49 protein-coding genes and 1 tRNA gene (2 of these 50 only partly in view) are annotated in these 57,671 nt (G+C 60.0%); 28 read left to right on the top strand and 22 right to left on the bottom strand.

The annotated features are described in order from the left end of the window. Together GC1_RS14590 and GC1_RS14595 are read left to right on the top strand one after the other, a co-directional pair. Positions 1-18, top strand: partial view of an MBL fold metallo-hydrolase gene (locus GC1_RS14590; RefSeq protein ID WP_019298429.1) — the 3' portion only. It extends 780 nt beyond the left edge of the window; 18 of the gene's 798 nt are visible here — the last part of the coding sequence; its start codon lies beyond the left edge, outside the window; the stop codon is at positions 16-18. 46 nt (positions 19-64) lie between these two features. Next, the gene (locus GC1_RS14595; RefSeq protein WP_019298428.1) at positions 65-997 is read left to right on the top strand and encodes an AEC family transporter; all 933 of its coding nucleotides are present in this window, start codon (positions 65-67) and stop codon (positions 995-997) included. Between the two features lie 114 nt (positions 998-1,111). On the opposite strand, the gene GC1_RS14600 is transcribed toward GC1_RS14595, so the two are convergent. The 3 genes from GC1_RS14600 to GC1_RS14610 all read right to left on the bottom strand — a co-directional run bounded on the left by GC1_RS14600 (position 1,112) and on the right by GC1_RS14610 (position 3,546). Further along, the gene (locus GC1_RS14600; RefSeq protein ID WP_019298427.1) at positions 1,112-1,846 is read right to left on the bottom strand and encodes an aspartate/glutamate racemase family protein; all 735 of its coding nucleotides are present in this window, start codon (positions 1,844-1,846) and stop codon (positions 1,112-1,114) included. A 9-nt stretch (positions 1,847-1,855) separates the two neighbouring features. Then, the gene (locus GC1_RS14605; RefSeq protein WP_029205065.1) at positions 1,856-2,548 is read right to left on the bottom strand and encodes a GntR family transcriptional regulator; all 693 of its coding nucleotides are present in this window, start codon (positions 2,546-2,548) and stop codon (positions 1,856-1,858) included. A 95-nt stretch (positions 2,549-2,643) separates the two neighbouring features. Next, on the bottom strand, positions 2,644-3,546 hold the full coding sequence (locus GC1_RS14610) for a LysR family transcriptional regulator (RefSeq protein WP_019298425.1): 903 nt from the start codon (positions 3,544-3,546) through the stop codon (positions 2,644-2,646). A 52-nt stretch (positions 3,547-3,598) separates the two neighbouring features. Here GC1_RS14610 and GC1_RS14615 point away from each other — a divergent pair, with 52 nt between their 5' ends. The 6 genes from GC1_RS14615 to GC1_RS14640 all read left to right on the top strand — a co-directional run bounded on the left by GC1_RS14615 (position 3,599) and on the right by GC1_RS14640 (position 9,915). After that, entirely contained in the window at positions 3,599-4,774 is a 1,176-nt protein-coding gene (locus tag GC1_RS14615) for an enolase C-terminal domain-like protein (RefSeq protein ID WP_052260469.1), read from the top strand. After that, positions 4,771-6,024, top strand: a complete 1,254-nt coding sequence (locus GC1_RS14620) for an NAD(P)/FAD-dependent oxidoreductase (protein ID WP_019298423.1) — start codon at positions 4,771-4,773, stop codon at positions 6,022-6,024. The genes GC1_RS14615 and GC1_RS14620 overlap by 4 nt, the downstream gene beginning before the upstream one ends. Before the next feature lie 49 nt (positions 6,025-6,073). After that, positions 6,074-7,048: a TRAP transporter substrate-binding protein gene (locus GC1_RS14625; protein ID WP_029205064.1), complete on the top strand. Its 975-nt coding sequence runs from the start codon at positions 6,074-6,076 to the stop codon at positions 7,046-7,048. A gap of 73 nt (positions 7,049-7,121) precedes the next feature. Then, positions 7,122-7,655 (top strand): TRAP transporter small permease, encoded by a 534-nt coding sequence (locus tag GC1_RS14630; RefSeq protein WP_019298421.1) that lies wholly within the window; start codon positions 7,122-7,124, stop codon positions 7,653-7,655. Between the two features lie 6 nt (positions 7,656-7,661). Next, complete coding sequence (locus GC1_RS14635) at positions 7,662-8,972, top strand: TRAP transporter large permease (protein ID WP_019298420.1); 1,311 nt, start codon at positions 7,662-7,664, stop codon at positions 8,970-8,972. Between the two features lie 4 nt (positions 8,973-8,976). Continuing rightward, complete coding sequence (locus GC1_RS14640; protein WP_019298419.1) at positions 8,977-9,915, top strand: hypothetical protein; 939 nt, start codon at positions 8,977-8,979, stop codon at positions 9,913-9,915. On the opposite strand, the gene GC1_RS14645 is transcribed toward GC1_RS14640, so the two are convergent. The 4 genes from GC1_RS14645 to GC1_RS14660 form a co-directional block, all read right to left on the bottom strand. Beyond that, positions 9,899-10,801 carry a hypothetical protein gene (locus GC1_RS14645; protein ID WP_019298418.1) on the bottom strand — a complete coding sequence of 301 codons (903 nt, stop codon included), beginning with the start codon at positions 10,799-10,801 and terminating at the stop codon, positions 9,899-9,901. The two genes, GC1_RS14640 and GC1_RS14645, sit on opposite strands and share 17 nt — an antisense overlap. A gap of 73 nt (positions 10,802-10,874) precedes the next feature. Beyond that, positions 10,875-12,248 (bottom strand): hypothetical protein, encoded by a 1,374-nt coding sequence (locus GC1_RS14650; protein ID WP_019298417.1) that lies wholly within the window; start codon positions 12,246-12,248, stop codon positions 10,875-10,877. Between the two features lie 129 nt (positions 12,249-12,377). After that, positions 12,378-13,946, bottom strand: a complete 1,569-nt coding sequence (locus tag GC1_RS14655; protein WP_019298416.1) for a class I SAM-dependent methyltransferase — start codon at positions 13,944-13,946, stop codon at positions 12,378-12,380. Positions 13,947-14,056: 110 nt separating this feature from the next. Further along, the gene (locus GC1_RS14660) at positions 14,057-16,333 is read right to left on the bottom strand and encodes a glycosyltransferase family 2 protein (protein WP_019298415.1); all 2,277 of its coding nucleotides are present in this window, start codon (positions 16,331-16,333) and stop codon (positions 14,057-14,059) included. A gap of 368 nt (positions 16,334-16,701) precedes the next feature. On the opposite strand from GC1_RS14660, the gene GC1_RS14665 reads away from it, so the two are divergent. The 6 genes from GC1_RS14665 (at position 16,702) to GC1_RS22490 (ending at position 21,332) form a co-directional block, all read left to right on the top strand. Then, positions 16,702-17,880, top strand: a complete 1,179-nt coding sequence (locus tag GC1_RS14665) for a tyrosine-type recombinase/integrase (RefSeq protein WP_029205063.1) — start codon at positions 16,702-16,704, stop codon at positions 17,878-17,880. A 10-nt stretch (positions 17,881-17,890) separates the two neighbouring features. Continuing rightward, positions 17,891-18,700, top strand: coding sequence for a hypothetical protein (locus GC1_RS14670; RefSeq protein ID WP_019298413.1), 810 nt, complete (start codon positions 17,891-17,893; stop codon positions 18,698-18,700). Positions 18,701-18,769: 69 nt separating this feature from the next. Beyond that, positions 18,770-18,955 (top strand): helix-turn-helix transcriptional regulator, encoded by a 186-nt coding sequence (locus GC1_RS14675; protein WP_019298412.1) that lies wholly within the window; start codon positions 18,770-18,772, stop codon positions 18,953-18,955. A gap of 92 nt (positions 18,956-19,047) precedes the next feature. After that, positions 19,048-19,224: a hypothetical protein gene (locus GC1_RS22870; RefSeq protein WP_156131909.1), complete on the top strand. Its 177-nt coding sequence runs from the start codon at positions 19,048-19,050 to the stop codon at positions 19,222-19,224. Continuing rightward, entirely contained in the window at positions 19,214-21,025 is a 1,812-nt protein-coding gene (locus tag GC1_RS14685; RefSeq protein ID WP_152614056.1) for a hypothetical protein, read from the top strand. The genes GC1_RS22870 and GC1_RS14685 overlap by 11 nt, the downstream gene beginning before the upstream one ends. After that, on the top strand, positions 21,015-21,332 hold the full coding sequence (locus GC1_RS22490) for a hypothetical protein (RefSeq protein ID WP_019298409.1): 318 nt from the start codon (positions 21,015-21,017) through the stop codon (positions 21,330-21,332). Before GC1_RS14685 ends, GC1_RS22490 begins: the two co-directional genes overlap by 11 nt. 485 nt (positions 21,333-21,817) lie before the next feature. Here the strand turns inward: GC1_RS22490 and GC1_RS23020 are convergent, their stop codons facing one another. Next, the gene (locus GC1_RS23020; protein WP_036762735.1) at positions 21,818-22,498 is read right to left on the bottom strand and encodes a hypothetical protein; all 681 of its coding nucleotides are present in this window, start codon (positions 22,496-22,498) and stop codon (positions 21,818-21,820) included. Between the two features lie 197 nt (positions 22,499-22,695). On the opposite strand from GC1_RS23020, the gene GC1_RS14695 reads away from it, so the two are divergent. Further along, on the top strand, positions 22,696-24,135 hold the full coding sequence (locus GC1_RS14695) for a DNA cytosine methyltransferase (protein ID WP_019298407.1): 1,440 nt from the start codon (positions 22,696-22,698) through the stop codon (positions 24,133-24,135). Positions 24,136-24,177: 42 nt separating this feature from the next. Here the strand turns inward: GC1_RS14695 and GC1_RS14700 are convergent, their stop codons facing one another. The 3 genes from GC1_RS14700 to GC1_RS14710 are packed head-to-tail and all read right to left on the bottom strand — an operon-like array spanning position 24,178 to position 33,163. Next, entirely contained in the window at positions 24,178-29,790 is a 5,613-nt protein-coding gene (locus GC1_RS14700; protein WP_019298406.1) for an ATP-binding protein, read from the bottom strand. A gap of 2 nt (positions 29,791-29,792) precedes the next feature. Further along, positions 29,793-31,256: a hypothetical protein gene (locus GC1_RS14705; protein WP_152614055.1), complete on the bottom strand. Its 1,464-nt coding sequence runs from the start codon at positions 31,254-31,256 to the stop codon at positions 29,793-29,795. Positions 31,257-31,267: 11 nt separating this feature from the next. After that, positions 31,268-33,163, bottom strand: a complete 1,896-nt coding sequence (locus tag GC1_RS14710; RefSeq protein ID WP_019298404.1) for a hypothetical protein — start codon at positions 33,161-33,163, stop codon at positions 31,268-31,270. 385 nt (positions 33,164-33,548) lie between these two features. On the opposite strand from GC1_RS14710, the gene GC1_RS14715 reads away from it, so the two are divergent. Together GC1_RS14715 and GC1_RS21980 are read left to right on the top strand one after the other, a co-directional pair. After that, positions 33,549-33,845, top strand: a complete 297-nt coding sequence (locus tag GC1_RS14715; RefSeq protein WP_152614054.1) for a hypothetical protein — start codon at positions 33,549-33,551, stop codon at positions 33,843-33,845. 456 nt (positions 33,846-34,301) lie between these two features. Then, complete coding sequence (locus tag GC1_RS21980; protein WP_019298402.1) at positions 34,302-34,943, top strand: tail assembly protein; 642 nt, start codon at positions 34,302-34,304, stop codon at positions 34,941-34,943. Between the two features lie 584 nt (positions 34,944-35,527). Here GC1_RS21980 and GC1_RS22495 read toward each other — a convergent pair. From GC1_RS22495 to GC1_RS14735, 4 genes are all read right to left on the bottom strand, one after another. Further along, the gene (locus tag GC1_RS22495; protein WP_152614053.1) at positions 35,528-36,193 is read right to left on the bottom strand and encodes a hypothetical protein; all 666 of its coding nucleotides are present in this window, start codon (positions 36,191-36,193) and stop codon (positions 35,528-35,530) included. After that, on the bottom strand, positions 36,190-37,926 hold the full coding sequence (locus GC1_RS14725) for a putative dsRNA-binding protein (protein ID WP_152614052.1): 1,737 nt from the start codon (positions 37,924-37,926) through the stop codon (positions 36,190-36,192). Before GC1_RS14725 ends, GC1_RS22495 begins: the two co-directional genes overlap by 4 nt. A 665-nt stretch (positions 37,927-38,591) precedes the next feature. Beyond that, positions 38,592-38,678 (bottom strand) — tRNA-Leu (locus tag GC1_RS14730). A gap of 239 nt (positions 38,679-38,917) precedes the next feature. Continuing rightward, positions 38,918-40,528 (bottom strand): peptidoglycan-binding domain-containing protein, encoded by a 1,611-nt coding sequence (locus GC1_RS14735; protein ID WP_019298400.1) that lies wholly within the window; start codon positions 40,526-40,528, stop codon positions 38,918-38,920. Between GC1_RS14735 and lipB the strand changes: the two genes are divergently transcribed. Beyond that, on the top strand, positions 40,527-41,306 hold the full coding sequence (gene lipB, locus GC1_RS14740) for a lipoyl(octanoyl) transferase LipB (protein WP_272946446.1): 780 nt from the start codon (positions 40,527-40,529) through the stop codon (positions 41,304-41,306). The two genes, GC1_RS14735 and lipB, sit on opposite strands and share 2 nt — an antisense overlap. 2 nt (positions 41,307-41,308) lie before the next feature. Here lipB and GC1_RS14745 read toward each other — a convergent pair whose 3' ends face one another. Both GC1_RS14745 and GC1_RS14750 read right to left on the bottom strand, forming a co-directional pair. Continuing rightward, the gene (locus GC1_RS14745) at positions 41,309-42,982 is read right to left on the bottom strand and encodes an alpha/beta fold hydrolase (protein ID WP_152612396.1); all 1,674 of its coding nucleotides are present in this window, start codon (positions 42,980-42,982) and stop codon (positions 41,309-41,311) included. 361 nt (positions 42,983-43,343) lie between these two features. Beyond that, positions 43,344-43,769, bottom strand: a complete 426-nt coding sequence (locus tag GC1_RS14750; RefSeq protein ID WP_029205061.1) for an HIT family protein — start codon at positions 43,767-43,769, stop codon at positions 43,344-43,346. A 234-nt stretch (positions 43,770-44,003) separates the two neighbouring features. Here GC1_RS14750 and ctaD point away from each other — a divergent pair, with 234 nt between their 5' ends. Both ctaD and GC1_RS14760 read left to right on the top strand, forming a co-directional pair. Then, positions 44,004-45,677 carry a cytochrome c oxidase subunit I gene (ctaD, locus tag GC1_RS14755; RefSeq protein WP_019298396.1) on the top strand — a complete coding sequence of 558 codons (1,674 nt, stop codon included), beginning with the start codon at positions 44,004-44,006 and terminating at the stop codon, positions 45,675-45,677. A 148-nt stretch (positions 45,678-45,825) separates the two neighbouring features. Next, positions 45,826-46,308 carry a DUF2244 domain-containing protein gene (locus GC1_RS14760; protein ID WP_019298395.1) on the top strand — a complete coding sequence of 161 codons (483 nt, stop codon included), beginning with the start codon at positions 45,826-45,828 and terminating at the stop codon, positions 46,306-46,308. Positions 46,309-46,400: 92 nt separating this feature from the next. Here GC1_RS14760 and GC1_RS14765 read toward each other — a convergent pair whose 3' ends face one another. Then, positions 46,401-46,874 (bottom strand): GatB/YqeY domain-containing protein, encoded by a 474-nt coding sequence (locus GC1_RS14765; protein WP_029205060.1) that lies wholly within the window; start codon positions 46,872-46,874, stop codon positions 46,401-46,403. A gap of 182 nt (positions 46,875-47,056) precedes the next feature. Here GC1_RS14765 and carA point away from each other — a divergent pair, with 182 nt between their 5' ends. Beyond that, positions 47,057-48,217: a glutamine-hydrolyzing carbamoyl-phosphate synthase small subunit gene (carA, locus tag GC1_RS14770; protein WP_019298393.1), complete on the top strand. Its 1,161-nt coding sequence runs from the start codon at positions 47,057-47,059 to the stop codon at positions 48,215-48,217. 218 nt (positions 48,218-48,435) lie between these two features. After that, positions 48,436-50,259 carry a glycosyltransferase gene (locus tag GC1_RS14775; RefSeq protein WP_337589022.1) on the top strand — a complete coding sequence of 608 codons (1,824 nt, stop codon included), beginning with the start codon at positions 48,436-48,438 and terminating at the stop codon, positions 50,257-50,259. Here the strand turns inward: GC1_RS14775 and GC1_RS14780 are convergent. Continuing rightward, entirely contained in the window at positions 50,219-50,863 is a 645-nt protein-coding gene (locus tag GC1_RS14780) for a GntR family transcriptional regulator (protein WP_019298391.1), read from the bottom strand. The two genes, GC1_RS14775 and GC1_RS14780, sit on opposite strands and share 41 nt — an antisense overlap. 142 nt (positions 50,864-51,005) lie before the next feature. Here GC1_RS14780 and GC1_RS14785 point away from each other — a divergent pair, with 142 nt between their 5' ends. The 4 genes from GC1_RS14785 to GC1_RS14800 all read left to right on the top strand — a co-directional run bounded on the left by GC1_RS14785 (position 51,006) and on the right by GC1_RS14800 (position 54,043). After that, positions 51,006-51,650: a pyrimidine 5'-nucleotidase gene (locus GC1_RS14785; RefSeq protein ID WP_029205059.1), complete on the top strand. Its 645-nt coding sequence runs from the start codon at positions 51,006-51,008 to the stop codon at positions 51,648-51,650. A gap of 163 nt (positions 51,651-51,813) precedes the next feature. Beyond that, positions 51,814-52,062 carry a hypothetical protein gene (locus GC1_RS14790; protein ID WP_019298389.1) on the top strand — a complete coding sequence of 83 codons (249 nt, stop codon included), beginning with the start codon at positions 51,814-51,816 and terminating at the stop codon, positions 52,060-52,062. Between the two features lie 78 nt (positions 52,063-52,140). Then, a complete protein-coding gene (locus GC1_RS14795) occupies positions 52,141-53,337 on the top strand; it encodes a UbiH/UbiF family hydroxylase (protein WP_019298388.1) in 1,197 nt (398 codons plus the stop codon). Between the two features lies 1 nt (position 53,338). After that, positions 53,339-54,043, top strand: coding sequence for a M50 family metallopeptidase (locus GC1_RS14800; RefSeq protein ID WP_019298387.1), 705 nt, complete (start codon positions 53,339-53,341; stop codon positions 54,041-54,043). Here GC1_RS14800 and GC1_RS14805 read toward each other — a convergent pair. The 3 genes from GC1_RS14805 to GC1_RS14815 all read right to left on the bottom strand — a co-directional run bounded on the left by GC1_RS14805 (position 54,040) and on the right by GC1_RS14815 (position 56,274). Continuing rightward, positions 54,040-55,164 (bottom strand): aminotransferase class V-fold PLP-dependent enzyme, encoded by a 1,125-nt coding sequence (locus GC1_RS14805; RefSeq protein WP_019298386.1) that lies wholly within the window; start codon positions 55,162-55,164, stop codon positions 54,040-54,042. The two genes, GC1_RS14800 and GC1_RS14805, sit on opposite strands and share 4 nt — an antisense overlap. 199 nt (positions 55,165-55,363) lie before the next feature. Continuing rightward, positions 55,364-55,822 (bottom strand): Lrp/AsnC family transcriptional regulator, encoded by a 459-nt coding sequence (locus tag GC1_RS14810; protein ID WP_019298385.1) that lies wholly within the window; start codon positions 55,820-55,822, stop codon positions 55,364-55,366. Then, positions 55,819-56,274, bottom strand: a complete 456-nt coding sequence (locus tag GC1_RS14815; RefSeq protein WP_019298384.1) for an Lrp/AsnC family transcriptional regulator — start codon at positions 56,272-56,274, stop codon at positions 55,819-55,821. The genes GC1_RS14810 and GC1_RS14815 overlap by 4 nt, the downstream gene beginning before the upstream one ends. A 132-nt stretch (positions 56,275-56,406) precedes the next feature. On the opposite strand from GC1_RS14815, the gene ilvC reads away from it, so the two are divergent. Further along, positions 56,407-57,429: a ketol-acid reductoisomerase gene (ilvC, locus tag GC1_RS14820; RefSeq protein WP_019298383.1), complete on the top strand. Its 1,023-nt coding sequence runs from the start codon at positions 56,407-56,409 to the stop codon at positions 57,427-57,429. Between the two features lie 90 nt (positions 57,430-57,519). Further along, on the top strand, positions 57,520-57,671 hold the 5' end (the start) of the coding sequence (locus GC1_RS14825; protein WP_019298382.1) for a DMT family transporter. Its footprint extends 757 nt past the window's final position; 152 of the gene's 909 nt are visible here — the first part of the coding sequence; the start codon lies at positions 57,520-57,522; its stop codon lies beyond the right edge, outside the window.

Consider the following 57,671-nt stretch of genomic DNA (forward strand, 5'->3'; position numbering starts at 1 on the left):
ATCCGGATGGAGATCTGATGGGCGCGCTTGCGCCCTTTTTCATTTACGCATTTTGAGGCCGGATTTGTTTCAAAGCCTGATTGACGTCATCCTGCCGGTGTTCCTGGTTGTCGGCGCAGGCTATGCCGCCACCGCGCGGGGCGTGCTGGAGCAGGCGCATGTCGATGGGGTAATGAAATTCGCCCAAGGCTTTGCGATCCCCTGCCTGCTTTTCAAGGCAATGGCGGAACTGGATCTGTCTGCCAGCTTCAATCCGCAGCTGCTGGCGAGTTTTTATACCGGCGCCTTCACCTGTTTTCTGATCGGACTGTTTGGCGCCCGCATCCTGTTCAAGCGGGAGTGGGAGGACTGCATCGCCATCGGCTTTTGCTGCCTGTTCTCCAACTCCGTGCTGCTGGGGCTGCCGATTACCGAACGCGCCTTCGGGCCGGACAACCTGACCGGCAACTACGCAATCATCGCCTTCCATTCGCCGTTCTGCTATGGCGTCGGCATCACCGCGATGGAGTTTGTGCGCAACCGCGGGGCGGGCGGCATCAAGACTGTCACATCGGTGCTGAACGCAATGTTCCGCAATGTGCTGATCCTGGGAATCACGCTGGGGTTTGCGGTCAACCTGTCGGGGCTGGCGATTCCGCTGGTCATCAATGAGGCACTGTCGCTGCTGATCCGCGCGGCGCTGCCTGCGGCGTTGTTTGCGCTTGGCGGGGTGCTGGTGAAGTACCGCCCCGAAGGCGATATGCGGGCGATTCTGTTTGTCTGCTTCACCTCGCTGATGATCCATCCGGCGATTGTCTGGACCTTGGGATCGGCCTTGGCGCTGCCGCAGGATCTGTTCCGCTCCGGCGTTCTGAACGCCGCGATGGCGACCGGGTTCAACGGCTATATCTTCGCCAATATGTACGGGCGGGCCAAACGGGTGGCCGCGTCCTCCGTGCTGATTGCCACTGGGGCCAGTATCCTGACCGTGTGGTTCTGGCTGCTGGTTTTGAGCTGAAGAAAAAAGGGCAGCAGTTCTGACCGAATGTTTCGCGCGCGAAACATTTGGGCAGCAAGACTGACCTTATCCTTCAGATTTCATTAGCAATTTTCCACCAAAGGGTTACCGCGATCAAAACCGGGGATCATCCAGCTCCAGTGGAAATCCCTTGGGCAGCAAACCAGCCTGAAACCAGTTGATGAAGGAATGGATCGAAAACACCGGCAGGCCGGTGGCCTTCCTCACGTCGCGGGCGTAAGGCACCATATTTGTGCATTCCAGCACGATAGCGCCCAGATCCGGTATGTCCGCTACCATTGCGCGGGCTGCATCGACCATGTCCAGGCGGCAGGATTCGAAGTCAATCGAGGGCGCGTCACCCAGGATATCGCGGGTAAAGGCGCGGAGGCCGTCAGTGCCTGCAATGGGCGTATCCGGCGCAACACCTGCGGCAACAAGGTGGGCGGGTGTCAGCGTCGCCTTGGAAATAGTCAGGATGCCGCAACGCTTGCCCGCGGGCAGCAGGTTTTGCACCATCGGCACCTGCATCAGCGAGGATGTCGCCACCGGCACGCCCAGCGCCTGCTTCACCTCATCCTGGATCAGCGCCAGGAATCCGCAGTTGGTGGTGATGCCATCGGCGCCCATGGCGACCAGGTCACGGCCGGCCTCGACAAACAGGTCCACCAGCTCCTTGGGGTTGCCGCGCACGACGTTCTCAGGGTTGGCGCCGCGCACAACCTTGTAATGGACCGGGAAGTCCCAGGTCATCGCGTTGCCCATGTCGCCATAAATGCGGGGAAAGCGGGTTTCCAGCATCAGGATGCCAACCGCCGCGCCAAAAACCGTCTTGCCACCGTGTTCCATGTGAACCCCTTACTCGTCCGGGACGTAAAGCTGGGAAAAGGCGATGCGGACAGCTTCCGTCGCCTCCTCCCGCCGTTTCTCGATATGGCTGCGCATGGCCGATACCGCCGCATCCGTGTTGCGGGCTGCAATGCCTTCGACGATCTGGCGGTGGGCCGAAATGTCGCCCGGCGCCTTGCCCCCTGCCCGGTCGCGCATGCGTTTGAGGTCAATGAGCCGGATATAGCGGATCCGGCCGTTGAGGTTGTTCAGGATGCGCTGCAATTCGCTGTTACCCGAAAGCTGCGCCAACCGGGCATGGAAGCTTTCGTCCATCGCCAGCAGTTCTTCCGGGTCGGTGGCGCTTTCGTACTCCGGCTCCATCCGGTTCAGGTAATCCGCCAGCGCGGCAATGTCCCCATCCGGGGCACGGGTGCAGGCCAGCCGCACGGCTTCGCATTCCACCGCCACGCGGGCCTCATACAGGTCCATGATATAGCTGGGCGTCAGCGGGCGGCAGAAAAATCCGCGGTTGTTCTGGAAGGTCAGAAAGCCTTCGGCCACCAGCCGGTTCAGCGCTTCGCGCAGCGGCGTGCGGCTGGCGCCCAGCACCTCGGACAGGGCGCTTTCGTTGATCCGCTGGTCAGGCTTGAAGGCAAAATCCGCCGCCATCCGGCGCAGCGCCTCATACACCCTGTCCACATTGCTTTCGCGTTTGGCCATCATTCCCGCCGTGTGTTCAATCCGCGGAGCAAACTAGGGCGGTGCCCGGTCCTTGGCAAGATTGAATTCGGAATTGAATACAATTCCCTGATCAGTCACTCTTGGTGCGCAGTGTAGGGTGCCAGCTCCTGCTTCAAGAGCGCCAGGAACTCCTGCCCGACTGCCGACAGGGGGCGCGACTTGGAGGTGATCACCGCCATATCCATCATGATGCGCGGCCGGAACGGGCGGGAAACAAATCCGCCGCCGCTCTCGAAGCCCAGTACGAAGGGGTCGAGGAGCGAAACCCCCATTCCCTCCTGCACGAAACTCAGGAGGTTCTTGAACATATGCGAATGCACGCGGGTTTTCAGAGGGATCCCTGCCTGCTGAAAGACTTCCCGGGTGCGGCGGTGGGTCATGTGGTCCGGCCCCATGACAATGAAGGGCACACCCTCCAGCAATTCGGGCGTCAGCACCTCGTGTTCCGCCAGCGGACTGTCCGCAGGCATCGCCAGACGGGTTTCGACGCTGACTGGATGCACCTCCAGCCCGTCATGGATCAGCGGCATCTCGCAGACGCCGATCTCAAACAGACCGGCGATCACCCATTCCTGGATCTTCAGCGAATACTGCGCCTGGAAGGAGATCGACAAATCGGGGCGTGTACGGGCAAAACGGGCGATCAGCGCAGGCATGAAACCAAAGGACATGGAGTGCTGCGAGGCCACCTGCAGCTGACCCGCCTGTTTGTTCTGCAGGTCCGTCACTGCCTGCGCCACGTGGTCCAGCCCGCGCACCACGGTGTCGACCTCCTGAAACAGCACGCCGGCCTCCGGCGTCGGGATCAGCCGGCCCTTGCTGCGTTCGAACAGCTTGAGCCGTGTCTGGCGCTCCAGCTGGTAGAGCAGATTGGAAATGCCAGGCTGGGAGATCCCCAGTTGCTCTGCCGCACCGGTAACAGTGCCGGTTTCGACAATGGCGTGAAAGGCCTGCAGCTGGCGGAAGCGGAGAGACATGTCAGCTCATCACTTTTCATGATACCTTATCCAATTCTTTGTATTGGTAATGATGATCCAGTCAAGGCAGGCTTTTCCCGCACCTGGGAGGAAGATCAAAGTGCTGGAACAAAAGATTGCCGGGATGGATTTGTGGCATCTCGCGCTGCCCGTCTTGTCGCGCCGCGACCATGGGATCGGGTCTGTTGAGGGCTCCTGCGAAGTTGTGATTGTCCGGCTGCGCAGCGAAGGCGGCGCCGAAGGGTTTGGTGAGGCCTCGACCTGGTCGGTTTTCACCGGCACGCCCGAGGCCAGCCTTGCGGCGCTGGACCGCTACATCCGGCCGCTGGTGGAGGGCCGCCGGGTGGCGGACCGCGCGGCGATCATGGAGGATGCGGCCAAGGCAGTAGCCCATTGCACCGAAGCCAAGGCGGCGCTGGAAACCGCCCTGCTGGACCTCACCGGGCGGATCGCGGGGGTGCCGGTCTGGGCGCTGCTGGGCGGCAAGTGCCGCGATAGCATCCCTCTCAGCTGTTCGATTGCCGATCCGGATTTTGAGAAGGACGTGGAGCTGCTGCACCGGCTGCGCGCAGACAAGGTTGGGCTGATCAAGCTGAAGACCGGCTTCAAGGATCACGCCTTCGACATCATGCGGCTGGAACGGATTGCCAGAGACTTCCCCGAATTCCGGGTGCGGGTGGACTACAATCAGGGCCTCAGCATCGAGGACGCGCCTGCGCAGGTCCGCGATGTGGCGGAGTTCAAGCCGGATTTCATCGAGCAGCCGGTGCGGTTCCACCACTTTGGCATGATGGCAATGCTGCGCCAGATGATTGATGTGCCGCTCTTGGCGGACGAGAGCATCTTTGGCCCGGAGGACATGGTGCGCGCGGCACGCGAAGGCATCTGCGATGGTGTCTCGGTCAAGATCATGAAATCGGGCGGCCTCAGCCGCGGTCAGACGGTGGCGCGGATTGCGGCGGCCAACGGGCTGTCGGCCTATGGCGGCGACATGTTCGAAGCAGGGGTGGCGCATCTGGCAGGCACCCACATGATTGCGGCCACGCCAGAGATCCGGCTGGGCTGCGAGTTCTACCAGGCAAGCTATTTCCTGAAAGAGGACATACTGGAGACCCCCTTCCAGGTCGTCGACGGTCAAGTGGTGGTGCCGGACGGACCGGGCCTGGGCATCAAGCCGGATGTTGAAAAGCTGGACCGTTACGCGGTCTCAAAGAAGGTCGCGGCATGACGGCGGGAAAGAAAACCGTTGCCATCATCGGCGCCGGCATTGTCGGCGTCTCGGCCGCGATTGAGCTGCAACATGACGGGCATCAGGTGATCCTGATTGACGGCAAGGGGCCGGGTGAAGGCACCAGCCACGGCAACGGCGGCATTCTGGCCTCCTGCTCCATCGTGCCGGTCACCGGGCCGGGGCTATGGAAGAAAGCGCCGAAGATGCTGCTGGACCCGGAGCAGCCGCTGTTCATGCGCTGGGGGTACCTGCCGAAACTGGCGCCCTGGCTGATGAAATACATGGGGCATGCCAATGCCGACGACACCGCCCGCATTGCCGCGGCATTGGCACCTATCGTCGGGGACTCGCTGTCGGATCATCAGGCGCTGGCGGCCGGGACCGGGGCGGAGCGGCATTTGAAATCCTCTGACTATCTGTTCCTCTATAATGACCGCTCGCATTTCGGAGAGGACGCATTCGGCTGGGGCCTGCGCAAGAAACACGGTTTCCAGTGGGATGAGTTGGAGGGAGCGGAGTTCCGGGCCTATGACGGCATCTATTCCCGGGACATCACCTTTGCCGCGCGGCTGAAGGACCACGGCATCATCACTGACCCCGGCCAGTACGTGAAGGACCTGGCGGCCCACGTCACCGGCAATGGCGGCCGGCTGATCAAGGCCTTTGTGACGGACGTGGCGCGCGAAAACGGCACGGTGACCGGCGTGCGCGCAGGCGGCGAGACCATCCCCTGCGACGCGGTTGTGGTGGCCACCGGCGTTTGGTCCAAGCCGCTGGCAGAGAAACTGGGAATTTCCGTACCACTGGAAGCAGAACGCGGCTATCATCTTGAATTATGGGAGCCTTCGGCGATGCCCAAGGCCCCTGTGATGGTAGCAGCGGCCAAATGCGTGGTGACCCCGATGGAGGGACGGATCCGGATTGCAGGCATCGTGGAATTCGGCGGGCTGGAAGCCGGGCCGTCGAAAGGCCCGCTGGAGCTGTTGCACAGGAATGCGCGCCGCATCCTGCCGGGTGTCACCTGGAAACACGAAGAGGAATGGCAGGGCGCCCGCCCTGCCCCGGCCGACTCGATTCCGGTGATCGGCAAAGTTCCCGGCCTGTCCGGCGCCTACGTCGGTTTTGGCCACCACCACATCGGCCTGACAGGCGGACCAAAGACCGGGCGCCTGCTGGCGCAGATGATTTCGGGCCGAACCCCGAACATGGACATGAGCGCCTATGACCCGGCGCGATACGCGATCTGATACCAACCAGTGCCCCTTAAGGGGCCGCAACCACAACAGGGAGTAAATGATGAAGAAACTGACCAAACTGCTGGCCGCCACCGCGCTGACCGCAGCCGCCGCCCTGCCCGCTGCGGCTGAAACTTGGGACATGCCGATGGCCTATTCGGCGTCCAACTTCCACTCTGCCACAGGTGCCGAGTTTGCCGAGTGTGTAACCACCGGCACCGGCGGCGAAGTTGAGATCAAGACCCACCCCTCCGGCTCGCTGTTCAAGGGCGCCGACATCAAGCGCGCTGTGCAGACCGGCCAGGCCCCCATTGGCGAGCGGCTGCTGTCCGGCCACCAGAACGAAAACGCGCTCTTTGGCTTTGACTCGATCCCGTTCCTGGCGACCTCCTTTGATGACAGCGACAGGCTGTGGAAGGCGGCAAAGCCCTCCATCGAAAAACTGCTGGCTGAGCAAAACCTGACCCTGCTTTACGCTGTGCCGTGGCCGCCGCAGGGCCTCTATTTCAAGAATGAGGTGAACTCGGTGGCCGACATGAAAGGCATCAAGTTCCGCTCCTACAACAATGCCACCTCGCGGCTGGCGGAGCTGACAGGCATGCTGCCGGTGACCATCGAGGCGGCTGAGATCAGCCAGGCCTTTGCCACCGGTGTGGCGGAGTCGATGGTCTCCTCCGGCTCCACCGGGTATGACCGCAAAGTCTGGGAAAGCCTGAACTATTTCTACGAAGTGGATGCCTGGCTGCCCCGCAACTACGTGTTTGTGAACTCCGATGTCTGGAACGGCACCTCCGAGGCCAACCAGAACGTGATCAAGGGCTGTGCCAAGCTGGCGGAATACGCGGGCAACTGGCGCGCCAAGGAGTACACCGGCTTTACCCTGCAGGGCCTGCGCGATGGCGGCATGACCGTGGGTCCGGCGTCCGATCAGATGGTGGGCGAGCTGAAGGAAATCGGCGTCACCATGACCAATGAGTGGCTGGAAGCGGCCGGCGAAGAAGGCAAGGCCATCGTCGACGCCTTCCGCGCTGAGTAATCAGACAAATTGGTACGGGCGGCGCGGCAGGTGCCGCCCGTAGTCTTATAAGAATAATGCCGATGGGGATGCTATGACTGTGCTCAGGGGGCTGCGCTCCGGACTGGATTTTCTCTACCTTGCGGCGGGGGTGCTGGCCGCGCTCTGCCTGATTGCCATTCTGGGGCTGATCGTGGTCCAGATGCTGGCCCGCTGGACCGGTGAGGTCTTCCCCGGCGCGCCGGATTACGCAGGCTATGCGATGGCCGCTGCGTCCTTCCTGGCCTTTGCCAATGCCCTGAACCGCGGCAGCCATATCCGGGTGTCGATCCTGCTGAACGCCGTGCCCGAAGGTTTCCGCCGGGTGCTGGAAATCTGGTGTTTCGGCATCGGCACCGCGGTGATGTGGTACTTCTGCTTCTACGCCTATCGCTTTGTCTACTGGAGCTGGAAGTTCAACGACGTGAGCCAGGGTCAGGACCGCACGCCGCTTTGGATCCCGCAAAGCGCCATGCTGATCGGCGCGGTCATCCTGGCCATCGCCCTCACCGACCACCTGATCCACGTGATTTTCCGCGGCGACCACCGCATCACCCGGGATCTCGAAGATCAGAGCCACGCGGAGTAAGGGCCCATGGAAAACATCTCAGTCATCATCCTCTTCCTCTTCGTGCTGTTCACGCTTCTGGGCACCGGCGTTTGGGTCGGCCTGGCGCTGATGGGCGTGGCCTGGGTTGGCATGGAATTGTTCACCACACGGCCTGTGGGCGACGTGATGCTGACCACGGTCTGGTCGGCTTCCTCCAGCTGGACCCTGACGGCGCTGCCGATGTTTATCTGGATGGGCGAAATCCTGTACCGGACCCGATTATCCGAGGACATGTTCAAGGGCCTCAGCCCCTGGATGGCGCCCCTGCCCGGCGGGCTGGTGCACACCAATATCGTCGGCTGCACGGTATTTGCCGCGGTCTCCGGCTCCTCCGCCGCGACGCTGACCACGGTGGGTAAGATGTCCATCCCGGAGCTGCGCAAGCGCAACTACCCCGAGAAAATGGTGATCGGCACCCTGACCGGCGCGGCCACCCTGGGCCTGATGATCCCTCCGTCGCTGACGCTGATTGTCTATGGCGTCACCATCAATGAATCGATCACCAAGCTGTTCTTTGCTGGCATCCTGCCCGGCCTGGTGCTGGCGGCGATGTTCATGGGCTATGTGGCGGTCTATTCCAAGGTCGGCAAGGACTGGAACCCGAACAGGGAGGACAAGCTGACCTTCGCGCAAAAGGTCAAGAACTCCCGCTTTCTGGCGCCGGTGATTGCGCTGATCGTGGTGGTGATCGGGTCGATGTACCTGGGCTTTGCCACGGCAACCGAGGCTGCCGCATTCGGCGTTATCGGCTCGCTGCTGCTGGCACTTGGCCAAGGCTCTCTGAATTGGAAGACCTTCACCGAGAGCCTGATGGGCGCCACCCGCACCAGTGCGATGATTGCATTGATCCTGGCGGGCGCGGCCTTCCTGTCGCTGTCGATGGGCTTCACCGGCTTGCCGCGGGGCCTTGCCGACCTGATTGCCGGCTGGGAGCTTTCGCGCCTGGAACTCCTCATGGTGCTCCTGGTGTTCTACATCGTGCTTGGCTGCTTCCTCGACGGCATCTCCTCGGTGGTGCTGACCATGGCAGTGGTGGAGCCGATGATCCGCCAGGCCGGCATCGACCTCATTTGGTTCGGCATCTTCATCGTGGTGGTTGTGGAAATGGCGCAGATCACTCCGCCGATCGGTTTCAACCTGTTTGTGATGCAGGGCATGACCCACCACGAGATGAGCTATATCGCCCGTGCCGCGATCCCGATGTTCCTGATCATGGTGCTGATGGTGTTTGTGCTGATCGCCTTCCCGGAGCTGGCAACCTACCTGCCGAACAACCTCAGGCCGGGACCGGTCTAACCTCATGCTCCGCGCGCTCGCCTTTGCTGCCCGGCACGGGCGGGCCGCACTGGTCCTGGGGCTTCTGGCCGGGCTGTTGCTGCCCAGCCTCGCCGCCGCCCTCCAGCCCTGGCTGCCGCAAATGGTGGCCGGGCTTTTGTTTCTGAACGCCTACCGCATCGGCCTGCGCAAAGCCGCAGGCGGGCTGGCGGACGGTATCGGCACGCTGAAGGCCATCACCCTTCTGCAAGTCGCCCTGCCGCTGCTGGCTCTGGGGATTGCCGCGCTGTTCGGCGTTGCGCAGACCCCCGCCGCTATGGCGCTGATCCTGATGCTGAGCGCCCCCTCGGTGACCGGCAGCCCGAATATTACCGCGCTGATGGGGCACGCACCGGAGCCGGCCTTCCGCCTGCTGATCACCGGCACTGCGCTGATGCCGCTGACGGTGATCCCGGTGTTCCTGCTGGCGCCCGGCCTCGGCGATCTGGGCGAGGTGCTGCGCGCCGCCGGACGGCTGATCGGCGCGATTGGCCTGACGGTTGCGGCAGCCTTTTTGCTGCGCCGCCTGACCCTGCCGCAGATGCGTGAGGACCAGGCCAAAGCCATCGACGGGCTGACCGTGATTGCGCTGGCAGTGATTGTGGTCGGGCTGATGGCCGCGCTGGGGCCTGCGCTGCGGATGGACCCGCTGCTGGTCCTGCAGTGGCTGGGATTCGCTTTGGCGGCCAACCTGGGCCTGCAGGCACTGGTGTTTGCAGTATTGCGACGCCGCGCGGGCAGTGGCGCGGTGCCCGTTTCCGTTGTCGCCGGCAACCGGAACTTTGCCCTCTTCCTGATCGCCCTGCCCGCGGCCACAACCGATCCGCTGCTGATCTTTCTCGGCTGCTACCAGATCCCGATGTACCTGACTGCGATCCTGATGAAGCCGCTTTACGGCCGCGCTGCGCTCAGGACAGGAAGGTGACCCCCGGCATGTGCCGGATCAGCTCGGCATCCGCCACGTAGCTTTCGCTCATGTCGTCCACCAGTGCCTGCGACCAGCCAGGAAGGTCGATTTCCTCCTCGATCTCCGCCTCGTCGTGGAAGTAACTCAGAAACAGCGCACGCACCCGCTCCCTCTGGTCTTCCGACAGCCCGGGGCGGCTTGCCAGATAAGCCTCCAGCCGCTCGTATCCTGCCTCGGAGATGATGCCGCGGGTGATGTCCAGCTCACCGCTGAAGCGAAAGCCCTCCCCAAGGCCGGTTACATGACCCAGGATGCTGGGCCAGATCACCGGTGTTTCCTCATTGCACCAAACGGTAATGCGGCAGCCGGGATTGCGATCCTGAATGTCCTCGACAACCTCCGACCACCGCAGATTCAGAAAATCGGTGTCCGACGCAAACTGCTTCCAGGTGCGTCCGGACTGGGACTTGAACACCGGCCCGACCAGAGTGGCCGGGTTGCGCAGGCCCAGGAAAAACTCGCAAGGGTTCCCGGGAAACAGGCCGCGCAGGGCTGCTGCGTTCTTGCCAGCATTGCGGTACAGCCTGCCGCCGTTCAGCATCCAGCCCGGCACACCCAGAAAACTGGAATTGGTCAGGATGATGCGCGATACCGCCTGATCCTTGACCAGTCCGGCCAGCAGGGCCTCGCGCTCCTGTTCCGTGACGAACTCCTGATCCTGCTTGCGCAGCAGCTGGTTGAGCGCACTCATGTAGGTGCCAGGGCGGCGGATCATGACACCCCGCTCCAACAGCGGTTGCGCGTCCTTGCGCAGCGACCAGGTCAGCTGGCCGTTGTCGGTATTGGGCGCGCCGACGTGAAAGGCGAGGGTGATGTCCCGTATGTCCGTATCTGCCTGGCTCATTTTCCTGTCCGGCCTTTGCCCGGTATTTGCTCAGCAGCGCATTGGAAGCCTGCCGCGGGTCCCTTTGTGCGCGTCATAGCCGCTCCTTCATCCGGCGGAAGAACCGGTCGTCCCGCTGGCGCAAGATATACGCGCAGACCTGCTTCGCAAGCCCCGGATGGCCGCGGTCAAGTGCCAGATTGGCAAGCTCCCTTTGGAACCGGGGGAAACTGTGGCGCTTGCGCAAAAGGCGATGAAAGCGGTGCGGGGTCAGCTCGCCGGTAATGGCGCCGCGGGCAATTTCCTGCAGAATACCCATCTGCTGCAGTGAGGAGCCCAGCCTGTGCCCCAGCAGCGGGCAGCGCCAGAAGGTGACATTATCGCCGGTGAACCGCGCCGCATGGCCCGCATCCGGCGCCACGTAGGGGTCGAACATGATGTGCACCTCCCCTGCCCCCTGGCTGGCCTGCGCCGCATCTCCGAAGGGGCCGGAAAAATCCCGGTCCCAAACCTTCTTGTAGCGCATTTCCCAAGGCACGATGGTCTTGTCCAGCGTGGACTGCGGGCTGATTGCAAACACCGTTGAGCCCGGCGCCGCCGCGGCAAACGCCGCCGCCGCATAACCGCCCATCGAGGCGCCGTAAAACACAACACGGGAGAACTGCGCGAAGAAGCCGCTGTCGCGCAGTTCCTCAAACTTGCGGGTGACCTCCTTATGGCGGAACCAGGTCCAGCCGTTGGCCATCACCCCCAGCATCGACCAGCCCTGCGCCTCGATAAAGCTGAAGCCCCAGGGCCGGCGGTCATCCCGCTTGGTCATCGCAATGTCGAGATTGTCGAACGTAACAACCAGCGTGCTGCCGCGCGGCATGAACAGGAAGGAGTGCTCTTCCAGCTCGTCGAAGAAGCCTTCCTTGCCGGCCAACTGCCGGGCCACCTTGGACCACTCTCCGGAAGGCGGCAGCACCTCCTGCGGTTCGGCGGACAGAATTGCCAGACCGTTGCGGTCCGCTTCCGGCGGCAGCAATGTATTGCAGCTGCCGTAGGCCTTCAGGAACGGATAGCTGCCAGACCCCTTGCGGATTTCTATCACCATCCGGCTCAGCGGGTGCAGCGCCCGGTCCAGCAGCGGTTTGATGTTCTGGATCTTGTGGCGGACGCCAAAGCTGTTCAGCGCCAGGATCACATCGTACTGACGGTTTTCAACTGCACCGGAAACGACCCGGATGGCATCGCGGTCCACCCCGCCCTGTTCGAGGCGGGCATGCCAGTCCTGCGCTGCCGCCTCGTTCACAGGCTTTGGCTGCCCCTTTCGGTCGAGGCTGACCAGATCAATGCTGCATCCATAGCGCCGGTGCAGCAAAATGCACAACTCCGGCGCCTGGCCGTTGATATCGGCGACCGTCAAAACATCATCCACATCCAGCGCGGGCAGCACGGTTCCGATGTCGAAAATGTCACTCAGCATGGGTATTCAACTGTCTTTCAATGGCCAGGCGGCCCAAAGACGGCCGCGAGCTGGACTTGGCAAGCGCTTATTTGAAGGGCGTTCCCTCGCCACCCAATACACGCAAAAGGTTAATGGCCCGGTTAACTGTCAAGAACCCTGTCCGGTACGGGTCAGCACTGTGGAGTACTTGCCGTGCTTGGCCAGCACATCGACAACGCCGAAGTCTTTCATCGCACCGATGCCGCCTGATCCCTTGCGGATATCCAGGACAATGCCGCCGCCGTCATTGATCTGGCTGCGGAACAGTCTGTCATAGGTGCTAACGGGATAGTGGAAGCCGCAGGACGCCAGGCTGATCACCAGATCAAACGTGCCAAGTGCAGGAATATCCCCGGTTTTGGGGTTGCAGACGGTAATCTGATCAGACGGGACACCGTTTTTTTCCAGAAATGCGCGGGCGGTATCCAGGCTTGCATAGCCTGCAGCGTCACCCTGAAACCCGAAATGCCGACTGCTGCTTTCTTCGATATCAATCAGTGCGATGCTGCAGCCGTAGCGGCGGTGCAGCAGCAGACTGGAAAACGCATAGCCGCAGCCGATGTCAGCGGTACGCTTGGGATTGATGGCATCAACCGCTTCCAGGAAATGCGCGCATTCGCGTTCAGCTATGCGCAGTGCGCCATGCAGGATCGCATCCCGGTTCGTGCGGGCTTCGTCCAGCAATAACTGCTCACCTCCCGCCAGCCAATCGCGGATTGTCTGGCCGGAACTTGCCAGTTCGCTTCGCTGCAGAAGAATGTTGGCCACGTCCTGGTCGCTGAACATGGAAAAATCCAGCGTGGCCGGGTCGACAGGCTCCGCCTGTTCTTGTTCTGCCTCCGGCGCGGGCTGCAGCAGGTGGCGGGATTTCTCAGCATCGATCCCGTGTTTGATCAGCAGCTCATGCACATAGCAGCCTTCGGCCGGAACCCCGCCGTATTTGGCCGCGATATTACGGAACCGGCGGCCCCAGAAATGGATCGACAGCGTGTCGCTCCGGATGTGTTTGCCAGCCTGGTTGCGACGGTTCGGATTCAGCACCACGCCAGCCTGCTTGAACGGAACCGGATAGATCACATGGCCCGGCCGCGAGTTTGAGACCTCTCCGGTTTCCTGCAGGAACCAGGTCAGCGCATCCGGCCCCCAGACGCCCCAAGGCAGCAGCGACACATGCACGCCCTGCCCCGCATCCTTCAGTGCCTGCAGTTCAGCCTGTTTTTCCGCGCTGTACCACGGCGGGATGGGGTATTCGTCGCTGGTGAATTTCAGCATTGCTTTCAGCGTCTTGGACGTCTTCGGCAACCGCAGCACACCATTGTTGACCATCGGCTTGTTGTCGGAAATCCAGCCGTGGAAATGCTTGCCCTTGATGTCCCAGGGCTGACAGCAATAGGCATCGGTGTCGGCCCAAACATAATCCGTCTGCTGCAGCATATGCAGGCGGAACACATCCGCATGATAGGCCGGGCTGCCTGTCTTGGCGTGGCGGATAATGCGATCTGCGGGCAGAATATCGTTGGCATCCGCTACCTGAACGCCATCCGGCACCCCCTTGACCTCATCATAGGTGAACAGGATCACCTCGTGGCCATTGTCGAGAAAGGACTTCAGGCAAAGCTGTTCCAGCCAGCTCAGCTCAGGGCCAACCCAAAGTGACGCAATGGCCGGAAGTGCCATGATACCTGCCCCTTATTCTACCCAATACATTGGCGCCTAACCGCGCCTTTTTGTTAACGAAAATTACCGCGCTTGCTGAACGCCTGTCAATCTGCCGGGATCTGGAAACCTCAATGTGTGGTTTCGCCGCGCTCCACGGTGAACCAAAAATCGCTGCCCGGTTCCTTTTCGGCAATTTCATCCGGGATCACACCTGGGCCGCTGAGAAAGACATTGGCGCCGAAATGCGCGTGCATCCGGGACAGTTTGCAGAGCTTATCGCTGGTCAGCTCGTGAAACAGCGCAATCATGTCCTCCCGGGTCTTCAGTTCCTCGATCTTCTCGCGGTGCTTGCGGCATGAGTATTCATGCGCCGCAGCGATGTCCGGGTCCGCCAGCAGCCGCGCCATCTCAGCCTCCAGCGCCGGGATCATCCGCTGGATTGAGCGCTCCTCTTCGGCATTGTTGTTCATCCGGAACCAGTAGGACAGCCCCTGGTCGCGGTCGACATGGTTGACCCGGCCGCGGTCGCGTTTGACCAGAAAGCTTTCGGCGCTGCGCACAGCGTAGTGGTTGAGCTGCACCAGATCGTAGCCGTATGTGCTCATTGACGAGCGCCAGCCATTGCGGAACATCTCCCGTGGCATGTCCTGTCCGGAACCGTTGACCCAGCGGATATCCTCCCACAGCTGCGGCTTCAGCCCCTTGGGGCGGTGCACCCCCAGCTTCTTGAAGATGCCAGTGTTGCGGAACAAGGTCTTGAAGCCCCAGGCCTGATGCGGCTTGCGGGTGACCTCATGCGCGCAGCGGGTGAATTCCCGGGTGATCAGATCGCCGGTAAAGTCGCGCACATCGTTGTTGCCGAACAGCCGCCAGGTCATCGCGATCATGTTGGCGTCATCCACCGCCTCGAACAGATCCGCCAGCCGCCCGTCACCGCATTTGATGTTGATGAACTCGTCCACATCCATGCAGATCAGCCAGTCTGCGTCCCGGATGACCGGTTCTTCCTCCGCCGCTTGCAGTGCCGCATGCTGCGGCTTCAGATCCGTGCCCCTGAACGGGTTTTCACGGTGCTGCACGATGCCCTTCTCCTGCAGCATCTGCAGCATCGTGTCGGTGCCGTCGGTGCAATCGTTGGTGTAGACAAGGAAATCATCCACCCCGATTGCCCGGTGATAGGCCAGCCATTCCAGAATGAACGGCCCCTCGTTCTTCATGGTCGTAACGATAGCCGTCCTGGGCTTGCCGCCTGAACGCTTGACCGCCTGCTCTTCAGGAATGCGGACGGGTTTGGCATTGAAGTATCTGGTGGCCAGGTCCAGCAGCTCAGGTGTTTCAACAAGGCTGGTCTTCGGCACGATTTTCGAGACCGTATCTGCGGGGTGGCGCAAGGCCATGCAGCGGTAGAACCGGGCATCCTGGTCAGGATCAGGGTCTGCACCGACAACCCGGATCAGCCGCCAGATGCAGTCCGCTGACGCCTTGGCCGGCGCCAGGCACCAGCGCGGCCGCAGCCCGGAAGCGTCGAACTGGATGCAGATGTGATCGCCAAAGGCAGGCTCGTCTCCTTTGCGCACCCGCCAGGGATAAGCCTGCACACCGCCCAGCTTCAGACAGCCGGAGGGGGCGGCCACCGCGCGGTCAAAGACATTCATCCCCTCGCCCGGCGCGAGAAGGTCGAACAGGTCGATATTGGCCACAGCGCGGGCCCGCGCCAGGAACCGCGCGCGCAGGATCTCATAGATCAGGAACTCCCCCAGCGGTGCGCTCCAGGAGTCGGCAGGCGGGATCTCCATCCGGTCCTTGCCCGGGGCGCCAGGCACATTAAAGGGATGCGCTTCCGCAGGCAGCCCCTCCTTGCCCAGGGGCAGGCCGGAATACACCACCACAACCCGCTCAAGCCCGCCGATGTCTTCCGCAAGCTCTTGCAGTGCATGAACAAAACGGCGGCTGTCCCGGGGCCGCGCCCTGTCAAAAATGACGCCCCCCTGCATACCGTGCTGCGCCGCATGGAACCGCAGCCATTCCGCCGCTGCTTCGGCACTTTCCCCGTTGCGGACTGCCGCAATGACGCTCAGCCCGGCAAACAAACCGGTCTCATCCGGCTGCAGCGGAACCAGCTGCTGCTCTGCGTCAGCCGAAATGCTTACCGCGCTGCTGGCACCGCTGATCGGAATATCCAGAACCGGTGCACCACCAAAATTGTGCAGCACCGTTCCGGCATGGGATGACATGGCCGCGGCAACGTCGCGCGGGGAACCCGATCTGAAGAACAGCCTGGCGGTCCGGCCTTCCGGACCTGCCATTTCCACGGCATCCAGCAGATCCGCCCCGGCAAGCGTCAGTGCGCTGAGTTCACGTTCGAGGACTTTGCCGCCGCAATTCCCGGCATCTGGACTGGACATACTGCTGCATCACGCTGTGAAATTCTTGGCCCCGGGCACAAGTGTCCGGAGCGGCCCCCTTATAGCCGGTCCGCGGAAATGCAGGAACCGGCAATTGCCGCTGGCCACCCGCATCAGGCCAAGCAGTTGATATAAGGGCAACAGGCATTCTCGGCACACACAGGAAACCTGAGCTTGCAGCAGTTTTTTCAGAGAGAGATGATGGTGCGGTCGAGATGCATTGTAGACTTGAACAAAGGCGTTCAGGCAAGTTCACGAACCTCCATGAATTTCATTTTTTCGGCGCAAATTCAGTATTTTACGGTTCAATCCAGTTCAAGATCGGTTAAACTAAGCCAAGAAAATTGGGTGGGCAGAAAGGTGGATCAATGGCGACACTCAACCGGTTATCAGCGCTCCATGTGAAGAATGCCGCACCAGGGAAATACAGCGACGGTGGCGGATTGTGGCTTCATCGACGCGCGGACGGCGGCGGGCAGTGGTTTCTTCGAGTACAAATCCACGGAAGACGCCGCGAAATGGGGCTGGGCTCAATCGCGGAGGTCAGCCTGAAGGAAGCTCGTGAAGAGGCCGCAAGGTGGCGTGCTGTCGTCCGAGCAGGAAAAGACCCGATTAAAGAACGCGAGCGCCTGCGCCGGGAAGCTGCGAAAGCGGATCACACCTTGGCGACTGTAGCAATGGAAGCCTTTGAAGCCCGCAAGGCCGAACTAAAGAATGACGGAAAGTCAGGCAGATGGTTCTCGCCCCTGGAGCTTCACATTCTCCCGAAGCTGGGGAACGTGCCGATTGAAGAAATCGACCAGCAGGACATAAAGAACGCACTTGCCCCAATTTGGCATAGCAAGGGCGAAACTGCCCAAAAAGCACTGGGCCGTCTTGGCATCGTTATCCAGCACGGCGCGGCGATGGGGCTCGCCGTGGACATTCAAGCTACTGCGAAAGCGAAAGCCCTTCTGGGCAAGTCCCGGCAAAAGCGGAGCCATATTCCCGCGATGCCGTGGGGCGAGGTGCCAGGGTTCTATAACAGCCTTAACGAAGGCTCGATAACCCACCTGGCGCTGCGCCTGCTAATCCTGACTGCTGTTCGTTCCCACCCGGTCCGGCACTGCCATATTGATGAAATCGACGGGAACACATGGGTGATCCCGGCGGAACGGATGAAATCCGGAAAAGAATTCCGCGCCCCCCTGTCAACCGAAGCACTGTCCGTCATTGAGCAGGCGGCGGCTTTTGCCCGAGATGGATACCTGTTCCCCAGCGTACGCAAGGGTGTGATTTCCGACGCGACAATGTCCCGATTGATGGAACGGCGTGAAGTTGCGGCCCGCCCCCACGGGTTCCGCTCCAGTTTTAGGACTTGGTGCGCGGAGGCGACGGAAACCCCACGAGAGATTGCTGAGATGGCTCTTGCGCACTCTATCGGAGGCAAGGTCGAATTATCCTATCGCCGGACAGATTACCTCGAAAAACGGCGAGCCCTGATGGAGAGGTGGGCAAGTCACGTGACCGGCAACACCGCTGAGATTGTGCAACTGGTTGCAAAATGAAAGAACTCTAATGAGCACAAAAGTACAAAGCATTTCGATAGCGTCGATTTTTCAACGGTGTATCGGCCTCGCCACCAATGAGGCAGTATGTATTGGCTTAGCGAAGCAGCTTGCTGAAGCTGCCCCTCTTCGCTCCACCCGCTTCGATCAGGGTACTGGTGACATCGCAAGCGCTCTCCGGATTTCGGATGAGCAAAACAAACTAAGAATGGGCTTAGCGATGTACCTAACAGAGAGGTACATCCACCAGCATGCCGACAGCCTGCACATCGTGGACAGCAATCGAGAAACAAAACTGCTGGGAGCAAACATCCTGACGCCGACAAGTGGTCAGGAATTCGCTCCCATAGAGTTCAAACCCCGCAGCTCCGAGACGGCGGAACCAACAAGCATGCAACTCGCCAAAGAGGAGTTGCTTTCCCGGGTTCGGAACAGGGGCAATCTCTATGCCTATCTGGACACATCCGATTGGAACATCCGCGGACTTGAGGAATTCACAGAAGCCGAGCCGCCCATCGACGGCATCCACTTTGTACGGCAGCTTATGGAATACCCTCGCTTTGCAGTTTGCGTCGGAGTGTCCCGAAAACCGTCAGACCCCCAACTTTTAAAGTTATTGCAGTACGGCACGATGCACGAAACGTTTCTACAGGCCCTCGACTATGTAAATTCTAGCGACGAAACTGTTTACCAGGATGAACTGGCAAAACACCTTAGCCGCAACAAGAAGAATTGGGCCTTTAAAAATGTTTGGGAACTTTTGCAGGAAAGCAAAGCGAACATCCCCGAGCATCCTGGTCGCCCACCGAAGAAAAATTAATCCCGCCCCATTTTTTACCGGTCCAGAGTGGTCGATTTTGGTCGCAGATAAGCCAAAAAGGACTCCCCAATGGAACCGCTGTATTTCAACATCAACGACATCCGCAGCCTGACCGGGTTGTGCAAGACAACTGTGTACAACCGGGTCAACGATGGGACCTTTCCCCGCCCGGTAAAGATCGGGGCAAGGTCGTTCTGGAAACGGGACGAATTCCTGAGTGCCCTTGAGGTCCTGGAAGCTAACCGCCCGCATTAAGAAACCCGCCCCGGATGTACCGGGAGCGGGCTGTCTTAGGTTGCACTGAACAGTACCATTTCCTGGCTCTGGGCACAATCCAAGAGCATGCAATGCACCATGAACTTCTTCAGGTGCAACCGGCTGCAACTCAACGGGAGCACCGTGATTGCAACTGGTTGCAAAACTTCCTGACCACTCCCAATGCCCACTGCTTCGCCACCTCCGCCGTCGGCCTGAAAACCGAACAGCAGGGCCAGTTTCACGGAGGGCAGAACTGTGACCTGTGAACCTTCTTACCGTGCAGGCTGTGACAACAGCAGCCAAGGCACCGCCTGTAGCCCTAACGATGATTATCGTCGCGGCCTGAAAACCGATAGCGGAAATCTTGAAGGCGCAGCCTACAAGAACCGGAAAAACAATGTCGTCGCAATACGCCCAAGAGGTACGACACGTGTAAACGAGAAATTCCGGTCTGGCCTATCCGGGGAAGACATCACTCCCCTCGACCGGTTGCTGGTCGTGCAGGAAGTCAACCGGAAGTGGGCCAAAGCCCTCAACCCGTTTGAATACCGGCTGGTCAGCTACATTCTTGACCGGACGATCTTCTGGGGCCGGGAGACCTTCCGCGCCTGTCACAACAACATCATGAACGGCACAGATGACTTTGCCGGGGTCGGCATGAAGCGGACCAAATACCTCGAAACCATGAAATCCCTCGAAGACCGCAACGTGATCACCCGCGAACGCGCCCGTGATTTCGTAACCCTTGGCCTCAATCTCGACTGGGACCCGAAGGAAGATTGTAGGAAATTGCACCTTCCGAAGCGCGTATCCGAACCCGGAAAAGCCCAGAAGTCCACGACATGGACTTCTAAAAGTCCGTGTGCTGGACTTCAGAAGTCCGCCACACGGACACAGAATAAAGAGAATAAAGAAAAAGGGAATAATATTAGCGCTGAGCCTGACGGCTCGCGCGGTGAGTTGGATCTGGATAAAAATTTTAATTTTGATCCGGGCGAAAAATCCGAGATCGTTCCGGACAAAAATCAGGAAAATTCTCCCGGCGAAAAAAAATGCAACGGGTTGCACTCGGCTGACAAGGTCCAGGCCGGACCGGCTGAACGGATGGCGAAGGTGGATGGCGACCGTAAAACGGCGGCGGAGAAAGCCAAGACCAAGAAGAAACCGAACACCACGGACATCGAGATCGTCTGGAAAGACGCGATGGCCGAGACCTTCCCGATGTATAACCACGTCGGTTGGGGGGTCAAACAGCGCGCCAAGGTGAAGAAAGCCCTTTCCAAATACGTCTACGACAACACGATCACGCTCCCGGCTCTTCTGGACTGGTCGGTCCGCCACTGGCCGCGACTGCTGCGGACCCAGTTGTTTTTCTTCTCCAATCCGCCGGAGGTGCCGCGCATCAATTTCGTCCTCTCGGAGGGGGTCCTACGACTGGTCGCGGATGCCTATGCCACTGGCGAATTGGACCGGTTGATCTGCGGGGACGAGCGGGACGAACTGAAGCGCCTGATGCTGAACGGTCAGAATGAGCGGGAAGCTCTTGCCATGATCGGTGAGGGTCGCGCCCGGAAGCGGATGAGAGACGAGATCAACCGGAAGACGCGGGAGGCCAACCGTAAACTGGCTGCCGCTCGTGACCGAGAGGACCGAGCGATCCGGCTGGAGGGGATTGGCGAGCGGCTGGCGGAAGCTGGCGTGTCGGTCCAGCCTGTGAAAAAGCGCCGCCCCGGGCAGGCATGGCAAGCCCCTCCGATCCCGTTCTCGAACAGCCCGGCGATGCAGGAGAAACGCCGCGCAGAAAGGGTCGCCAAACCGGCACTGCCAGTACCTTCCGGCAGCCCGCCGCCGGGCTCAAAGATGGAAACATGGGATGAATTGCAGGCACGCCTGCGCAAAGCAAACGAAGAACTGATGAACGGATGCGGGGATCGCCATCAGGTCGATTGCGCCGGGTTGCAAGGGACACAGAACGCCTCAAGCCCCCATGGCTTTCTCGCCTCCGCTGACAGCCTGAAATCCGAACATCATGCCCAGCAGCCCCGGAGGCAGAATAATGACCTGTGAACTTTCTCACCGCGAAAGCAGCGAAAGCTATTGCCGGGTGATCGCCCGCGCCCAGCGCTTCCGGGTTATCATCTGCAAGGATACAATTCAGTGGATCATTCAGTACCGCATAGGAGACGCTGAGAGGGGTGCTGGAAGCCGTTGGCGCGCTCTCAGCTATCACCGCTCCCGCAGCGCCCTAATCCGCCTCTGGCACGTAAAAACCAAGCAGCCCGTGCCGGGGGAAATCTCCAATCTGCCCGAGAACATTCCGCCCCCGCAAACTTCAAAGAACAGCGCTCTGAGATCGGCAGATGAAGGCTGGTGAAACGTGACAAGCATATCAAGCGGCACAGCAAACCTGTCACCAAGCCCATCCTCAACTTAACCGAAATCCTGGCGTTGAGGCTGTTACCCAGAAATTCTCGGCCCGCCAGCCGAACGTTCCCCCAGGCTGCACAACGGTAAGAATTCAGGAATGTGAGAGGCAGGTGCAACCAGTTGCAACGTACCTAAGTGGGTATCGCCCAGCGCGCCGTTGCAACTGGTTGCAAAATCCACTGAACAGCCCCCCCCTGAAAGGCCATCATGGTCGCCTCACGCCGAACCGGAGGCATGGAAAGGTGTCGGCTTAGGGCAGCTTCGGCAGTTTTTGCACCCCGAAGCCAAGCTGTCTTGAGGTTAAAAGCCATCGGCAATCCGGCCCGATTTGGGACCCAACTGACAGAACGTGCTAACAGCGACCCTTTCCGCAACCATTTGAAACTGAAATTCCGCCAAACCTGATGAATGGACAAGCACTCGAGAACACTATCACGTTCGCCTGGCTTTCGACCACGAGCAAGAACGCTTCAGTCGACAGTTGTCACAGGATGGGCTGCGCGCCTTACATACCGCGGCAGCGTAGTCGAGGACCGCCCAGTTCACCAGCTCAGGTCTCTCATGCTTCACGAGCCAAGTTGCAGCCTCTTGCAACCAAGGATCGTGGCGAATGTCGGCTAGCGAACGCGGGCGTACTACGCGTTCTAAGACGCGAGCCATGTTTACATCTAGCAATGGCCGAACTTTCTTGTGCTGGAAAAGCAAGATCGCGTTCGAGACGTACTGCCCCACCCCAGGAATATTAGCATGTTTGAAAGCATCACTCGGGAAGACCCCGCCGTGGGCATCAGCGTAAGCCGCCAGGCCTTGAAGCGATGCCGCACGGCGCTTCCAAAGACCGATTGGCTTCAAGTATGCTTCGAGCTCTTCGCGTTCGGCACGCGCTATTTGGCCCCACCCCGAGTACTGTCTAAAGAAGGCGTCGTACATTCGCGCAACAGTTTCCGCTCGTGTGCGTTGGAGGAGGACTTCGACGCAGATCTTTTCAAAGGTGCTCGCACTTGGAGAGCGCCAAGGCAAGTGGCGCCCATGGCCTGAGTACCATGCGACTAGAGCGGCCCGGGTACGCGTGATACGCAATTTTTCACTTCGAGTTAGATGCGCATCGACCATATGCACTCAATACTTTTTCCCTTCACAAAGTGTAGTCGATAATCCAGGACATCCAAACCCCGGAGCGTCCAGCTTGTCCCGAGGCAAACTGCCCCGCTAACCTTGCCCTCGAGCGTTGACGTGCCTGGTTTGCTCGACTAGACCAGGGCACCGCAAGCCGCTCGGCCCCGCGGAATGGCCCTTATTTGGGATGCACGATGACCAAGACCTTTACATGCGTCGACCTTTTCGCTGGCTGCGGCGGCCTTTCTCTGGGCCTGCGTGCCGCGGGTTTCAAAGAACGTCTGGCTGTCGAGAAATCTGAGATGCCAGCCGAGACCTACCATCACAACCTCATCGCCCCGGTCGACGACGTCGAGAAGTGGAAACGTGACCACGTTGGCGCCGACTTAGCCGAGCAAGTGCGCCGTGGACTGGTGGTAAACGAACTCGGCGCGCTCTTGGAGCGCAAGGAGCTGGTCGAGGGTATCGCAGCCGAAGGCATTGACCTCGTTGCTGGCGGCCCGCCGTGTCAGGGGTTCTCCATGGCCGGTCGCAGAAACCCGGACGACGCGCGCAACAAGCTGCCGTGGCAGTTCTTGGAATTTGTGGAGGCAGTGAATCCCAAGGCTGTCATCATCGAGAATGTCTCGGGCATGAAGAGCGACTTCGCCAAGCACGGGAAACGCTCGCCTTTCAAAGAGCTCCAAGAGGCCCTTCGCCAAACAGGATCGGGATACGTTGTTCAACCTCTATTGCTAAATGCACGCCATTTTGGAGCGCCGCAAAATCGGCCGCGCTTGTTCCTAGTAGGTATTTCAAGAGACATTGCGGACACGCTTGGTATCACCACATCGAATACACTGTGGAGTTCCGCTGACGACGATGGCGCAAAAGCGCCTACGGCGGGTGGGCGCCCGGCGCTGGCCCCGAGGCGTACACACTTCAACTCTCTGGAACTCGAGTGCCTTGGGCACTATGCAGACAGGCAAAAGGAGCGCGTTGTACAGGAAGCGCTATACGATCTGCTGGACAACGAGCTTAGTCCGCGGTCACTCGACTATCAGGAATTGCTGGCGGGGCTAGACCAACACGTTACCCGCAAACAATCCAACGGCCTGAAAAACCACATCAAGCGTAGACATTCAGACAAGGTTACGAAACGCTTCGGCTTTTATCAGATAGCAGCGGAAAGAGGCGTCAACAAGCAGGTGCTGGGCCTCCCTTATCGCCACGATCTCTCCAGCGAGGCTCGCCTCGAGGCTATTCGCGACACCTACCCTGGGCCCGGCAAGGGTGGCGACGTTGATTTCCTCGAAGACGTCCAGACCTACATCCAGCACGTACAGGAACTGGCGACAAAGAAGCATAGCCAACGTGCGCTTCGCTTGCTCGAACCTTCACCGACAGTCGTTAGCCTGCCGGATGACTTCGTGCATCCAGTGGAACCTCGAGTACCCACCGTCCGTGAATTGGCGCGCTTACAGTCGTTCCCAGACACCTTCGAATTCCGTGCCAAGGAAACGACGGGAGCGCACAAGAGACGCGTCGAGGTTCCACAGTACACTCAGGTAGGTAACGCCGTCCCGCCGCTGCTCGCAAAAGCACTAGGAGCGCACCTGCACGAGATCCTCGCTCAAGCAACCTACGAGCAGTAGGTGGGTGGGCCAAGCCGAGTGCTGCTCTGCTTGGCCCAGCGCCTACCTTTTGAGTGAGAAGAAGGGTTGCCCCTTCATCAACACACCCTCGTTATTGTTGTTCATACAACGGTAATAGGCCCAGTGCGTCTGCAACTTGGTCACCTCAGTAACCATGTCTCCCACATTGCTCCGGAAACCAATCCCCTCGAACTGCTTGGCCGTAGCGTTACGCACGTTGTGAACGACCCAAGTCGAGAGTGCCTCTGCCCAGTTGTAGCTTCGCGTGTTGAAGTGCGAGAGGTATTGCGACGAAAGGATGACTCCCATGCCGAACTCCCGCCCTTCGAGCATCAATTTCATTAGCACTTCGAAGTCCCGTCCCATTGCGTGGTGCGCTTCGTCGATCAAAACGAACGAGTCCACGAAACGTCGGCTCTTCCCGTCGCCGCCAGTGATAAAGGGCTTTTTCTCCCGCGTTTTCATGTAGTCGGTGTACAGGTTGTCGAGGAACATCGTGGCAACGATGTCCACGATATCCTGTCCTGCACCCGAGATGCCCGAAAGGTTCAATACCGTACTGCGGTCGAATAGCTCCACGAAAGAACGCGTCTTGGACGGATCGCTCTCGAAGATCATCAAGTCAACGAGCATTCGCAGCACGGAAATCACGCTATCGTTTTTACCAAGTTCTTGGTAGGCCGCGTAAACATCATTAATCGTCGGAAAAGAACCGTGGGGCGCCGAACTATATGCTGCGATAACACACCCGTATAGGTCATTTCGCTGGACGACACCTATGTTGGAAATTCGGCGAAGGAGATCGCTGAAGAAATTCGCGCGCCGGACGCGTTCCATCTGGATGCTACCGTCCAACCGGTCAGTGTTGATCGCAAAGAAGTTGATAGGCAAGGGAGCCTTGGCTGGGTCCAAAACCTGCGCTCCGAGTGCAACCGGGTACTCTTTCTCGGAGTAGTCCCGCTTGTAATCAAAGATGAAAACCTTAGGGGCCGTTCCACGGTTGGCCGATGCCGAATTCGCGATCTGGTAGACCAACGATTTCAAGAACTGCGTCTTGCCCGTCCCTAGGTCGCCAACGACACCGATGTTCATCTGACTCAGTGAGGTCTCGCTTAGCTTGAGATGGATTGTCCGTTGCGTGCTGCCATGCGAGTAGTGCCCAACTAGGACCTCTATGCCCGCGTCGGCGGAAACATCCGCGGGTGCCAGCGTTGCCGAGGAAACCTGCTTTGTCGCCACTTCGGATTGCACTTTCACCGGCTCGCCCGCCCCGCGTACTGTAGGAGCCGCCGTGTTAGACGAGGCCACCTGCTCAGGTTGCTCCACTTCTGGCTCCGCCTCCTCTACCGGGGTAGGCTCGTTCGCCGAAACAGGCTGTCCAGTTCCTTCCGGGTTCGCCAAGGGGGCAAGGGCCTCCGCGTGGGCTTTCTTTCCCGGCAGGCCAGGCATTGTGCCAGCGCGTTCCAGCACGCCGTCTATCACGTCAGTGATCGCGACCTGCACGTGCCCTCCAACACTTGGGATGTTGAAAGCTGCTGGGTCAATGAGAACTCCGCCCGGTTCGCGACCCTCTGCAAAAAACAGGTCAAACGGGTCACCTTCCTCTGTGCGGCCACCGACCTGGAACCATAGGACGGTTCCACTTTCAGCGACGATCCGCGAATTTGATGATGCAACCGATCCAAGTATCTGCGCTTCTAGTGCAGAATCGCTATTCGCTACCGATGGCCGCAAGGAAAGTGCGGCCTCCAAGAAGCTTGCGAACGCGGCCCAGGGCAAGACGCGGGCGCCCGCGGCATCAAGGTTCTTGGAAACTTGGCTCAGAACTTTGAACGTGCTTTCCAGTTGCTCGAGTGGGTCCTCGAGCTTGTTCCGCGCCGGGAACCGGCTGCTATGCCCGGTTCTCATTTTCACCTCGACCGGATGCATTCGAACCGTGCCGTTGCCCGCGTCGTCGACCATTGCGCTCAGCAAAAGCAGGTCCGCGCGCCGTTGGTCATCCGGTGTACGGGCGCCTTCTCCGAGGAGATCCAGCAGCGGGTAAACCGAATCCATGGGGACAACGCAGCGAATCTCACCTGGCGCAGCAGCCCCTTCCCAGTTCGCAAGCCCCCTAAATGCAAGGTTAAACCCGATAGCGCCGAGACTCTGGGTGTGCCCCATCGTCAGCAGCGACGAGAGGCCTACGCCCCGCATGCCGAGGCTGGTGATAACCTCGGTTGCATCCTCGTCCTTGTTGTGCACGCCGCAGTCGCCGAGAACACGCTTGATTTCGGTCGTGAGCGTTTTCGAAGGTTTGGCCAAGACCGTGTAGGGATGGGTCGAAGAAATAGCGGAGATCGCGTTTTTTTGGCGTTGCCGCGAAAGAAACGCCGGTCTCCATTCCCACAGGGCCACGTCGGCACGGGACGCGCGGAGCTGAGAGGACAAGACCGCCGGGCTCAAGTTGCGGTTGCCAGTGATCGTCCACTTTGCATTCTCGCCCAGCATGCGGTCACCTAGCTGCAAACGAGCCTCCATTCGGCACGCTTCCCCAGCGAGCTGCAAGCCCTCCAGCTTAGCAAGCACAGCGGAAAAACTCGCCAGCCCAGCAAAGGAGCGCCTCTCGATCCCCAGTCCAAAAGTCGACACACTATCGCTGGCGTGCGCCAACTGCCACGATCGAAAACGGTTCACAGGGAGGTTGGGCCCCGCGGTACAAGTGGCTTCAGTCTTCTCCTTGGCTACGTCCGTGCGTACGGTAACGACGCTGTCTTCAACAAATTGCAAGTCGACGTGGTGCTGGGTGAGAGACCCGGCATCTTCAGTCATCCATTCAAAGGGGGGCAAACTTCCACCGTCGCGGGCGTCACCCACGTCCTGAAGCCTAGCGAGAACACGGCTAGAACTTGGCGGCGTTCCCTTTCTCTCGCTCGAGTCCACGATGCGAATCCCGCCAGGAAGCAGGCCTTCGCGTTCGCTCAGCAGGTTGACCGACGCGGCGATAATCGCGTCATCGGTTTCTTCGAAGCGCTTGCCTCCTCTGGGCGCGGCAAGGCCAATTCGCAGATGCTGCGACGCGGGGAAAACCCGGAGGTAATCACGCAAGGCAGAGGACACCCCCCCTCGATCGAGGCCAGAAGGCGTTCCGAACGGCAAGTCCAGACCAAGCAACTTTAGGGACTGAGCCTGATTCGCTACCTCGAGCGGGAGGCTCGAAAGCATGCTCCATCCAACAAACATTTCCTGCGGCCCTGGGGCAAGCCCCGTGGACACCCAGGTCATACCCGTGTCCGTAGATGGGCCCGCCTCGGGGAACATCTCACCGTCGATGAACCGCAGGAAGGACCGTGAGACCTTGCCGAACACCGGGTCGTGGTTGATTTCCCCTCCAGCGGCCTGGACGCTCCACGCCCAGGCCAAGCGAACTGGGTGCAACGGCGACAGCAACACGCCCTTTGCCTGCCCCAACTGCGTGTCGAACAGCAGGGCAGAGAAAGGGTACGCAGCCCAGGAATTTGCCCGCGCACCCTTCGCCAGTTCCAAAATCGCACCGTAGGCCTCGATGTAAGCCTCGACCTTCTCGCGCGCGACGGTGCGTAGGTCCAATGTGCTCGGTAGGGCGCGTACGGATTGCAGGCCAATCACAGGCTCATTGCCTAGCCCGAGGTTCAGGAAGGCTCTCCAAAAGCGATCCGCCGCAAGGGAGGCGGAGATATCCATTGGAAAAGTGACCGACCGCGCGCCATCAGTGTTCGTGAAGGCACCGAGCCCGTCATCCCATTGAAGGGAGGTTGCCCCCGGTCTTCTCCCGGCCTCGACGAGGCAACTTCCGAGGCATGCGCGGAACTGGTCACTTGGAGCGTCCAGAATTGCCTGATCGCGGAACCACTTCTCGAGATCTCCCCGCGGATCCAGCTCCATCTCTTCGTTCAGATCTTCGCTTGCGGCAATCACGGGCTCCGCCATGAACGCCGCGAGGAAAGGGTTGACTTGACCATTCTCGACGAGCGGAACGGTAATGTTGACCGTCTTGCCACCTAGATCGACAACAGGGTCGGCAGGCTGGCCGGTCAAATCGTAATAGTTGATAAAATCCGATTTGGTTCCTTCTGTCGGCTTGAGCTTTCCCCCTCCCACCCATGCCGGGTTTTTCACGTCTCCTACCACAACCAGTTCCGCCGTGCCGCCCTTGTCAGAAAGGGTCAAGTCTCGGTCGGGCGTACCGCCTTCGGGTTCGACTAGCGTGTTGTCACCATCAACGGCAAGAAACACGTCGCCCGAGAAGCTGGGCACTTGCCCTTTACCCTTACCCGTTGCTTCGACGACAAGCACACTGGGCACAACTGGGTTAGGCGAGAAGAGCTTCAACTCGAAGCTTTCGCGGAACTGCGAGCCCAATGTGGTCCGCGATGGGCTAACCGAAAGCGTAAAGGGTTTCTCACGCCACTTGCCGCCTTTCATGGCGATCTTCCGAGTCAGTTCGAACTCCAGTTCCAAAGCCCCGTCAACGGTGACGCAGGAAACGACCGTCGCCGCGCATGCACTCGCGGGCCTGCATTCCAACTTGGCACTTGGCTTATCGCCGGGATCGACCTCAAGCCGCAGCTTGTAGTAGCCGAGCAAAACGGTTCCGTCGTCTCGGCGAACCGGGGCAGCGGGAGGCAAGACATGGTCAACGCCGCGCCATTCAAGCCGGGGCATTTCCTTTTCCCCGCCGTTTCCTAGGGCCCAGAACTGGTAGTCGACCTCACCCTTCTTAGGCCTATCAAAAAACGCGGCTTCCGACGTTCCGGCCCAAGCATCCAACCGTTCCTGTCCCCGCGATTTCCCGTGGAAGGCCAAGGCAAGCAGGCCATGCCCAAGCGAAGCTCGGCTTGCGACGAAGCCGGACCAGTCCAGCTTAGCCAACGGATGCTCTTCACCCTCTCCGTCGCTCTCCTGCACGCCCAGAAGCGAGAGCTCGATATCGTCGATCTCGCTCCATCCCTGCTGCACAATTTTCGCGTAATCTGACGGCCTATGATTCGACGCAAATCCCTCCTTCGACTTCGGCCGTGGCAGGCCCGCGCTGGCAAAAACCAAGAGGATCTCCCGGTTGGGAAGATCCCAAGGAAAGATTTTCAGGCCTAGCTCGAGGGCGTCGCAGAGCATGTCTAGATGTAGCCAGAACGCTTCTGTCCAACGCTTCTCCCCGTTCCCGGCTTCGCGATAAGCGGCGGCCAGGAAAGTAAAGACCGTCTGCAGAGCATTGGCCATTTCCGCCGTGTGAAAATCAAACTGCCGCGCCAAGATGTCGGCGGCTTGGCGCGCAATATCCGGTGCCTGCAAGATCGCCTGTTCGTCCGAGCTTAGCCCGCCAGGCAGGCCTCCAACCAAAACATCTCGGAAGGTTTCCAGCGATTTCAACTCGCGCACATCGCCTTCTGTGGCAATGAGCAAGATTGAGGCCGCGGTCTCTCCGCCTTCTGGCGTACGGTAAGAGATGGCTTCACCCAGTGACAATTCACCGGGCGCTGACCCTAAGCGCACTGGTGTTCCGCCGAGATCAGCCAATGCCGCGGAGAGGTCGGCCTTGAAAGCAGAGGGCAGTCCACGTGGGAGGATAATCTTCGCCAACCCTTGGTTCTGGGCGCAGGCGCTCGCGATTGCCTCGGGGAGTAATTTTCTCTTCATTTTTAGAATCCTGGCATGATCTCGAGTGCATCGTCCGCGTCGTGGCTACTACGGGCTAGGCCGTAACTTTCGAGGCGAGAAACGAGCGTTCTCTGTGATGCATCGATCCCGATCGAAGCAAGCGCTGAGGTGAGGTCTGTCATCCGGGACAGCTGCCCCGGCCCTCTGGCTTGTAGACTACTGATTGTGACCAGCCATTCCTGGCCCGGCTCTACCCATGTATACTTGCCCGCCGACTTCAGAAGCGCGTACAGATCTTGCTCACCGTCGCTGGACCGTGCCAGCAAGGAGTACCTGATGGTTTCCCATGTGTTGTTCGCGGTCCCCGACTTCTTCGCGGCCATCGCGGCCCCCACTTCTTGCTCGAACCCGGAGCGGCCCTTGCACACTTTTCGGGCCGCCTGTAGCCAAGAAGTCAAGCCATTTCCCTCTTGATCGAACTCGGCAAACGCGGGAACCGCCTCGCCATCCTCCGACACGAGATCATTGATGAGCTCCCTGCAGGCGCTTCCGGAATCAGCTAGTTGGCGAACAATCGGCCCAACGTCAGCGGCGCTCTTCTGCATGAGATCATCCCAAGAGAAGAGCCGATTGCTGTCGTCCATCATCGACCGAACGGCGTCTCCCGCATCTTCCTCGGTAATCAGAGCGGCACATAGCCGACGGTAGAGGTGCATCTCGAACATAAACCCAGTCGCCAAGGCGGTCCGAGCCACACAAGATGCCCAGTCTGTCCAGCGACGGCGCGGCATCTGGTCAACCCATCCCCGTTCGCAAAGATTGTCCCAGGCTCCTGCAAACCACGAGTACGGGGTGTTGCTGGGCAGCCAACGCGGCTGACGGAGATCCTTGATCACATGAGAGGGGCCGTGCTGCTTCACGGTTTGGACGATGGCGTCCATGTCACCAGGAGTCACTCCTGCAAAGAAATCCCGGATCCATGCGGGCATCCCACCACCCGAGGGCGACATGACCGCACTTGTCCAACCAGCAGCAACAGACGTTTTCCCACCGCCGAGCGCGTACATCTTCTCTAGGTTCAGCGCCAAGTTAGCTGGGTTTCTCTTACCCGTTATACCACGTAGATCCTGCAAGAGTGCGGTTTCGATACTAAGAGGCGTCGCTGCCGACCGAAGGGCTTTGCTCGAATACGGTGCTTCAAGCTCCTCTAGGAGGATCGAAACGACTTTCGCGGCACTGTTACGGTCGCGCGCTTTCCTCCCATTGACTAGGGCCGTGCAGAGGTCTTCGAATTTCTTCGATCCGTGCTCCGGCCTCGTGAACTCGAAACCGGCCTTTGCCTTGGCGCTCAACTCCCCGTAGGCATAGCCAGCAAAACCGGCTTTTTTCTCTTGTCGCTTGTTTACATTCCTCTCGACCGACCACGCCAGCTCGGACATGAACAGTTCCCGCGAAGGCGGGTATTCAGGTCGATTAAGTCCGAACAACGAGACATTCTTTGCCATCGAAAAACTCCTTAACGCGTCTCGTCATAGTTGCGGTCCGAGAAATTGAACCTATTCCTGTCACCCCCAGAGTGCATCTGTGCGGCGACCATCGCCGCGCGCAGCCGTTCAATACGAGGCTCGATTATTAGGCGACTGTCGGTGAACCCGTGGCCTTCAAGCCCCGCCATGGCCTCGCGCAGCAGGTGAAAATCAAGAGAGGTTACCGCGGAAGCGTGATCCTCGCGCTGCGACCGAAGACGGATCTCGAGTTCCACTCGGTCTCCTTCGACGCGGGCGGACAAGTTCATGTCGTTGCGCGGGATCTCGATACGGACCTTTGGTGCATTGGGTTCACCTTGCGTCACACGAGGCTGCAAGAATGTGAACATCGCCTTGTGCGCGCCCTCGGAAACTGGCGCGACGATCTCAAGAATGGCATCCTCCAGAGACGCGTCCAGCCGCCCACTTGAAAACGCGTCCAACCACGTTTCTTGCCAGGCCGTGACAACGGAAACGTAGGCCGGCCAACCGCGAACTAGTGCGACGAGCCGATACATATACCGCCCGTACCACGACAGTAGATTGCTACGCTCCTTGAGGGCCAAGCCGGATTCCTTGTCCGGGTCAATCGCTTCCTGTACGATTTCTTCGATCCGAGCATCCAGTTTTCCCCAGTACGCCCCAACGGCTTCGTCCCTGGACACTAGGTCAGCTCCGGGGTATTTCCCATCTTTCAACCCATCCAAGGCTTCGTCGATGTCAGCGCTGCCATGCCCAGTAGATGGGCCAAAATGCTTCAAGGGATCTGCGAAATGGACCGCCTTCATGGCATCGCTGGTGGTTCTCGGCCAATTAAAGATGTTGGCTTCGCCCCCCGTGCTAGAAGCTCCAGCCTCGAACAACATCATGTGCGAACGAAGGTTTCCCAGCGCAACGGCACCCGCGACCCGTTCTCTGATGCCCTTGGATTGGATCTTTTCGAGGCTCTCTGCTACGTGCCGGGCAAGGCGAGACATGGTATCGCTACTTGCCGGGCCAACCAGCGAGTGCGCCGAGAGAGCCCAGAGCTCACGGTAGCTGAAGTGCGTGCCAGAAAGGATCTCGGCCCCACGCATCAATGAGCACCACCCCCGTGCCACGATATCCTTTGACAACGAGCGCGCATTCGCAGCGATCGGGTCCAGCTCATCCAGCCGCAATTCCTTTTGAAAATTGCGGGCAAGATTAGTCAGGCAGGGTTCAAACGCCGTTGCCACGTCGGCACGCTCAACACCGCCAAGCGGCGTCACGCGCAGTTCGACCGTCGGCAAAGCTGCATCTGCCTGTTCCATCAGGGGCGGTTCGGGCCAATTCTCGAGAAGCGAGGCGCTGTCCATATACACGAGGTGCAAGACCGCGGTTACCTTGCCCGCCGCGCGCACTTTGGCAAACTGGTAGTTGCCACCCTCTTGCCCCACAACCAAGTCCAGGCAGGGCTCCTCCGCACCTTGACAGCGCAATTCGCCATTCAGCAGCCAGGCAACAATATCCGAAGCAACTTTCTCGTCGTCGTCCTTCAACTTTGACCGCTCCGACTGCTCGCCAATGAGAACACCGCGGTTAATGCACCCAAGAAAGTGTTCCTTGCCGCGCAGCGCACTGGCGATATCTCTCCTGAGAGCAGAACCTTGCCGATCGACAGGAGGAATGGTCGCATCATTCAACACCCGCAGAGCACGCCCGTTCGGCAAGTCGAACTCGTAGCAACGCTGGGCAAAAACGCTCCCCCCCCCTTTCCGGATCCCGCGCACATTCGCCACTACTTCGGCCGCAAGTTTAGATTTACCGTTGCCTGCCCCACCGACAAGAAACACCATGTGGGCTGGGCCTAAAGTATCAGACGCAGAGCAAGCCATCATCATGGCTCGGCAGGCTTCGGAGGACATCGGGGAGGACCGTCCATTTGGCCACTTTTCGCCGGATGCGGCATAAACCGGGGAAACCGCGACTCCGAGCCCCCCGAACGAACGCTCCAGGATCCAACTTGGGTAAGACATTCCGCCCTCTCGCGTGATTAGTTAAAGCTCTTTCCTATAGATTGAGCCTATGGAATTTAAGCTGCGATCACCAGAGAAGAAAAAACCCCCTTTCCTGCTGATAACATTAAAAAACAAAGCACCTCGTTGAAAAAATGTCGCAATCAAAGCGAGTAATCATACCCGATAACAAAGCTAAATCCGCTTGGCACGCAAGCCCCCTTCCTCACCCTGCCCACGACAATCAGCCGCAGCAAAACGCTGCTTCACTTTGCCCAGCCAGATGTCCGAGTGCATGTCGCGCCTGATCGCGGATGCCTACGCCACAGGCAAGCTGAAGCGACTGATGCTGACCGGTATGACGGAGCAGGAAACCCTTGCCCTGATTGGTCAGCGCCGCGCCCGGAAGCGGTTGAAAGTGGAGGTCAACCGGAAAACGCAGGAGGCCAACCGAGCGTCTTCACGGTCTGCGCAACGGAAAAAATTTAGGAATGTCAGAAGTAGGTGCAACCAGTTGCAAATCCCGCCGAAAGGCACTCTTGCAACACCACCACGGGCGCCCCACGCCGAAGCGGAAGCACATGCATTGTGACAGTTTAGGGTAACAGCGGCAGTTTTACGCCCGGCAACCAAGCGGTCTTGAAGGGAGAAGGCATCGGCAAACCAGCCCGATATGGGACCCAACTGACAGAACACAATAACAGCGACCCTCGAGGAAACACAGCTCTTCCCCCAGACCGCCGAGAGCAACCAGTGTTTGGCTCTCTACATTTGTAAGACTACCGTCGTCTTATTCTGGCCGCTGGCAGCTTTTTACGGATTTGTCACCGCTCGACTACTTGGCTGGCAACCTAACTCAGCAGAGAAACTTCTGCCGTTCAATAGCAGGTCCCGAACCACTCCCCCCCCAAACGCAAACAATTGTTTTTACTTATATTTCTTCCAAGTTTGGCACCAAATTGCTAAACTGGCATAGAGAAAACCGTCCTGCACCGCCCACCCCTATCACGTGCCGAAGCGTTGCAACCAGTTGCAAAGGAAAAGACAGATGAGCATTCAAAAGGTCATGCTCTACGGCCACCTAGCTGAGAAATTTGGCGGTGAACTTCCCATCAAGGGCAACACCCCTACCCGTGTCATTCAGATCATTGAGGCGAACTTTCACGGCCAGTTCTACAATGCCCTGAAGGTGGGAGAATATTTTGTCTGGAGCGAAAGAGCTGACGGCACGGAACGGGGTTACGGGACAGCCGAAGACCTCACTATGTCCACTTCGGATGAAGTTCTCCATATCATGCCACGGATTGAAGGCGCATCCAGCAATAAGGGAGGGATAACGGCGGTCTTGGGCTTAGTTTTGATTGGGGTTGCCATCGTTGCCAGCAATGGCGCAGCAGCCGGACTGGTCGGCAGCCTGGATACTGCACTTGCCAGCGGCGGTCTCGCGAGCACTGCCGCACACATGGGTATCGGAATGGCCCTGTCCGGCATCGGCCTCATGCTCTCACCCATGCCAGAGTTGAACATCGACAACGACCCAGACGACCAGCAACAGTCCTACATTTTGGGCGGGCCGATCAACACAATGTCCGAAGGCGGAGCGATCCCGGTAATTTACGGCGCCCCCATCGTGGGCTCGACGGTAATCTCCGCGGGCGTCAGTATCGAACTGCTTGCAGTGGACGAGTAATTTGCAACGGGTTGCAAGCTAGTTGGAAACCGCCATCTCAGCCCGCGCTGGATGCTGCAAACACACTCGGCTGCTCGCAGCCCGGAGCAGACATAGACATGGCCGCGGGTGCCAAAGATGCTGTCGGTGCAAAATTCCATGGTCAATTTCCTGAAAGCGGACCCTCGGCAGGGCCGAGCTACCTCATGTGATGCTGCGGGGCGCACCAGGGGCCGCGGAGCGCAGGAAGCCGCCGCTGCAAAGTTGCGAACCGTCTTCGCCTTTCGGAACCTGACCGGCCCATAACAGACATCCCATACCGTCACGTAAGCTGCGATGCGGCGTCTCCGAACCGGTCGTTCGTCCCTCGCGCATTATCCCGACTCCACCGAATGACAGGAGCGCGGAGAAAGCTGAGGTTGCCTCAGGTATGCACAGACACGATCCATTTGCGGAGCCGATCTAACCAACGCTAGTTGTTGGCCTTAGTCTTTTTCCCCAAATCCGATGGTCAGCGCTTCCAGGTATTTTTGAAGTTTCATATTTCTAAGGTTGGAAACGACAAAAGCAATTGTTAATTTGCGCAGCAATCATGTGTCATCAGATTAGAATAGAATAGCATTCTGGAGGTTTCTTCGATTGGTTCGAGTAAATCTAAAAAACTCTTCAAGATCGCCAATGAGAACTGTCGAGAAGGATGCCGAGATGGAAATTGCGACTACTAATCTTTGAGCTGTCGCACTATACCAATTTACTTCCACATCATTGCTCTCTTGAATGCGGCCACTCCAATTTGGATGCACTGCCTCACATAGAACACCATAAACTGCCATCATTCCATTCTGCATCTTTTCAGAATTCCGAACCGCATCCATGACATTCGGCGTCTTTTGCTGGGACAAACCACTGAACTCCAGAGATGCAAATATGTACGAACTCAAGACTCGCTTGATCTCATCTCCATCCACTCTCTTGACCGCGGATTTGAACTTTCGAAAGAAATCGGCAAGTACTGCCATTGTCTCAAGACCTGCACGCGCCGATGCAGCAGCACCAAGTAATCTTCCGTCGCCCACGAGCACTGCGGTGTCATCTAGAAGCGCTGAAACACGCATCAAATTTCGCTCAACATACTGCTCAACGTCGGCCTCAATACCAAGATCTGTACCCCACTCGAAACGCCCAGACACAGCTTTTTCGGCCAACGAAGTGCCTGCGGAAGACACTATCTGCTGGCATTTTTCTCTGGGGATTGCTGATGGCTTATTCAACTTGACGCCTCCAAAATGCCAAGCTTCTGCAACATTTTGAAAGCCGCTGTGTTCTTGGCCCAGACAAAGCGGCTACTGGACGCTCTCGTTGAATTTCCCTCATACTCACAGATTGCTGTGTGGGTAGCTGCGTGGATCGGCCCTGAAGTTATCTTGGAGTACATAGGCAGCACAGGAGATTTCTGCTGTACGTATTCTTGCAAAACAGTAACGTATGAGAACTTTTCGTCGAATTGCTCTGGTAACCTCCTATCCCCATCTGGACGACCTGCCGTTTCAGAGAACACGCTTTGCACCCGAAGCCATGCTTTCATCTTCCCAAAGAACTTGTCCTGTTCGTTTATGAACAAAGCGAACAGTAGGGCTTGGGCCATTTGACGATCTGCGTTTACTCCCCAATCATGTATTGGCTCATATATTGAGCGACTCAATTTTCTTAGCTGAAATCTCTCAATGGCTGCATCACAAATCCGCGGGTGAACACCTTCAACGCTCAAGCTTCTAAACTCAGAATCGCTGTTGATGATGGAAAACTCCAGAGCGAGCGCTCCTATGCGACTAGTGATTTCATTATCAGGCATTCTGTTGTATCGCGAACGTCCCGCGCTCTTCGTCTTCAATGCCTGCATCAATCTAAAGTAGTCAGGCTGGAGACCAAGTTCCTTATTGACCTCATTCGCAAGATCAAAGACCTCTTGCGGTATAGACCGCGTTGAGATCGGTTTTTTCTCCTTTTCAACTGATGCTGACTTTTTAGCTAGGAGGCGCATCAATGATTTGCGGCTCTCCTTGTGCCGCTTCAGTGCAATTATTGCCGTCTCAGCAAGCTTTTTTGAGCCCTCCTTCTTTGATTTCGCGCTAACACTAACCTCGCCAATTCTTGAAAGTTGCAAACTGACGTGAAATATAGGGTCGTGGTCAGGGGTGTTTGGGTCCCGCTTATACTGATATGAAGGAAGTTGGAGACCTAAATCTTGCGCATATTCCTGCAAGAGTGTTTTTGCGTCGCCAAACTCAATATCTTCCGCGAAGGTTTCTAGGAAGTTTTTGGGATCAAGACTTGTAAGAACGAACTCTTTCGCCTTAAAAAAACCTTCATATAGGAAGAGGGCGTGAACCAGCTTCTTGTACGCCTTGTCGAGTAGACCTTTTTCCTCCGTGAACCCTCTGCCAACGAGTGGGGTCCCCAGCTGTTTGTCTACCCAAAAGCGCTCGGTCAGAGCATAGCTACCAAGATAATTGCACGCATTCGCAAATGCACCCACACTCTTGTTTTCTACCCACTTGGTTTCCAAGAGGTAGAGCGACAAAATGAGATCAATCAGCGCCTTACCGGCTGTTGGTGATGGCATAGATCGGACATTTCCAGAAAGCCCCGCGCGGCGATAAACGCGCGAGAAGTCTGTCTGAAATGAAGGGTGATAAAGGGCAACCGCAATCTCATTAGCCTGATCTTCGCCTCCACGAACTCTAGAGAGTTTTTCCAAAAACTCTATGCATCTATTTGAAAAGAGTTCCTCTGTGGACTTAACGTCTTCGATTGCCGTCCATTTCCTTTCAAACCTTGAAAGCTCCTCGCGGAACTTTTCTTCAACTGACGAATTCAGGGTTTCTAGAGCCGCGGTTAAGCCATGTAGCTCCGCGTCTTGTTTGACGTCGTTTAAGCTATGCGAACTTTGAGCGGTGCCATTCTTTTCATTCCTCCCCAAGGTCCAATCTCCGCTCTTTTCCAAGTGACTATCTTTGATGAGCAGACTGCCGTGTTGAGCACCTGTTAGCAATGGTTTCGGTCCGAGTTGTCTTCAGAAAGCCCTTCGGCTAGTGAGATAGACGCAGCGCGGATCTGGTTCGACGCTATGGGCTTTCCGATGCTCGTAGAATGGGCTCAAAGCGACCTTGTTGACTGCGCAGCACCGGCGCGTTGAGTGCTTCAATACTTACGCGCTGTCGGCCCTGTGCGAACATTAGCCAGGATAGTCATCGCCGCGGCGCGGTTTCCACTAACCCGCCTTTCGTAGCATCGTGCAGCAAGGTCCGGCAGTCCAAGGTCCGCATCCCTTCCGTTCGATGATGGTTGGTGGCTGCACCTGCGGCGAAGGTCTGCTCCTTTAATTGCTCGTGCAGCATGGGATCGCCGCCCGGCTGGCAGATCCCAAGACTTTGCAAACGTCGCTGTCTGCGCTTGGGCGTCACTCGGTCCTGCCCAGGCTGCGCGCGCAGCGAAAGTTGGCTTGGTCCCGCATCTTGCCAGTCAGTGAACGTCTGGGCTGCCCACCTCCAGCCCAACTTAGCACTTCCAGCAATCAAACGCGTTGCATGGCAAAGGGTGGACCAAGGGGTGTATACGCTTACCCAACAACCGATAAGATATTGAAAGAAATGATATTTTAAGGAAAGTTGGTGCGGTCGAGAAGACTCGAACTTCCACTCCGGTTAAGGAACAGCGACCTCAACGCTGCGCGTCTACCAATTCCGCCACGACCGCACTGTCTTAGGCTTGGTGTAGCGGCGTATAGACCAGCACGGATGCGATGTGAAGCCGAAAATCATCTTTTTTGCGCGGAATATCCAAGCTCCTGCCCTATCCGGGCTAAGCGCAGGAAAACAGGGGCGCAATTCGGCTGCCAAGACCGCGCGACAGCCCGGGGCAGGCGTTGAATAACCCAAATGAAAGCGGCCGGCACTTTTGCCGGCCGCTTACTGTTCCGGTCAGCGGAGAAACCGCTATTCAGAACCGAAGGTCGGCAGTGCAGCACCGCCGCCGGACGCCTGCACCGGCTGCACACGGCCGCCTGCCAGTTCGCTTGAAGCCGCCTTGATCAGTTCCGCGCGGCCGGACTGGCCTGGTGCGAATACAGGCTCGGCACCGCTTTCAAGCGCGATCACTGCCATGCTGTACCATTCCTGCGCCTTCTTCACCGCGTTCGGTGCGCCGAAGCCCAGCGCCAGGTGGTGGCCGATCAGCTCTGCATAGGGGCGCTGCCCGGTGCCGGTCAGGATCAGCGCCGCGCCCAGTGCCACATCCATGTCGTCGCGCCGGTAGCCGGAGAACAGGCAGATCCCTGCCGTGTTGGACAGCTGCTCCAGCGACATGCCGGATTGCAGCACAAATTTCTGCACATCCCCCATCACTTCGCCGCTGCCAGCGCTGCCGAGCTTGGCCAGATAGGGCTTCAAGGCCGGGCCGAAGGCATCGCACTGGCTGTCGATCTGCGCCTGTGAGGCTCCTGCAACCTTACCGGCCCGGGCTTCACCTGCGTTGATGGCATAGGTGCGGGCCAGACAGAACTGCTCACCCAATGCCAGTTCCGGGTCGTTCATGCTGTCGGCGGTCATGAATCCGCCGTTGGAACTGGTCAGCAGGCTCACCTTGCTGCAATAGCTTGTAAGCGAGGCGCTTTGCTCTGGCTGATCGAACAGGGTTATGCCGCCCAGGGCCGCATTTTCCTGCCCCGAGAAAGCCATCACTGTGCTGCGGTTCTGCGCGGCCTGAACCGGCGCGTCCGGGCCGGTATCCGCCATCCTGCAAGTGCCCTGATGGCAGGCGAAGCTGGCCGGGGTCACGCCGCGGGCCAGGAAATCGTTGCGCTGGTACCCTTGCGGCGTCGAAGCAAAGACCATCACCGAACAATTTGACGCGCCGCACCAGAACGAGCTGCCGGAGACTGAGGTATCCAGCACATAATCGTTGCGGCCGTCGCCATTCAGGTCTGCCAGCTGCATGAAGCCAGTGCGCTGCAGCAGCTGTTCGCCGGTCGGTTCGGAGCTGGCGGCAATTTCATCCACCGCGTGGCTGACTTCTGGCGGCAGCCCGCCATAACCGCCGCTGGCATAGGTGCTGCCTGGAGCGCGGATGCCTGCGGCCTCATCCCGCCAGGTGTGCAGCACACCGCGCACGCCCTGCGGGCCTTGCATCGCCTTGATAACCTGCGGGCCGCCAACCTGGGCCCGGTTGTAGGAGCTGACCAGGAAATTTCGCTCATACGGTGCCAGATGGCCGGTGGCCGGATACCCCATATGAACCTGGTACTGGGTAATGGCGGCACGGGACCGCCGTCCCAGCACCCCGTCCGGGGTGCCTGAATTGAAACCGAAGTAGTTGAGCGCTACCTGGGTTTCACGATTCTCGGCCCGGGCCGCAGAGTAGGTTGGCGCGCGCCTGTACGTAGTGGCGGCGCGGCGCCGTTGCTTGTTCTTATGGACTTCATTGACAATGACGCCGCCGATCACGGCGCCGGCAATGGCGGCCCCCAATTCGTCCGCGGCTGCAGGACTGGTGACGGATGTTGCCAGAAATGCGGCGGTAAGGGCCGGCTTGAGCGGCTTGATAAACATGATACGCGCCCCCTATGGATACTCGCTATGGAATCAGGATACTCCACAGAAAGCACTGGCACCTAGGGGTTTTCCGGCCAATTTTAGCAACCCCCCTTACAAACGATGGAAGAAGACGGCATCGGGCATGGTTGAGTGGATCACATCAGACGGTTTAGTCGAGTATGATCAAGCGGTTGCCTTCATGGAGGAGCGCGCTGCGGCAATTGCTGCCGGATCGGCGGAAGAATGCATCTGGCTGGTTGAGCACCCGCCGCTTTACACAGCCGGCACCTCTGCCAAACGTGAAGACCTGACAGATCCCGAACGTTTCCCGGTCTATGAGAGCAAGCGCGGCGGCCAGTACACCTATCACGGGCCGGGACAGCGGGTGGTCTATGTGATGCTGGACGTGGGCAAACGCGGCCACGATGTGCGCCGTTTTGTTCAGCAGCTGGAAAGCTGGGTGATCGCGGCTTTGGATGAGTTCAACATCAAGGGCCACATCCGCGAAGGCCGGGTCGGCGTCTGGGTCGAGCGGCCTGAAAAGCCGCGGACCCTTGCGGGCAGTATGGCTGAGGACAAGATTGCCGCCATCGGAATCCGCTTGCGGAAATGGGTGAGCTTCCACGGCATCTCCATCAACGTTGAACCGGAACTGGAACATTTCACGGGCATCGTTCCCTGCGGCATCACAGAATACGGGGTGACCAGCCTCGTGGATTTGGGGCTGCCGGTGACGATGGCAGATGTGGATGTCGCCCTGAAACGCAGTTTCGCGCAGGTCTTTGGACGCTGACCTCAACTGTCTGCTACGGACGCAAGATCCTGCAGCGCTGTCAGCACCAGCTCCGGGAAAGTGTAGAACAGGAGTGCTCCGGCATCCTGGCTGATGCACAGCCTGGCATCCGGCAGGCCGCCCAGCATCTCGCGAACAGCGGAGAGCGGCGCAATGTGATCCTCTCCTCCATGTACAAACACCGACCGTGTATTCTTGCCCGGCACCACCGCCTGCACCCCTTGCCGCAGCATCTGAACATCAGCCAGGAATCCCGCGCCGCCCTGTTCCTGGAACAGCCGCTGACTTTGCTGAAGCAGCTGCAGAAGGTCCAGCTGCGACAGCATGGCCCGTTCCTTGCTGCCGCTGCGGGTTTGCATCCGCAGCAGGGTCTTGGGCCCGTACCAGTGAAGCGCTGCGGCCCAGCCTTTCATCAGCGCGGGCAGCATCCAGCTGGCGCGGGCGGCGGCCAGCGCGACCAGCCATGCGTAGCCGCTCAGACCGGAGAACTGCCGGGGCGAACTGATGGCGCAGTTTGAAGCAGCTGCCACCAAACCGGCAATCCTGCTGTCCAGGCGGCGGGCTGCCTGAAAGCCATAAAGCGCACCTCCGCGATGGCACAGCAGCACAGGGCGCTGCAGGTTCTCGTGCGCCATCAAAGCAGCCAGCTGCTTGACAAAGGCATCAGCGGGATCCTCTTCGCGTTTCAGCGGCACCGATCCGCCATAGCCGCGGCGCATCGGTGCATAGACCCTGAACCCCAACGTCCGCAACTGCGGCTGCAAGCGCTGCAGCGGTGCAATCCCGTCCAGCATCCCATGCACGAAAATCACCGGCTGGCCAGTCTCTGCCCCTAGCCGGAAGTATTGAGAGCGCTGGCCCGAGCTGTCTTCGAAGGTCTCGGATGGCGGCAGCAGGTCACCCTTGGCAATAGCCAGATCCCGGCTGTGCTCGTTCATCAGGAAGGCGGCCAGCCGGACCAGCTCCGCCGGGCCTGGCGCTCCCGCTTGCTCAGCGGCCTGCTCCAGCCTGCCCCCCACCTTGCCGCCGCCCCTGGCTGCCGCGTCCCTTAAAGGCTCGAAGCCCTGCTGCTGCAAACCCAAAGCAGCCGCAACCGGCGCCGCAGCCTCGGTGGCCCAATCCCCCTCCAACCGCTCAGCCATGACCGCAACGCCGCTGCCGTTCAGACGAACCGGGCGGCACAAAAACTGCTCTCCGGGGCCGCAGGCCGCAAGCAGCAGGACATCACGCCAGGAGAAATTCCCGCGGCGCACCTCCTCAAGGTAATTCTGCCAGTGTTCCGCTGCTGCTGGTGTCAGCCCCAGCGCTGCAGGAATTGCCATGCCGCCAGCCAGCTGGCGCGCTGCCCGCTGCGAGGCATTCAGAAGACCTCCGCCTGCGCTCGCATCCACCAGAAGCCAGAACCGGGTGCAATTACCCGAATATGCACCCGGATGAGGCCGTCCCGCCCGCTGCCATTGCTGCTCCTGGATCCCGGCTGCCCGTGCGAAATGCGCTTGCAGCACCGGTGCGGTCCTGAGCCGTCCTTGCTGCATGCGGCCCGGAGAAGGCGCAACCGGACCAACATGCGGGCCGGGCATAAACCGGTCGAATTGCTCTGGCCGGATCATCGTTTCATAAATTGCGGCCACGACCTGATCCTGCGACAAGGTCTGCGCACGGCACAAGAGCGTCACCCCGCCCCTCCAATACTGCTTTAACGTCAAAGAGACCCTGCGCCCGGCAAGCATTCAGCAAGCGCACAGGCGAGTGCAGACCTTCTGGCCCGCATGTTTCAGGCGACATGCCTGTAAACTAAAAATGCCCGGCTGATGCCGCCCGAAACCAGGCAGGCATTCCGTGCCGGTCTACCCCAATTCTTGGGTTCCCATACGCTTGGGCGCGCGCGCCCTCTTTGACCTACAACCAATTTGCGAAACAGCTATGATCAAATTCAACTAAAATTCAACATTTATTTCAGATGCATAAATTCGCATCAGAAAACACCGCAGAACCTCTGCGGTGTTCTTGCATTTCAAAATGCAAAGGAGGAGAACGTCAGCTGTCCGCCAGCGCCGCGCGGATCTTTTCCGCCTGGGCCTGGATCAGGTCCATGTCGCCCATGGTGCCCGGCGGGCGCAGCCGGTCGCCCTCGTGCCGCGGCAGCACATGCATGTGCAGGTGGAACACCTCCTGCCCGCCAGCCGCCTCATTGAACTGCTGCACGGTGACCCCGTCCGCGCCGAACGCCGCGATCACTGCCTGCGACAGTTTCTGCACCGTCTGCATCACTGCGCCCAGCTGCGCCGGGCTGGCATCCAGGATATTGCGGCAGGGGGTCTTGGGGATAACCAGCAGATGCCCGTCTGCGCGTGGCATGATATCCATGAAGGCCAGGGTATCGTCATCCTCATAAACGCGGGTGGACGGGATCTCCCCGCGCAGGAGCTTGGCAAAAATATTGTCGGGGTCATAATCAGGCATGCTTCCGGGCTCCTTGTTCTGGCTTTCCCCGGTTGTGCGCGCGCCCCGCCCCCAGGTCAAGCCGTCTGAGCCGGGCAAATCCCAGGGCATTCAAGCCCCTGCGGCAATAAATCTTGATCCAGATCAAACTCCGCCATTGAAGGCCCCGGCAGGCCACACTAAAACTCGCAAGGAATCCAGGCCGCCCGGAGTCCGTCTCCGGGGGCCTTTCGTTATGCAGCAGGAGGCACCTAAATGGCAGACGCAGCCATTCATGGTCACGGCCACGAGGACGAGCGGAGCTTTTTCACCCGCTGGTTCATGAGCACGAACCATAAGGATATCGGCATTCTTTACCTGATCGTCTCGGCGATTGCAGGTCTCATCTCCGTCATCTTCACCGTCTACATGCGGCTGGAGCTGATGGATCCCGGCGTTCAGTACATGTGCCTTGAAGGCGCGCGCCTGTTCGCAGACGCCGCTGCGGAATGTACTCCGAACGGCCACCTCTGGAACGTGATGATCACCGCCCACGGCATCCTGATGATGTTCTTTGTGGTGATTCCGGCCCTGTTCGGCGGTTTCGGCAACTATTTCATGCCGCTGCAGATCGGCGCGCCGGACATGGCATTCCCGCGGATGAACAACCTGTCGTTCTGGATGTATGTCGCAGGCACCTCGCTGGCGGTTCTCTCGGTTGTCTCCCCGGGCGGCAATGACCAGCTGGGCTCCGGCGTCGGCTGGGTTCTGTACCCGCCGCTGTCCGTGAACGAAGGCGGCTACTCGATGGACCTGGCGATCTTCGCCGTGCACGTCTCGGGTGCTTCCTCGATCCTCGGTGCAATCAACATGATCACCACCTTCCTGAACATGCGCGCCCCGGGCATGACCCTGTTCAAGGTGCCGCTGTTCTCCTGGTCGATCTTCGTCACCTCCTGGCTGATCCTGCTGAGCTTGCCGGTTCTGGCCGGCGCCATCACCATGCTGCTGATGGACCGCAACTTCGGCTTCACCTTCTTTGACGCGGCAGGCGGCGGCGACCCGATCCTGTACCAGCACATCCTGTGGTTCTTCGGCCACCCGGAAGTGTACATCGTGATCCTGCCCGGCTTCGGCATCATCTCCCACGTCATCGCCACCTTTGCGCGCAAACCTGTCTTCGGCTACCTGCCGATGGTCTGGGCGATCATTGCGATCGGCGTTCTGGGCTTCGTCGTGTGGGCGCACCACATGTATACCGTCGGCATGTCGCTGAACCAGCAGGCCTACTTCATGCTGGCCACCATGGTGATCGCGGTTCCGACCGGGGTTAAAGTGTTCTCCTGGATCGCAACCATGTGGGGCGGCTCGATCGAGTTCAAAGCACCGATGATGTTTGCCTTCGGCTTCCTGTTCCTGTTCACCGTTGGCGGTGTGACCGGCGTGGTGCTGAGCCAGGCGGCTGTCGACCGCGCCTATCACGACACCTACTACGTTGTGGCTCACTTCCACTACGTGATGAGCTTGGGTGCGGTGTTCGCGATCTTCTCGGGCATCTACTTCTACTTCGGCAAGATGACCGGCCGCCAGTACAACGAGCTGGGCGCACAGATCCACTTCTGGCTGTTCTTCATCGGCGCCAACCTGACCTTCTTCCCGCAGCACTTCCTGGGCCGTCAGGGCATGCCGCGCCGCTACATCGACTACCCGGAAGGTTTTGCCTACTGGAACAAGATCTCGTCCTATGGCGCGTTCATCTCCTTCGCTTCGTTCATCCTGTTCTTCGGCGTGGTGATCTATTCGCTGCTGCGCGGCGCCCGCGTCACCCAGAACAACTACTGGAACGAATATGCGGACACCCTGGAGTGGACCCTGCCCTCCCCGCCGCCGGAGCACACCTTCGAAATCCTGCCCAAGCAGGAAGACTGGGACCGCTCGCATTCGCACTAAGCGGCTGAGAAGCTGATACAGAAAGGCCCCGGTGCTGATGCTCCGGGGCCTTTTTCATACCCGCTTGTCCGGATAAATGGCCGCAGTGGAATTTCCGCCCTTCCGGCACATCATTCATAGAGCGCTCTCCCTCTTCAGGCCCGAACCTATGCCCTACAATTGGATCCGCCCGCAGTCTGGCGCCGAGCGTGAACTGCACCTCTGGCCGCACCAGTCGCTGCCGCCCAAGGGGTACGCGCGCTTCATTGGCGTCACTGCAGTTTTGATCTGCGTGCCACTGTTGCCGCTGCTGGGATCCTTCCTGCTCTGGGGCCTCCTGCCCTTCCTGCTGCTGGCGCTGTTCGGCATGAAATGGGCGCTGGACCGCAGCCGCCGCGACCACCAGATCCTCGAAGTGCTGACCCTCACTGCCGAGGAAGCCCGGCTGGAGCGGATCAACCCGGACGGCAAGCGGCAAAGCTGGCGCTGCAACCGCTACTGGACCCGCGTCGAGATGCACGAGCATGACGGCCCGGTGCCCCATTATGTCACCCTGCAGGGCGGCGGCCGCGAGGTGGAAATCGGCGCCTTCCTCTCGGAAGAAGAACGGGTCGCGCTCTACGGCGACCTCAAAGACGCCCTGTCCAGCTAGCTGACATAAGAAAGGCCCGCGATGCGGGCCTTACGCTTCTTTCTGGTCTCAAATACCCCCGCCGGAGGCAGCACGCGCCAGCGTGCCTTCCCTCAGCAGTCGCCCTTGCTGCAGAGCTGATCCTTGACCATCGGGCCGGCTTTGCCGAAATCCATCTGGCCGGTGTATTTCGCCTTCAGCGCGGCCATCACCTTGCCCATGTCGCGAATCGATTCGGCGCCGGTCTCCGCAACTACCGTCTTTACCGCCTCAGCCGCTTCCTCGTCGCTCAGCTGCTGCGGCAGGAATTCCTCGATGACGGCGATCTCGCCCAGTTCCCGCTCCGCCAGATCCAGCCGCCCGCCTTCCTCATAGGCGTGGGCGCTTTCCTTGCGCTGCTTGGTCATCTTGCTCAGAATGGCGAGGATTTCCTCATCTCCGATGCTGGTTTCCTCGCCATCGGCGCGGGCAGCAATTTCGCGGTCCTTGATCGCAGCATTGATCAGCCGCAGCGTACACAGCCGCTCCGCCGCCTTGTCTTTCATCGCCTGCTTCAGGGCCTGATTGACCCGAGTGCGCGTATCCATATGCAAAAGCATCCCCATGGTTGCCGGACACCGATGGTTATCCATTCTTATGCAGCTGTGCAAGTTTACAGTAAACTTTCCATTCCTGTCCCCGCGTCAGCCTGCCCGCCTCTTGCAGGCTTGACCCGCATGGGCGCTCCCCTTACAAGCCCATGAATTTTACCCGCATGGAGACTCGCGCAATGGCCGCTTCCGCCCCGACCAAGCCCACCGCATGCCTGGCGCTCGCTGATGGCACCGTCTTTTACGGCACCGGTTTCGGCGCGACCGGCGACACCGTGGCCGAGCTCTGCTTCAATACCGCAATGACCGGCTACCAGGAGATCATGACCGATCCCTCCTATGCCGGCCAGATCGTCACCTTCACCTTCCCCCATATCGGCAACACCGGCGTCACCCCGGAAGATGACGAAACCGGCGATCCCGTTGCTGCGGGCATGGTGGTGAAATGGAATCCGACGCTGGCCTCCAACTGGCGCGCGACAGAAGAGCTGAAGGACTGGCTGACCCGCACCGGCCGCATTGCCATCGGCGGTGTCGACACCCGCCGCCTGACCCGCGCGATCCGTCAGCAGGGCGCACCGCATGTGGCACTGGCGCATGACCCGGAGGGCAACTTCGACGTTGAGGCGCTGGTCGCCAAGGCCCGTGGCTGGTCCGGCCTCGTCGGCCTGGACCTGGCCAAGGACGTCACCTGTGCGCAAAGCTACCGATGGGACGAGATGCGCTGGGCCTGGCCGGACGGCTATGCCCGCCAGGAAGCGCCCAAGCACAAGGTTGTGGCGGTCGACTACGGCGCCAAGCGCAACATTCTGCGCTGCCTTGCCAGCGCGGGCTGCGACGTGACCGTGCTGCCCGCCACTGCAACCGCTGAGGAAGTGCTGGCGCACAACCCCGACGGCGTGTTCCTGTCCAACGGCCCGGGAGATCCGGCGGCCACTGGCGAATACGCGGTGCCGATGATCCAGGACGTGCTGAAAGCGGACCTGCCGGTTTTTGGCATCTGCCTCGGCCATCAGATGCTGGCGCTTGCGCTGGGTGCCAAGACCGTCAAGATGAACCACGGCCACCACGGCGCCAACCACCCGGTCAAAGAGCATTCCACCGGCAAGGTGGAAATCACCTCGATGAACCACGGCTTTGCGGTGGATGCACAGACCCTGCCGGAGGGCGTCGAAGAATCGCATGTCTCGCTGTTCGACGGCTCCAACTGCGGTATCCGCATTGCCGGCAAGCCGGTGTTCTCGGTGCAGCACCACCCCGAGGCCAGCCCCGGCCCGCAGGACAGCTTCTACCTGTTCGAGCGCTTTGCCGCCGCGATGGCAGAACGCAAATCTGCGTAAAAAATCGGCCGGCCATGCCGCTCTGGCGGCATGGTTAACACCGCATTTACCAACTCTTAACCCCCCGCCGCCAGCCTGAACGCCTCTGGTTTCAGTGTTGCGGACGGGCGATGGGTATTGTGTCACAGCCGCTGCGGCAGCTCCGGCAGCCGCAGCAGGGAAAGCTCCCGCAGCAAGGGCTGCCGCCGGATGCGCCGCCGCCGGTAGACAACAGCAGCATGATGAAGGCTCTGGTGCTGCGCCAGCATCAGAAAGCCGCGCTTGGACGGGTGCTGGTTGCCGAAGGGCTGGCGAGCGAGGACCAGGTCCAGGACACATTGTCCCGCCAGTACCGGATGCCCCGCGCTGACTTGTCCGGCCAGATGGCCAACTCCCGGCTGCTGGCCTGCAAACCCGCGCGGTTCTGGCTGCGCCACTGCGCGGTTCCCTGGATGCAGCTGGGCCGGACCGTCACAGTGGCGGTTGCCCACCCCGACCGGTTTGAGACCCTGCAGCAGGAACTGCGGGACAGTTTCCAGCAGGTCACCCCGGTTCTGGCCAGTGAAGCCCAGATTACAGCACTGCTGACCGCCCATTTCAGCCCCGCCCTGGTGCAGCAGGCCAGCTGCAGCGTGGCCCCGCAGCTAAGCTGCCGCACCCTGCGGCTTGCGCGGGGCCGCGCTCTGCTGGCCACCTTGGCCGCCCCGGCGCTCTTTCTGTCCTGGCACGCTCCGGCAGCGGTTTTCACCTCTCTCAGCGCATTGGCGCTGCTCTCTGTATTTCTGTTTACCGCGCTCAAGCTCTGCGGACTCGCCTCTTACTGGCATGCACGCGCGCACCGGGTATCCACCAAGCCCGAGCTTGCCACGCCTCCCCGCACCTCCTGCCCTATGATTTCAATCCTGATTCCGCTCTATCAGGAGGCCGAGATCAGCCGCGCCTTGCTCACCCGGATCCGGAAACTCAGCTATCCGCGGGCGCAGACAGACGTGATCCTGGTGCTGGAGGAGCACGACAGCGTCACCCGTGCCGCCCTGCAGAACGCCCGCCTGCCCGCTTGGATCCGCGTGGTGGAAGTGCCGGCCTTCGGCGGGCTGACGACAAAACCCCGGGCGATGAACTATTCGCTGAATTTCTGCCGGGGCGACATCATCGGGGTCTGGGACGCAGAAGATGCGCCCCAGGCCGAGCAGCTGAATCAGGTGGCCCAGGCCTTTGCCGCCGCTGATAAACGGACGGCGTGTTTTCAGGGAGTGCTGGACTACTACAATCCGGGCACCAACTGGATATCACGCTGCTTCACGCTGGAATATGCCAGCTGGTTCCGCATCGTTTTGCATGGCATCGCCCGGCTCGGCCTTGTTGTGCCTCTGGGCGGCACCACCATGTTTGTGCGCCGCAAGGTGCTGGAGGAACTGGGCGGCTGGGATGCCCACAACGTCACCGAAGACGCTGATCTGGGCGTCCGCCTGTACCGGGCAGGATACCGCACGGAAATGCTGCCCAGCACGACATATGAGGAAGCCAACTGGCGCCCCTGGCCCTGGATCAAGCAGCGTTCCCGCTGGCTCAAGGGGTTTATGGTGACCTATCTGGTGCATATGCGCCAGCCGCTGCGGCTGCTAGCGGAACTGGGCTGGAAGCGTTTTCTGGGCTTTCAGGCGTTCTTTCTGGGCACCATCGGGCAGTTCCTGTTTGCCCCGGTGCTGTGGTCGTTCTGGCTGTTCACCCTGGGCCTGCCGCACCCCAGCGACGAGAGCCTGCCGCCGCTGCTGCTGACGCTGGCCGCGGCAATGCTGGTGTTCTTTGAAGGGTTGGGGCTGGTCATAAGTATCACCGCGGCCTTTGCCATGGGGCGGCCCTGGCTGGCAGCCTGGGCACCTGCAATGATCCTTTACTTCCCGATGGGCGCCGTTGCGGTTGCCAAGGCGGCGCATGAACTGCTCGCGCGGCCATTTTTCTGGGACAAGACGGCCCACGGCATCAAACCCGCCACCAAACGCCGCCGCCGCCGCTGGCGGGTTATCCCCGCCCGCTGGCGTCCTGCTTCAGCCGGGTCATGAACGCGATTGAAATATGCTCCTTCAGCGCTTCACCCGCTGCCGCCTCATCGCGGCGGCTGATCGCGTCGACAATTCCCTTGTGCTCTGACTGGGCAATCTCGCTGCGGCCCTCGGCCGCCAGCGAGGTGGTTGCCATCAGCGCCATCGTCCGGTGCACCAGATCCAGCTGCTGCACCAGGTAACGGTTGTGCGATGCCAGGTGGATCTGCTCATGGAACCGGCGGTTTGCCTTGGACAGCGCCGTCGGATCGCCGACCAGCTTGTCGTCGGACTCGACCATCTCCTTCAGCACCTTGATCTCTTCTTCGGTGGCATGGCGCGCCGCCAGCTGCGCCGCCAGCCCCTCCAGCTCGCGCCGCACCACATAGAGCTCTGCCATCTGGTTGTGATCCAGCGAAGCGACGATCAGGGACCGCCCGTCACGTTCGAGCAGCGATTGCGTCTCCAGCCGCTGCAGCGCTTCGCGGATCGGGGTGCGCGACACGCCAAAGCGCTCCGCCAGATCGCTTTCCACCAGCCGGTCGCCCGGTTTGTAGATCCCCGAGTCGATCGCCTCGAGGATCAGCGCATAGGCATCTTTCTGGTTGCTGCGGCTCTGGCTCATGGTCGTCCCTGTCTGTTTTGATCCGACAATCTCTACAGCGCATCCCCCAGCAATCAACCCTGATGGCGCCAAAGCGCTGAAAACCCGCAGGCAAAATGCGCTTTTGATTGCAAATGCCGCTTGGGGGCCCTACTTCGGCACCATGCCCAAACACGCCTTCTCCCACGTCCGCCAATGGGTGTTCGATCTGGACAACACCCTCTATCACCCGTCTGCGCGGTTGTTTGACCAGATAGAGGTTAAGATGACCGCCTATGTGATGGACGCGCTCAAGGTCGACAGGGCAGAGGCCGACCACCTGCGCAGCCATTACTGGCGCGAGCACGGAACCACCCTTGCCGGGCTGATGCGCGAACACGATCTGGACCCGAACCCTTATCTGGTCGCAGTCCACGACATCTCTATGGACCATCTGGAGGAGGACGCGCCGCTGGCGGCCGCGATCCGCAATCTGCCCGGCAAGAAGATCGTCTATACCAACGGCTCTGCCCCCTATGCCGAGCGGGTACTGGCCGCGCGCGGACTGTCCGGACTGTTCGATGAGGTTTACGGCGTCGAACACGCGGACTACCACCCGAAGCCCGAACGCCGCGCCTTTGACCGGGTGTTTGCCCGCGCCGGGATCGCCCCGCAGCAGGCCGCCATGTTCGAGGATGATCCGCGCAACCTGGCCGCCCCGCATGAGATGGGCATGCGCACCGTCCATGTGGCGCCAGAGCCGGTCAAGGCGGACCATATCCATCATCATTCGGACGATCTGGCGGGTTTTCTGGCCGCACTGAATTGACCGCAAAGCCTGCGCCAGGACGCTTTTGCGCAGCCGTTTGCCGCATCGCAAAATGTGTGCAATTGCATTCCGGCAAAACTTCGCAACTGCGGCAAAATATACCTGTTTGCTGCATGTTTTCCTCCCTATATGCGCCCCGAAACGACCTGATGGAGCCTGACCGATGAGCGCATATACCCTCCCCGCCCAACTGACCCTGTGGCAGCGCATCCTGTTTGCCGTGCCGCTGCTGGGACGGATCTTCAAGGAGGTCGCCTACGGCCCGGAAGAGAACATCGGCTACGCCCTGGCAACCTTTGTCAGCCTCTGGGGCTGCTCGGTCCTGCTGTTCGGTATTCCGGGGCTGTATATCCCCGCGCTGTGCATGGTGCCGGTGATGTTCCTGGTTCTGCTCTCCATCACCCGCGGCTAATTCCCCGCGCGGCAGGTTGCGGCTTGTCTTCCCCCTCCGTCAGGGCCTATTTCAGGGCAACAACGGAGGGCTGAGACCATGGCCGAGACCTGCGACATCCTGATTTCCGGCGGCGGCATTGCGGGACTGACCGCAGCCGCCGCGTTTGCCTCCAAGGGCTTCAGCGTCATTTGCGCCGACCCGGCCCCGCCGGTCACTGAGCGCGACGCCGAAGGCTCCGATCTGCGCACCACGGCCTTTCTGCAACCGGCGCAGGCGCTGCTGGAGCGCTGCGGGATCTGGGCACGGCTGGCGGATCACGCCGCCCCGTTGCAAATCATGCGCATCGTTGATGCCGGCGGCGCCCGGCCCGAACCACGGGTGGTCAAGGATTTCAACGCCGCCGATATTTCAGACCAGCCGTTCGGGTGGAACCTGCCCAACTGGCTTCTGCGCCGTGAGATGATCGCCCGGCTGGCGGAACTGCCGAACGTCGACCTGCGTTTCGGCACCGGCACCACTGGCCTGTTCACCCGCACCGATGAGGCGCGCGTCGGCCTCAGCGGCGGCACCCAGGTGACCGCAAAACTGGTAGTGGCCTGTGACGGCCGCAACTCCCCCATGCGCGAGGCCGCTGGTATTCCGGTGAAAACCACCCGTTACGGGCAAAAGGCGCTGGCCTTTGCCGTCACCCACCCTGTGCCACATGACAACGTCTCCACCGAGATCCACCGCTCCGGCGGGCCTTTTACACTGGTGCCTTTGCCCGAATACCAGGGCCAGCCCTCCTCAGCCATTGTCTGGATGGAGCGCGGACCCAGGGCGCAGGACCTCCTGAACCTCGCCCCTGCCGCCTTTGAGGCCGCGATGACCGAGCGCAGCTGCGGGCTGTTCGGCGATCTGAAACTGGCCTCCCGCCGCACCATCTGGCCGATCATCAGCCAGTCAGCAGAGCGGCTGAACGGCGAACGGCTGGCGCTGATGGCCGAAGCCGCCCATGTGGTGCCGCCGATCGGCGCGCAAGGTTTGAACATGTCCCTGGGCGACCTGCGCAGCCTGCTGGAACTGGCCGAGGCCCGCCCCGAAAGCCTGGGCGATGCGCAGATGCTGGCGGCCTACCACAAGGCCCGCCACAACGAGATCCTGCTGCGCGTGAAGGGCATCGACCTCCTGAACCGCACCTCCATGCTGGCGCCGCGCCCGCTGCGCGACCTGCGTGCCTTTGGCCTCAACGCGCTGTATTCGCTGGCGCCAGTGCGCAAGACGCTGATGCAGATGGGCCTGGGTGTGAAATAACATGCGGGCTGCCGGACGCTATTTGAAAAGCCACTGGCAGTTCCTCTGCCTGACCCTGGCGATTGCCCTCCTCTCGCAAACCCCGGCGCTGTTGCCCTTGCGCATCCTCACTGTCTTTCTGCATGAGTTCTCCCATGCTGCCATGACTTTGCTGACCGGCGGGGATGTGGTCAGCCTGACCATCGACCCCTATGAAGGCGGCAGAGTGGTCTCGCGCGGCGGCAGCCGCTTCCTGACGCTCACGGCAGGCTACACCGGATCGCTGCTGATCGGTTCTGCCCTGTTCGTGATTGCCCTGCGTACCGATTGGGACCGCAAGGTGCTCGCCTTATTCGGCGCAATCACCCTGGCGGTTGCGGCTTTCTATGTCCGGGAACTGTTCGCGCTTGGCTTTACCCTTGCCACCGGCGCGCTGATGCTCGCCGCATCGCGCTATCTCAGCCTCAATATCAACGACATGATCCTGCGGGTGATCGGGGTCGGCAGCATGATCTACGTGCCGCTTGATATCTGGGACGACACCATCGCGCGATCCTACCTGCGCTCCGACGCGCGGATGATGGCGGAGGAGTTCGGCGGCGCAACCATGCTATGGGGCGGGATTTGGCTGGCAATCAGCCTCGGGGTGATCTGGCTCACCCTGCGCCACGGATTGGGCCGCACAAGCAATATCCCCTTGCGCAGCCCAGTCCGGATTTTGCGTTAAAGCACCTGATCCACGACGGTTTTCAACCGCGCGATGGTGGCCTCCACGTCATAGAGCTTGTCGAGGCCAAAGAGGCCCAGCCGGAATGTGCGGAAATCCGCAGGCTCATCGCACTGCAGCGGCACGCCCGCGGCGATCTGGGTACCCAGCGCCAGGAACTTCTTGCCGTTCTGCACGTCCGGGTCGCTGGTATAGCTCACCACCACACCCGGCGCGCCAAAACCGTCGGCGGCAACTGAGGTGATGCCCTTTTCGTTCAGCATCATCCGCACGCCGTTGCCCAGCGCCCATTGCGCATCGCGCAGTTTCTCGAAACCATATTCCTTGGTCTCCAGCATGGTGTCGCGGAAGTCCTTTAGCGCATCGGTCGGCATGGTGGCATGATAGGCATGGCCGCCGTCCTCATAGGCCTTCATGATCGTGCGCCATTGTTTCAGGTTGATGGCGAAGCTGTCCGAGGTGGTTTCTTCCAGCCGCGCCAGCGCCCGGTCCGAGAACATCACCAGACCGGCAGAGGGCGACGCGCTCCAGCCCTTTTGCGGGGCAGAGATCAGCACATCGACGCCAGTCGCCTTCATGTCGATCCAAGCGCAGCCCGACGCGATGCAGTCCAGCACCATCAGCGCTCCAACCTCATGCGCAGCCGCGGCCATGGCGGTCACATAATCATCCGGCAGGATCACACCGGCAGCGGTTTCCACATGCGGGGCAAAGACGATGTCCGGCTTCTGCTCCTTGATCGCTGCCACCACGTCGGCAATCGGCGCCGGCTCAAACGGCGAGGCGCTCTCATTGCCGGTCCGGCGCGCCTTCATCACGGTCGAGGACGCGGTGAAGCCGCCCGCCTCAAAGATTTGACTCCAGCGGTAGGAGAACCAGCCATTGCGCACGACCAGCGCATTTGCCCCGCGGGCAAACTGGCGCGCCACCGCCTCCATCGCATAAGTCCCACCGCCCGGCACCAGCGCCACGGCCTCGGCGTTATAGACCTCTTTCAGCATCGCGTTGATGTCCAGCATCACGGTCTGGAAGGTCTTGGACATGTGGTTGAGCGAGCGGTCGGTGAAAACCACCGAGAATTCATCCAGACCCTGCGGGTCCACGGTATCGAGCAGTGCCATCTGGGCCTCCCTTGGTATTCCTCATGAAACGGCTAGCCGGTGCCGCAGGCTTTGGCAAAGCCTACAATGGCATACAGCACCGCCGCCGTTCTCCGAAGGGTGATACTGACGGAACGCGGTGGAAAAGACAGCCCAGGCACGACAAAAAACACCCGCATTTGCGCCAAGCGGGTTTCACATCGGCAACAAAGGTGCGCCGTTATCCCAGCGGCCCCGGCCGACGCTCCTCGCTCAGCAGCACATTGGCCTCGACATTGCCCACCCCCGGCAAGGTCATCACCCGCCGCCGCAGCACGCGTTCGAAATCGGAGATATCCCGCGCCGTCACCCGCAGGCGGTAGTCATACATGCCCAGCACATGCTCCACTGTCTGCACCTCGGGAATGGCGGAAACTGCACGTTCAAAATCCTCCAACGAGACCCGCCCCTTGGTCGCCAGTTTGACGCCCAGAAAAACAGTCACGCCGAATCCCAGCTTCTCCTTGTCCAGTTCCAGCCTGCGGCCCGCGATGATACCCGCCTCCTGCAGCCGTTTTATCCGCCGCCAGGTGGCGGGCTGGCTCAGGCCCAACTGCCGCCCCAGTGCCCCTGCGGACAAGGTCGCATCCTCCGACAGCGCCCGCAGGATGGCAAAATCGAGATCATCCAGCCCGCTCATACCGGCAGCACCTCATCCGACTTGATCCGCGCCACATGCATCAGCGCCTCGATGTCGGTGATATGCGGCAGGTTCAGAATGGCGGCACGGTAGATCTGCTGGTAATGCGGCATGTCGCGTGCAATCACCGAAAGCCGCACATCCACCTGCCCCAGAAAGGTCTGGATCTCGATCACCTCGGCAATGCCGCGCGCCGCCTCGATGAACTCGTCAAAGGCGCGCGGGTTGGTCTTGTCCAGCGTCACCCGCAGCGACACCTCCACCTCATACCCCAGGGCGCGCCAGTCGATCACCGCCCGCTGGCCGAGGATGACGCCGCTCTCGCGCAGCTTCTCCAGCCGCCGCGACAGGCGCGAGGCCGTAAGCCCCAGCCGTTCCGCCAGATCCGGAATCGATTGCTCCGGGTCGCTTTGCATATAGCGCAGAATGCGCCGGTCGAGATCATCAAGCATGATTTCATCACTATCAGTCAATATGACGAATGACTACTGCAAAGAAACTGCGAAATTCATGCGTAACAGCAATCGCCTTCCCCGCCCACATGCCTATGATGCCTTCAAACACCAAACGAAAGGACGTGGATCATGCGCGTTTATTACGACCGCGATTGCGATGTGAACCTGATCAAGGACAAGAAAGTGGCCATCCTGGGCTATGGCTCCCAGGGCCACGCCCACGCGCTGAACCTGCGCGACTCCGGTGCCAAGAACCTTGTTGTTGCCCTGCGCGAAGGCTCCCCCTCCGCCAAGAAAGCCGAAGGCGAAGGCCTGCAGGTCATGGGCATCGCAGAAGCGGCCGCCTGGTGCGACGTGATCATGTTCACCATGCCCGACGAACTGCAGGCAGAGACCTACAAGAAATACGTCCACGACAATATCCGTCCGGGCGCAGCCATCGCGTTTGCCCACGGCCTGAACGTGCACTTCGGCCTGATCGAGCCGAAAGAAGGCGTCGACGTCATCATGATGGCACCCAAGGGCCCGGGCCACACCGTGCGCGGCGAATACACCAAAGGCGGCGGCGTGCCCTGCCTGGTTGCGGTTCACACCGACGCCACCGGTAAAGCGCTGGAAACCGGCCTGTCCTACTGCTCCGCCATCGGCGGCGGCCGCTCGGGCATCATCGAAACCAACTTCCGCGAAGAATGCGAAACCGACCTGTTCGGCGAGCAGGCGGTTCTCTGCGGCGGTCTGGTTGAACTGATCCGCTGCGGTTTCGAGACCCTGGTCGAAGCCGGCTACGCACCGGAAATGGCCTACTTTGAATGCCTGCACGAAGTGAAGCTGATCGTTGACCTGATCTATGAAGGCGGCATCGCCAACATGGACTACTCGATCTCCAACACTGCCGAGTACGGCCAGTACGTCACCGGCCCGCGCATCCTGAAGTACGACGAAACCAAAGCCCGCATGAAAGCGGTTCTGGAAGACATCCAGCAGGGCAAATTCGTCCGCGACTTCATGCTGGAGAACCAGGTTGGCCAGCCGACCCTGAAAGCCTCCCGCCGTGCCAACGACGAGCACCTAATCGAAGAAACCGGCGCCAAGCTGCGCGGCATGATGCCGTGGATCTCGGCCGGCAAGATGGTCGACAAAGAGAAGAACTAAGGCGCCCGCGGAACCCTCCGCTGACCTTACCTCTGCAGGGCGCTCCGGTTTTGGGGCGCCCTTTTTCATTTATTTTATTGAGGTTATCCGATGCCAGATTCTCCCGGCGCTGCCAATTGGGCCAAGCTGCTGTTCCTCGGTGTAATCTGGGGCGCCTCTTTCATGGCGGTGTCGCTGGCGCTGCGGGGCTTCCCGCCGATGACCATCGCCGCGCTGCGGATCTCCATCGGCGCGCTGTGCCT

Origin of the sequence: Leisingera sp. ANG1 (assembly GCF_000203975.2) — a bacterium.
GTDB lineage: Bacteria > Pseudomonadota > Alphaproteobacteria > Rhodobacterales > Rhodobacteraceae > Leisingera.

What these genes read in the sequence shown, in the direction of transcription:
- GC1_RS14650 (WP_019298417.1), bottom strand. Translation starts at nt 12,248, where the DNA reads ATGCTGAGTGACATTTTCGACATCGGAACCGTGCTGCCCGCGCTGGAT.
- GC1_RS14735 (WP_019298400.1), bottom strand. Translation starts at nt 40,528, where the DNA reads ATGTTTATCAAGCCGCTCAAGCCGGCCCTTACCGCCGCATTTCTGGCA.
- GC1_RS23020 (WP_036762735.1), bottom strand. Translation starts at nt 22,498, where the DNA reads ATGGTCGATGCGCATCTAACTCGAAGTGAAAAATTGCGTATCACGCGT.
- GC1_RS14795 (WP_019298388.1), top strand. Translation starts at nt 52,141, where the DNA reads ATGGCCGAGACCTGCGACATCCTGATTTCCGGCGGCGGCATTGCGGGA.
- GC1_RS14765 (WP_029205060.1), bottom strand. Translation starts at nt 46,874, where the DNA reads ATGGATACGCGCACTCGGGTCAATCAGGCCCTGAAGCAGGCGATGAAA.
- GC1_RS14620 (WP_019298423.1), top strand. Translation starts at nt 4,771, where the DNA reads ATGACGGCGGGAAAGAAAACCGTTGCCATCATCGGCGCCGGCATTGTC.
- GC1_RS14655 (WP_019298416.1), bottom strand. Translation starts at nt 13,946, where the DNA reads ATGGCACTTCCGGCCATTGCGTCACTTTGGGTTGGCCCTGAGCTGAGC.
- GC1_RS14615 (WP_052260469.1), top strand. Translation starts at nt 3,599, where the DNA reads ATGATCCAGTCAAGGCAGGCTTTTCCCGCACCTGGGAGGAAGATCAAA.
- GC1_RS14790 (WP_019298389.1), top strand. Translation starts at nt 51,814, where the DNA reads ATGAGCGCATATACCCTCCCCGCCCAACTGACCCTGTGGCAGCGCATC.
- GC1_RS14695 (WP_019298407.1), top strand. Translation starts at nt 22,696, where the DNA reads ATGACCAAGACCTTTACATGCGTCGACCTTTTCGCTGGCTGCGGCGGC.
- GC1_RS14645 (WP_019298418.1), bottom strand. Translation starts at nt 10,801, where the DNA reads ATGAGCCAGGCAGATACGGACATACGGGACATCACCCTCGCCTTTCAC.
- GC1_RS14600 (WP_019298427.1), bottom strand. Translation starts at nt 1,846, where the DNA reads ATGGAACACGGTGGCAAGACGGTTTTTGGCGCGGCGGTTGGCATCCTG.
- GC1_RS14675 (WP_019298412.1), top strand. Translation starts at nt 18,770, where the DNA reads ATGGAACCGCTGTATTTCAACATCAACGACATCCGCAGCCTGACCGGG.
- GC1_RS14610 (WP_019298425.1), bottom strand. Translation starts at nt 3,546, where the DNA reads ATGTCTCTCCGCTTCCGCCAGCTGCAGGCCTTTCACGCCATTGTCGAA.
- GC1_RS14805 (WP_019298386.1), bottom strand. Translation starts at nt 55,164, where the DNA reads ATGGCACTGCTCGATACCGTGGACCCGCAGGGTCTGGATGAATTCTCG.
- ilvC (WP_019298383.1), top strand. Translation starts at nt 56,407, where the DNA reads ATGCGCGTTTATTACGACCGCGATTGCGATGTGAACCTGATCAAGGAC.
- GC1_RS14810 (WP_019298385.1), bottom strand. Translation starts at nt 55,822, where the DNA reads ATGAGCGGGCTGGATGATCTCGATTTTGCCATCCTGCGGGCGCTGTCG.
- GC1_RS14640 (WP_019298419.1), top strand. Translation starts at nt 8,977, where the DNA reads ATGCTCCGCGCGCTCGCCTTTGCTGCCCGGCACGGGCGGGCCGCACTG.
- GC1_RS22490 (WP_019298409.1), top strand. Translation starts at nt 21,015, where the DNA reads ATGACCTGTGAACTTTCTCACCGCGAAAGCAGCGAAAGCTATTGCCGG.
- GC1_RS14710 (WP_019298404.1), bottom strand. Translation starts at nt 33,163, where the DNA reads ATGTCCTCCGAAGCCTGCCGAGCCATGATGATGGCTTGCTCTGCGTCT.
- GC1_RS14705 (WP_152614055.1), bottom strand. Translation starts at nt 31,256, where the DNA reads ATGGCAAAGAATGTCTCGTTGTTCGGACTTAATCGACCTGAATACCCG.
- GC1_RS14815 (WP_019298384.1), bottom strand. Translation starts at nt 56,274, where the DNA reads ATGCTTGATGATCTCGACCGGCGCATTCTGCGCTATATGCAAAGCGAC.
- carA (WP_019298393.1), top strand. Translation starts at nt 47,057, where the DNA reads ATGGCCGCTTCCGCCCCGACCAAGCCCACCGCATGCCTGGCGCTCGCT.
- GC1_RS14660 (WP_019298415.1), bottom strand. Translation starts at nt 16,333, where the DNA reads ATGTCCAGTCCAGATGCCGGGAATTGCGGCGGCAAAGTCCTCGAACGT.
- GC1_RS14785 (WP_029205059.1), top strand. Translation starts at nt 51,006, where the DNA reads ATGCCCAAACACGCCTTCTCCCACGTCCGCCAATGGGTGTTCGATCTG.
- GC1_RS14630 (WP_019298421.1), top strand. Translation starts at nt 7,122, where the DNA reads ATGACTGTGCTCAGGGGGCTGCGCTCCGGACTGGATTTTCTCTACCTT.
- GC1_RS14780 (WP_019298391.1), bottom strand. Translation starts at nt 50,863, where the DNA reads ATGAGCCAGAGCCGCAGCAACCAGAAAGATGCCTATGCGCTGATCCTC.
- GC1_RS14635 (WP_019298420.1), top strand. Translation starts at nt 7,662, where the DNA reads ATGGAAAACATCTCAGTCATCATCCTCTTCCTCTTCGTGCTGTTCACG.
- GC1_RS14670 (WP_019298413.1), top strand. Translation starts at nt 17,891, where the DNA reads ATGAGCACAAAAGTACAAAGCATTTCGATAGCGTCGATTTTTCAACGG.
- GC1_RS14605 (WP_029205065.1), bottom strand. Translation starts at nt 2,548, where the DNA reads ATGGCCAAACGCGAAAGCAATGTGGACAGGGTGTATGAGGCGCTGCGC.
- GC1_RS14800 (WP_019298387.1), top strand. Translation starts at nt 53,339, where the DNA reads ATGCGGGCTGCCGGACGCTATTTGAAAAGCCACTGGCAGTTCCTCTGC.
- GC1_RS14750 (WP_029205061.1), bottom strand. Translation starts at nt 43,769, where the DNA reads ATGCCTGATTATGACCCCGACAATATTTTTGCCAAGCTCCTGCGCGGG.
- GC1_RS14700 (WP_019298406.1), bottom strand. Translation starts at nt 29,790, where the DNA reads ATGAAGAGAAAATTACTCCCCGAGGCAATCGCGAGCGCCTGCGCCCAG.
- GC1_RS21980 (WP_019298402.1), top strand. Translation starts at nt 34,302, where the DNA reads ATGAGCATTCAAAAGGTCATGCTCTACGGCCACCTAGCTGAGAAATTT.
- GC1_RS14775 (WP_337589022.1), top strand. Translation starts at nt 48,436, where the DNA reads ATGATGAAGGCTCTGGTGCTGCGCCAGCATCAGAAAGCCGCGCTTGGA.
- GC1_RS14715 (WP_152614054.1), top strand. Translation starts at nt 33,549, where the DNA reads ATGTCGCGCCTGATCGCGGATGCCTACGCCACAGGCAAGCTGAAGCGA.
- lipB (WP_272946446.1), top strand. Translation starts at nt 40,527, where the DNA reads ATGATACGCGCCCCCTATGGATACTCGCTATGGAATCAGGATACTCCA.
- GC1_RS22870 (WP_156131909.1), top strand. Translation starts at nt 19,048, where the DNA reads ATGCACCATGAACTTCTTCAGGTGCAACCGGCTGCAACTCAACGGGAG.
- ctaD (WP_019298396.1), top strand. Translation starts at nt 44,004, where the DNA reads ATGGCAGACGCAGCCATTCATGGTCACGGCCACGAGGACGAGCGGAGC.
- GC1_RS14665 (WP_029205063.1), top strand. Translation starts at nt 16,702, where the DNA reads ATGGCGACACTCAACCGGTTATCAGCGCTCCATGTGAAGAATGCCGCA.
- GC1_RS14760 (WP_019298395.1), top strand. Translation starts at nt 45,826, where the DNA reads ATGCCCTACAATTGGATCCGCCCGCAGTCTGGCGCCGAGCGTGAACTG.
- GC1_RS14625 (WP_029205064.1), top strand. Translation starts at nt 6,074, where the DNA reads ATGAAGAAACTGACCAAACTGCTGGCCGCCACCGCGCTGACCGCAGCC.